The following is a 57,671-nucleotide window of genomic DNA, read 5'->3' on the forward strand; positions in this document are numbered from 1 at the left end:
TGTGGAGCGACGACTGCACCCTGCACGTGCCCGGCAACAACGTCTTCTCCGGGGCGCACCACCGCGCCAAGGAGTGGATGGCATCGGACTACCTCCCCACCCTCGCCACGCTGGGCACGGTGCGGCAGAAGGAGGAGTACTTCAGCCTGGTGGGCGACGAGCGGTTCGGGCTCAGCCACTACCGCGAGACCTTCGCGCTGCCCCGGTTCGGCGTTACGCTCGCGGCCCTGCGCCACGCGTTGTACGAGTTCGAGGACGACCGCATCGTGTCCATCCGGCTGTTCGAGGAGAACCCGGCCGAGGCCGACGACTTCTTCAACACCTACTTCCCGGTGACGACGGTCGACTGACGGCCCGCGCCGACCCCGGCCACCCGGCCGGCAGCCGCCGGGAGCCCGACCCGAGGAGATCCGTGCACCCCACCGACGTCGACCTGCTCTTCCGCGCACCGCGCAGCACCCCGGAGTCCCGGGCGGGCCGCCCGCCGGAGTACCGCCGGGAGCACCGGCCCGGCATGGTGATCGAGCGCGACATCGCCGTCCGGGTCGGCGGATCCGGGGAGCACGTCTACGTCGACGTGTACCGGCCGGACACCGACGTCCCCGCCGCTCCGCTGGTGAGCTGGTCGCCGTACGGCAAGCACAACCCCGCGCCGATCGGCGTCATCTACCCCGCCAGCGGGGTGCAGCCCGAGCACACCGGCGAGCTGACGACGTTCGAGGCACCCGACCCGGAGTACTGGGTGCCGCACGGCTACGCCATCGTGCTGGCCGACATCCCGGGCACCTGGTACTCCGAGGGCCGGGCCACGTACTGCTCGCCGCAGGAGGCCCGGGCGTTCGCCGACCTCATCGAGTGGGCCGGCACCCAGCCGTGGAGCGCCGGCAAGGTGGGGCTGTCCGGCGTCTCCTACCTGACGGTGTCCCAGTGGCGCGTCGCGGAGCTGAACCCGCCGCACCTGGCGGCCATCAACCCGTGGGAGGGCTGGAGCGACACCTACCGCGAGGTCGCCCGGCACGGCGGCATCCCGGAGACCTCGTTCTGGCCCTACATCTGGGAGCGCTGGGGGGCCAGCGCGACCGAGATCGAGGACCTCGAGGCCGAGACGGCGGCGCACCCGTTCTACGACTCGTTCTGGGAGTCCAAGAGCGCCCGGCTCGAGGAGATCCGGGTGCCGGCGTTCGTGGTGGCCAGCTGGGCCGACCAGGGCCTGCACACCCGCGGCACCCTGGAGGGCTTCCGGCGCATCTCGTCGGCGCAGAAGTGGCTGGACGTCCACGGCCGCAAGAAGTGGGCCTACTACTACGAGCCCGAGCAGGTGGAGCGGCAGCGGGCCTTCTTCGACCACTTCCTGCTGGGCCGGGACACCGGCATCGAGAGCTGGCCGCGAGTGCGCGCCGAGGTCCGGACCGGCTTCGACCGGGGTGTCCACCGGACGGCGGAGCAGTGGCCGCTGGAGGACGTCGAGTACCGCACGCTCCACCTGCGCGCCGGGGACGCCTCGATGGGCTGGGATCCCGCACAGGACGAGGAGGTCGCGGAGTACGACGGCCTGGGCAGCGGCCTGGGACCCCGCCGGGCCACCTTCGAAATGCGGTTCGACGAGCCGGTCGACCTGGTCGGGCACATCACGGCGCAGCTGCACGTGTCGACGTCGGCGGGCGAGGACATGGACGTCTTCGTCGCCCTGTTCAAGCTCGACGCCGAGGGCCGGCAGGTCGGGTTCCCCTACTACGCGCAGTTCGAGGACGGGCCCGTCGCCGTCGGCTGGCAGCGCGCCTCCCGCCGCGAGCGCGACGAGGAACGGTCGACCCCCTACCTGCCGGTGCTCGCCCACCGCCGGGACCTGCCCATGACCCCCGACGAGGTCGTCCACCTGGACATCGAGGTGTGGCCGTCCGGCACCCGGTTCGAGGCGGGCGAGCGCCTGCTGCTCGTGGTGCAGGGCAGCGACGTCCTGCGCTATCCGGAGCCGCTCACCTATGCCCGGCACGAGGACGCCGTGAACCGCGGCACGCACCGGGTGCACACCGGCGGCCGGTACGACTCCTCCCTGCTGGTGCCGGTCCTCCCCGCCGCGGGAGGTTCCGGCTCCGCCTGAGCCGGCGCCGGCCGGCGCTCAGAGGTTCCGGCCGCAGGTCGGCCAGGCGCCGCGGCCCTGCACCGCGAGCACCCGTTCCGCGACGGCGATCTGCTGCTCCCGCGTCGCCAGGTCGGCCCGGGGAGCGAACTCGGCGCCGCCGAACCCGGTCCACGTGGACGCCGAGAACTGCAGGCCGCCGTAGTAGCCGTTCCCGGTGTTGATGCTCCAGTTGCCGCCGGACTCGCACCGCGCGACGGCGTCCCAGTCGTTGCCCGCGCCGGGGAGCGGGACCACCGGCGCCGGCCGCGGCACGGCAGGGCCCGGTACGGCGGGAGCCGGCACGGCAGGGGCCGGGGCGGCGGGCGCGGGCCTCGGCTCCTGCTCGGCCGCCTGCCGGCGCTGCTCCTCGACCACCGCCTCCCGCGCCTGCTCCAGCTGGACCTGCAGCGCGGCCTGCCGCGTCTCGACCTCGGTCACCGTCCGCCGGGCGTCGGCCTCGGCCTGCCGGGCGGCAGCGAGGGCGACGGCGGCCTGCTCCTCGAGCACCGCGGCCCCGGCCAGGGCGGTGGCCGCCTCGGCCTCGGAGTCGGTCGCCTCCCGCTGCCGGACGGCGAACTCCTCGACGACCTCCGACCGCGCCTGGCCGGCGGCGTCGAGCAGCGCCGCCCGCTCCAGCATCTGCGCCGGTCCACCGGAGGTCACCAGCGCCCGCAGCCGCGGCGACGTACTGCCGAGCATGTAGCTGCTGCGGGCGAAGGCCACCAGGCCCACGCGCGCCGCGTCCAACTCGGTGCGCGCGGCCGTGGCAGCGGCGCGGGCGGTCACCGCGGCTGCCCGCGCCCCCTCGACCGACGCCCGCTCCCCCTCGTACCTGCCCACGGCGGCCGCGGCATCGGCCACCGCCGCGTCCAACACCGCCTGCGCCGCGCCCGCCTGCGTCAGGAGGTCGGTGACCTGGGCGGCGGCCGCGGCCTCGTCGTCGGCCGGCGCCGCCGCGGCAGTTCCCGGGGCGACGCCCAGCCCGACGGCCGCGACGACCGCGAGGACAGCGATCCGCCCTCCGGACCGGCGGGGGCCCGTCCGACCTCGACCCACGACCTGTCGCACGCGTCCGCCTCTCCTCGTCCGTCGTTCCCTTGGAAGTTGCATCGACCGGATGGGCCGGCGGCTCGAGCCGCCGGCGCCCGCACTCCGGTCGGGCCTCAGACCAGCCGGTTGGTCCAGAACAGGCTGAGGACCGCACCGACCAGCACCACGAGGACGCCGGCCCGCACGAACCAGGGGCTGATGTCCTGCGGCTCGGTGGTGTACCCGATCTGGCTGCCGAGGTCGGCGTAGACCTGCTCGAGCTCGGCGGCGCTGGCCGCCTCGCTGAAGCTGCCGCCGGTCTCGTCGGCGATCTGCTCCAGCGCCGCCCGGTCCACCGGCACCGGCACGTTCTCGCCGTCGATGTCGAGCGTGCCGTAGTCGGTGCCGAACGCGATGGTCGAGACGGGGACGCCGGCCGAACGGGCCGCGTCGATGGCCTGGGTCAGGTCCCGCCCGACGGTGTTCGACCCGTCGGAGAGCAGCACGATGCGGGCCGGCGGCAGCTCCTCGCCGTTGCCCTCCAGCGCCGTCTGGAAGTTCTCGATCGCCGAGAGGGAGGTGAACACCGCCTCGCCGATCGCCGTCGCCTCGGCCAGGTCGAGGTTCTGGATCGCCAGGGCGACCTGCGCCCGGTCGGTCGTCGGCGGGACCACCGTGGTCGCGGTGCCGGCGAAGGACACCAGCCCCAGGTTGATCCGCTCCGGGAGGATGTCCACGAAGTCGGTGGCCGACCGCTTCATGACCTGGAACCGGGTGGGCTCGACGTCGCGGGCCTCCATGGACAGCGACACGTCGACGGCCATCACCACGGTCGCCTTCTCCCGGGGCACCCGGACCTCGGTGCTCGGCACGGCGAGCGACACGACCAGCGTGGCCAGACCGAGCGCCACCACACCGAAGGCGAGGTGGCGCTTCCAGCCGGGCCGCTTGGGCACCAGCGAGCCGAGCAGCGCGACGTTGGTGAACCGCGCCGCGTACGCCTTGCGGCGCAGCTGCAGCAGCACGTAGACCGCGACCAGCGCGGCGACCACCAGCAGGGCCAGCAGCCACCACGGGGACTGGAAGGTCATCGGGAAGCCCCTCCGTTGCCGGCACGCCGGCGTTCAGCGACGAATCGGACGACGTCCATGAGCCAGTCGCGGTCGGTGCGCAGCTGCAGGTGCCCGGCACCGGCCCGGCGGATGGCGGCGGCCACGCGCTCGCGCTGGGCGGCCGCACCCGCGGCGTACCGGGCGCGGAACTCCGCGTTGCCGGTGGGCACCTCGAGGGTCTGCCCGCTCTCCGGGTCCACCACGGTGAGCAGCCCGACGTCGGGCAGCTCCAGCTCCCGCGGGTCCAGCACCTCGACGGCGAGCAGGTCGTGCCGCGCCCCGAGACCGCGCAGCGGGCGCTCCCAGTCGCTGTCGCCCAGGAAGTCGGAGATGACGACGACGAGCCCGCGCCGGCGGGGCGGACGACGCAGCGCTTCGAGGGCCTGCGCCAGGTCACCGCGGCGGCCGCTGGCCGCCCGCGGCGTGGCCACCACCGAGCGCAGCAGCCGCTCGGCGTTCAGCCGGCCCGGGCGCGCCGGGTGGCGGTCGACCCGCTCCCCCGTCGTGACGACGGCGCCCAGCCGGTTGCCGCCGTGCACGGTGAGGTGCCCGACGGCGGCCAGCCCGGCGATGGCCAGGTCGCGCTTCTGGCAGTTCGCGGTGCCGAAGTCCAGGCTCGCCGACAGGTCGACGACCGCCCAGGTCTCCAGCTCCCGGTCGGCGATGGTCTCCCGCACGTGCGGCACCTGGGTGCGGGCGGTGACCGGCCAGTCCATCCGCCGGACGTCGTCGCCCGGGTGGTAGGTCCGGGAGTCCCCCGCCTCGCTGCCCGATCCGGGCACCAGACCGAGGTGGTCGCCCTGGAGGAGTCCGTCGAGCCGACGGCGGACGGTCAGCTCCAGCCGGCGGAGCAGCACGTCGGCCGGCCCGTCGGTGAAGCGCGGCGGGGCGCCGTCGCCGTCGCCGTCCCCGCCGTCGACCCCCGAGCCCGGCGTCGCCGGGTGCAGCAGCAGGCCGGGGTGCTCGGGTGCGTCCGGGAGCGTCTCCTCCCGCCGACGGCGGAGGATCACGCCGGCTGCGATCCCGGCGTCGCCCCGTTGCCGTGGCCCTGGGACCCGGCCGCGGTGGAGCCGCCGGGGCCACCGTTGCCCTGCGGGCCGGGGCCGCCGCCGTTGCCCTGCGGGCCGGGGCCGTAGCCACCGGGACCGCCCGGCTGCTGCGGTCCGCCCCAGGGAGCGCCGTTGGGGACGCCCTGCGGCGGGCCGTAGAAGGGGCCGGGGCCCGCCGGCACCGACGGCCCGCCGTGCCCGCCGGGGGCGTTGCCGGTCGCCTGCTGCCGCGGGGCGACCTGCGGCAGCGGCACGGTCTGCACGATCCGCTTCACGATGTGGTCGGCCGGGACGCCGTCGGCCAGGGCGTCGTAGGAGAGCACCAGCCGGTGACGGAGCACGTCGGCGGTGACGTCGAGGACGTCCTGCGGGAGCACGTAGTCACGGCCGCGCACCAGCGCCAGGGCCCGGGAGGCGGCGATCAGGCCGAGCGAGGCACGCGGGCTGGCGCCGTAGGAGACCCAGTTGGCGACGTCCTCCATGCCGTGCTCCCGCGGCGAGCGGGTGGCCACGACCAGCCGGACGACGTAGTCGACCAGGGCGTGGTGCACGAACACCTGCGAGGCGGTCCGCTGCAGCCGGCGCAGCTCGTCGGGGCCCAGCACCGTCTCGGCGACCGGCGGCTCGGAGCCCATCCGGTAGATGATCTCCCGCTCCTCCTCGGCGCTCGGGTAGTCGACGAGCACCTTCATGAGGAAGCGGTCGCGCTGGGCCTCGGGCAGCGGGTACACGCCCTCGGACTCGATCGGGTTCTGGGTGGCCAGCACGAGGAAGGGGTCGGGCAGCTTGTGCGTGACGCCACCGATGGACACCTGGCGCTCGGCCATGACCTCCAGCAGCGCCGACTGCACCTTGGCCGGGGCGCGGTTGATCTCGTCGGTCAGCACGAAGTTCGCGAACACCGGACCCAGCTCGGTGTCGAAGGCGTCCTGCCCGGCCTTGTAGATGCGGGTACCGATGATGTCGGCCGGCACCAGGTCAGGGGTGAACTGCAGGCGCGCGAAGTTCCCGCCCACGACCCTCGCCAGCGTCTCCACGGCGAGGGTCTTGGCCACACCCGGCACGCCCTCGAGCAGCACGTGGCCTCGGGCCAGGAGGGCGACCAGCATCCGCTCGACCAGCCGGTCCTGGCCGACGATGACCCGCTTGATCTCGAAGAGCACGCGCTCCAGCCGAGCGGCGTCGACCGACGGCGGCACGGGTGCCGACGGGTTCTCCAGTGGCGTGGTGGTCACGCGATCCCCTCGCCGACGCTCGTCGTCGGGATCCCCGACGGTGCGGTCCTGTTCGGCTCGCGCGCAAGCTCGCTCACGGGGCTCCCTGGTCGTGCCGGGCCGCGGCCCGCGGGTACGAGCGGGCCGTCGACGGGGCGGTGTCGTCCCGACCCCACGACCAGTGTCCTACACGTTGCCCGGGTGGTGGCTGCCGTCGGTGCAGCGACGCGGCACGTCGTCCGGCGGGTCGCGGAGAACCGCTGCGACCCCTGCCCCGAGGGCGTCGGGACTGCTAGTCTGGGCGGCGCGTCGGGCAGCTCCCCCCGTGGCTGCCCGACGCCTCACACTCCCGGCGCCCCTCCGGCGCCGCCCGGCCGCTCAGGCCGATGGCCGGACCGCTCCGAAGTAGGTGGAGCTCGAGGTCCGCGCCGGCGAGATCGTCACGTGCTTCCCGCGGTCCGGGGCCTCGATCATCTGCCCGTTGCCGATGTAGATCGCCACGTGGGTGATCGACATGTAGTCGTACCGGTCGCTGCCCCAGAACAGCAGGTCACCGGGCTGCAGGTTGCCCACGCCCACCTGCTTGGTGCGGTTGAGCCACCACTGGTCGCGGCTGGTCCCGCCGATGGAGATGCCGGCGCGGGCGTAGGCGTACTGGGTCAGGCCGGAGCAGTCGAAGCCGAACACCTGGGTGTCGGGGGCGATGCCGTAGCCGGGGCCGTTGCTCCCGCCGCCGCCCCACGAGTAGGCGACGCCGATCTGCGAGCGGGCGGCCGCGATGGCGGTCTGCGCAGCCGAGACCGACGGTGCACCGGCCTCGCCACCGATGGGGACCGGACGCGGGCGCGACGGCGTGGGCGTCGGGGACGGCGTGGGTGCCGGCGCGGGCGACGGCCCCGGGGCCGGGGCGGACGCCGACGGGCGGGTGGTCGCGGCCTGCCGTGCCGCGGCCTGCCGGGCGGCCTCCTGCTGAGCGGCGGCCCGGGCGCCCTCCAGGCCGCTGAGCACCTGCTGCGCCTGCGCGAGCTCGCCCTGCAGGGCGTCCTCCTGGGCGTCGATCGCGTCGGCCTGGGCGCGGGCGGAGACCTCCTGCGTCTGGGCGCTGTCCAGCAGCACGGCGGCCTGCGCCTGGAGCTCACCGGCCGCGGAGAGCGACTGCGTGGCGACCTGCTCGGCGTCCTTGGCCTGCACCTCGAGCACGGTCAGCTGGGCGACGACGTCGACCCGGTGCGTGCCGGCGGCGTCGAGCAGCGCCGCGCGCTCGATGAGCTCGCCCGGTCCCTCAGCGCTCAGCAGCGCAGTCATGCCCGGGGCGGTGGTGCCCTGCATGTAGCTGTCCCGCGCGAAGGCGGCCACGTCGTCGCGTCCGCCCCGCAGCTCGGTCTCGGCGTGCGCGGCCGCGGCGGCAGCGGCGTCGGCGGCGACCCGCGCCGTCTCGTAGGCCCCCTGCTTGTCCTCGTAGTCCTGCAGCGCGATGAGCGCCGCCTGGTGCGCGGCGTCGGCGTCGGCCCTGGCCCGCGCCAGCTGCGCGGTGATCTCCCCGACGCGCGCGGCGGCGTCGGTACGCGCCTGCTGGGCATCGGAGAGCTGGGAGTCGCTGGGGTTCCGCGGGGCGGCCGCAGCAACCCCCGGCACGGCTCCGAGGAGGAGGACGCCGGCGACCCCGATCCCGACCCCGCGGGCCGCCCAGCGGACACCTGCGCGGACCGTTCCGAACCGTGCGACCTGCTCGCTCACGAACCTGACTCCTCCGTTGGCCGATACGACCCCGGAGGGCGTGCCGGTCGGCGACTGGTGTCGTGCACCCGTCGGGTGCACCAGTCCCGGATCGACCAGATCGGGTGAGGAGCGGAGGGGTCGGCGACGTCGTCTCCCCCCGAGGGGGGAGATGACACGGACGGGCTACGAGGCCCGCGCCGGGGAGCGCGGCGTCAGTTCACCTGGCGCTCCGAGCCGGACCAGAAGTCCTGCCGGAGCTTGAACTTCTGGATCTTGCCGGTGGCGGTGCGGGCCAGCTCGTCGCGGAACTCGACCCGCTTGGGCGCCTTGTAGCCGGCGATCCGCGCCTTGCAGTGGGCGATGATGTCGGCCTCGGTGGCCTGCTCCCCCTCGGCGAGCACGACGATCGCCGTCACCAGCTCGCCCCACTTCTCGTCGGGGACGCCGATGACCGCGACCTCGGCGACCGCCGGGTGGCTGAAGACGACGTCCTCCACCTCGATCGAGGAGACGTTCTCCCCACCGGTGATGATCACGTCCTTCTTGCGGTCGGAGATGGTCAGGTAGCCGTCCTGGTCCAGCGAACCGCCGTCGCCGGTGTGGAACCAGTCGTCCGCCAGCGCCTCCGCCGAGGCGTCGGGGTTCTCCCAGTAGCCGGCCAGCACGGTGTTGCTCCGCGCCAGCACCTCGCCGGACTCGCTGATCTGCAGCCGGGTGCCCAGGGACGGGACACCGGCGCGCGACAGCGACCGCGCCCGCTCCTCCGGCTCCAGCCCGTCGGTCTCCGCGCGCGGACGGTTGATCGTCAGCAGCGGGGCGGTCTCGGTCAGGCCGTAGATCTGGTTGAACTCCCACCCGAGCTCGGCCTCGACCCGGGCGATGGTCCGCGACGGCGGCGGTGCGCCGGCGACGATGATCCGCACCCGGTCGCGTCCGGGGATCTCGCCGTCCCAGTCGGCGGCGGCGTCCAGGACGGCGTTCCAGACCGCCGGCGCCCCGGCCATGACCGTGACGCCGTGCTGGTCGACGCGGCGGAGGATCTCGGCGCCGTCGATCTTGCGGATCACCACCTGGCGGGCGCCCACCCCGGCCATCGCGTAGGGCAGTCCCCAGCCGTTGCAGTGGAACATCGGCAGCGTGTGCATGTAGACGTCGCGGTCGGAGATCTGCATGTGCATGCCGAAGGTGACCGCGTTGACCCAGATGTTGCGGTGGGTCATCTGCACGCCCTTGGGCCGCGCCGTCGTCCCGCTCGTGTAGTTGATGGTGGCGGTGGCGTCCTCGTCCGGTTCCGCCCACGGCCGCGGCTCGGTGTCGTGGCGCAGCAGCTGCTCGTACTCCTCCCCCGTGCCGAACCGGTGCTCGGCGCGCACGCCCTTGAGCGACGTCTCCAGCTCCGGGTCGACCAGCAGGACCCGGGCGCCGGAGTGCCCGACGATGTAGGTGACCTCCTCCGGCGAGAGCCGGAAGTTGATCGGCACGGCCACCCGGCCCGAGGACGGCACGGACAGCAGCAGCTCCAGCAGGCGGGCGGAGTTGTGGCTGACGATCGCCACCCGCTCCCCCTCGCCGATGCCCAGCTCGTCCAGCCCGGCCTGCAGGGCGCGACCGCGCCGGGCCACCTCGCGGTAGGAGACCTCGCCCAGCGACGGGGCGGGCTGGGTCGGCTCGTCGACGACGCCGACCCGGTCGCCGTAGACCAGTTCGGCCCGGTCCAGGAAGTCGCGGGAGGTCAGAGGCACGCGCATGCCGGCTCCTCGAGGCGGGGCCGGTCGGGCCGGCCGTCGACGTGGTCGCCGTCACGCTATCGGCCACCGACGACGCCGACGACCCGGTCCACCCGGCCCTCCCGGAATGATCAGGAGACCTGATCGTTCCGGGTCCTGGCTCGGCACCGATGGTGAGCCAGGACCCGGAACGGCGAGCCAGGACGCGGTCAGGCGGGGGCGGCGAGCAGCGGCGGGAGCGCCGTCCCGATGGGCTCGGTGACGACCAGGTCGGCGACGTCGTCGTACGGCGTCGGCTCGGCGTTGACGACGACGACGCGGGCCCCGTGCCGGGCGGCGAGGTCGACCAGCCCGGCCGCCGGGTGCACGGTCAGCGACGTCCCGACGGCGAGGAACACGTCGCAGTCCGCCGCGGCGTCGACGGCGGCCTCGATGACCGCCGGGTCCAGCATCTGCCCGAAGCTGATGGTGGCCGACTTCAGCATGCCGCCGCAGACGAGGCAGGCCGGATCGGGCTCACCCGCGGCGACCCGGGCCAAGGCATCGTCCATGGACGTGCGGTCCCCGCAGCCCAGGCACTCGACCTCGTGGACGGTGCCGTGGATCTCCAGCACCCGTTCCGGGGTCGACCCCGCGGCCTGGTGCAGCCCGTCGACGTTCTGGGTGATCAGCGTGCGCAGCCGCCCCTGCCGCTCGAGGCCGACCAGCGCGTCGTGACCGGCGTTGGGGCGGATGTCGAGCGCGCCCATGTCGCGGCGCATGAGCCATGCCCGGCGCCGGATGTCGGGGTCGGCCACGTAGTAGGACAGCGTCACGAGCTTCTCGGCGTCCGGGTCGCGCGTCCAGACGCCGTTGGGCCCGCGGTAGTCGGGGATGCCGCTGTCGGTGGAGATGCCCGCGCCGGTGAGCACGGTGATGCGCGCGGCCGCGCTGAGCCAGTCGGGCAGGGGGTCGGGGACGGCGCCGGTCACGCCCGCCACGGTAGGGCGGGCAGGCGCAGGGCCGCCCCCTGGAGCACCCGGCGCCCGGCGCGCTCCATCGACGGCATGAGGAGCACGACGCCGACGGCGTAGGCGGCCCCGAGGAGGGTGTCGACGACGTAGTGCTCGCCGCCCCAGACCAGGACGAACGGCATCGTGACGGCGTAGGCCACGAGCACCGCCCGCTGCCACCACCACCGCGCCATCGGCAGCAGCACCGCGCACATGAGCACGGCGAACGCGGTGTGCAGCGACGGCACCGCAGCCACGAGGTTCACCTGGCCCTGGCCGTGGTCGAGCAGCACGCCGGCCTTCGGCAGCCCCAGCACCGACCAGCCGGAGCTGGTGATCCGGGCGACCGGCTCGATGACCCCCTCCTTGGCGGCCAGCCAGGGCGGCGCCGCGGGGTAGAGCACGTAGGTGGTCAGGCCGGCGACCGACAGCGCCACGACCAGCCGGGCGCACCGCGCCCAGCGTTCACGGTTGCGCACCCACAGCACGGCCAGCACGACCGGGGTCACGACGAAGTGGCTGCTGTAGACCAGCGTCGCGAGCGCCTTCCACCAGTCGGCCTGCACCTGCTCCTGCAGCCAGACCGTGGGCAGCACGCCGCCGCCGAACCACCGGTCGGCGTCGGCCAGCTCCTGGACGGCGACCGGCATGCCGAGACCGTCGGCCAGTCCACGGCTGGCGTCGTAGGCGAGCAGGGCGGCGACCAGCGGCAGCCAGTCGGCCAGCAGGCGCCCGACCCGCCGGGCCCCCTGCGTGGCGGCGTGCACGCCGAGGCCGCCGATGACCCAGCCGAGCAGCACGACGCGGTCGGTGGGCAGCCCGCGGACGGCGCAGGTGGCGGCGAACGCCACGGCGAGCCCCACCCACAGCACGACGGGCAGCCACGCGGGGCCGACCCGCCGGCCCGGCTCCGCAGCGGGACGGAGGGCCCGGGCCACGGCGGGAGGAGCCGGGGCCACGAGGGGTGCCGGTGAGTCGACCACGGTCATGGCGCCGGACGGTAACGGTGCGTACCGCCCGGTGGGGAGGCTGCGCCCCGGCTCGCCGCCGATTCGCACGCAGGAGTGACAGCTGCGCCCGCACGGACGGATGGGACGCCCTGGACCGGACCCCCTCGCAGCGTTTCGCGAGCCGTGACACAGGTCACCGGGTGAGGGAAGGGTCGCCTGACCGGTCACTCCGCGCGCCGAGCTGGGATGATCGTGGGTGGTAAACCAGCGCAGACGAACCAGCGAGGGGTAGGCGCAGAGAAGTGGCAGCCAGCAAGGACACCTTCGGAGCCCGGGCGACGCTCACCGTCGACGGCACCGAGTACGACATCTACCGGCTCGACGCGGTGGAGGGCTCCGAGAAGCTGCCCTTCAGCCTGAAGGTTCTCCTGGAGAACCTCCTGCGCACCGAGGACGGCGCGGACATCACCGCCGACCACATCCGGGCGATCGCCAACTGGGACCCGTCGGCCGAGCCCGACCAGGAGATCCAGTTCACCCCGGCCCGCGTGGTCATGCAGGACTTCACCGGTGTGCCCTGCATCGTCGACCTCGCCACCATGCGCGAGGCCATGGCCGAGCTCGGCGGGGACCCGCAGAAGATCAACCCGCTCGCCCCGGCCGAGCTGGTCATCGACCACTCGGTGATCGCCGACATCTTCGGCACCGAGGACTCGTTCCAGCGCAACGTCGAGATCGAGTACGAGCGCAACGGCGAGCGCTACCAGTTCCTCCGCTGGGGCCAGGGCGCCTTCAGCGACTTCAAGGTCGTCCCCCCGGGCACCGGCATCGTCCACCAGGTCAACATCGAGCACCTGGCCCGCGTGATCTTCCCGCGTACCGAGGAGACCGCGGAAGGCACTCGGACGGTGGCCTACCCCGACACCTGCGTGGGCACCGACTCGCACACCACCATGGTCAACGGCCTGGGCGTGCTGGGCTGGGGCGTCGGCGGCATCGAGGCCGAGGCCGCGATGCTCGGCCAGCCGGTCTCGATGCTCATCCCCCGCGTCGTGGGCTTCAAGCTCTTCGGCCAGCTGCCGGACGGCGCCACCGCCACCGACCTGGTCCTCACGATCACCGAGATGCTGCGGCAGCACGGCGTCGTCGGGAAGTTCGTCGAGTTCTACGGCGAGGGCGTGACCGCCGTGCCGCTGGCCAACCGCGCCACGATCGGCAACATGAGCCCGGAGTTCGGTTCGACCGCGGCGATGTTCCCCATCGACGAGGAGACCATCACCTACCTGAAGCTTACCGGTCGCGACGAGCAGCAGGTGGCGCTGGTCGAGGCCTACGCCAAGGAGCAGGGCCTCTGGCACGACCCCTCGCGCGAGCCGGCCTTCTCCGAGTACCTCGAGCTCGACCTCGGCACGGTCGTCCCCTCGATCGCCGGCCCGAAGCGCCCGCAGGACCGGGTCGCGATCACCGACGCCAAGCCCGCCTTCCGCGTGGCGCTGAAGGACTACGTGGCCGCCGACGAGACCGGTGGCGAGGACCGCAAGCCCGGCGTTCCCGGCAACGAGCAGCCCTACGGCGTCGTGTCGTCCGTCGACGAGGCCTCGGCGGAGTCCTTCCCCGCCTCCGACCCGGCCGCGCCGTCGGAGAACGGCAACGGTGAGGCCGGCAAGCCGCACCACGTCGACGGGCACGCCGTGGACGAGCGGCCGCGCAAGCCCACGAAGGTCGTCATGGAGGACGGCACGGAGACCGAGGTCGACCACGGCGCCGTCGTCATCGCCGCGATCACCTCGTGCACCAACACCTCGAACCCGCAGGTCATGATCGGTGCGGGGCTGCTGGCCAAGAACGCCGTCGAGCGCGGGCTGACCAGCAAGCCGTGGGTCAAGACGACGATGGCCCCCGGGTCCAAGGTCGTCATGGACTACTACGAGAAGGCCGAGCTCACCCCGTACCTGGAGAAGCTGGGCTTCTACCTGGTCGGCTACGGCTGCACGACCTGCATCGGCAACTCCGGCCCGCTCCCCGAGCCGGTCTCGGCCGCGGTCAACGAGGCCGACCTCGCCGTCGTCTCGGTCCTCTCGGGCAACCGCAACTTCGAGGGCCGGATCAACCCCGACGTCAAGATGAACTACCTGGCCTCCCCGCCGCTGGTCATCGCCTACGCCCTGGCCGGCTCGATGGACGTCGACCTGAACAACGACCCGCTGGGTCAGGACGCCGACGGCAACGACGTCTTCCTGCGCGACATCTGGCCCTCCCCCCAGGAGGTCCAGCGGGTCATCGACCACGCCGTCTCCGCGGAGCAGTTCGGCCGCAGCTACGAGGACGTCTTCGCCGGCACCGAGCAGTGGCAGAACCTGCCCACCCCGACCGGTGACACCTTCGAGTGGGACGGCGAGAGCACCTACGTGCGGAAGCCCCCGTACTTCGACGGCATGCCGGCCGAGCCCTCGCCCGTCGAGGACATCACCGGCGCCCGGACGCTGGCGGTGCTGGGTGACTCGGTGACCACCGACCACATCTCCCCGGCCGGCTCGATCAAGGCCGACAGCCCCGCGGGCAAGTACCTCCGCGAGCACGGCGTGGACCGTCGCGACTTCAACTCCTACGGCTCGCGCCGCGGGAACCACGAGGTCATGATCCGCGGCACCTTCGCCAACATCCGGCTGCGCAACCAGCTGGTGCCCGGCACCGAGGGTGGCGTCACCAAGAACCACCTGACCGGCGAGACGACGACGATCTACGACGCCTCGCGCGCCTACATCGACGCCGGCATCCCGCTGGTCGTGCTGGCCGGCAAGGAGTACGGCTCGGGCTCGTCGCGCGACTGGGCGGCCAAGGGCACGGCGCTGCTGGGCGTCAAGGCGGTCATCGCCGAGAGCTACGAGCGCATCCACCGCTCCAACCTCATCGGCATGGGCGTGCTGCCGCTGCAGTACCCCGAGGGCCAGAACGCGGAGTCGCTCGGCCTGACCGGCGACGAGGAGTTCACCATCACCGGGATCACCGCGCTGAACGACGGCTCGGTGCCCCGCACGGTCAAGGTCGAGGCCGGGGACGTCGAGTTCGACGCCCGCGTCCGGATCGACACCCCCGGTGAGGCGAACTACTACCGCAACGGCGGGATCATGCAGTACGTCCTGCGCTCCCTGCGGGGCTCTGCCGCCTGATGGACCTGGGCCTGGGCGGTCGCGGATACCTGCTCACCGGCGCGAGCCGGGGGCTGGGGTTCGCCACCGCCCAGGCCCTCGTCCAGGACGGGGCGCGGGTGCTGCTCAGCTCCCGCTCCCCCGACGCCGTGGACGCCGCCGTCGCCTCCCTCGGAGGGGCGCCGGCGGCGTCCGGCGTCCCGGCCGACCTCGCCGCCCCGGACGCCGCCGAGCGGCTGGTCGCCGAGGCCACGGAGCGCCTCGGCCGGGTCGACGGCCTGCTGCTGAGCGTCGGCGGGCCGGCTCAGGGCTCGGTGCTGGAGACGTCGGAGGACGACTGGCGGGCGGCGGTCGAGAGCGTGCTGCTCGGTCCGCTGCGGCTGGTGCGCACGCTGGTCCCCCACCTCGGCGAGGGCGCCTCGATCGTCTTCGTGCTGTCGACGTCGGTGCGCCAGCCGATCCGCCACCTCGCCATCTCCAACGCCCTGCGCCCCGGCCTGGCGATGACGGCCAAGGCGCTCGCCGACGAGCTGGGGCCGCGCGGCATCCGGGTCAACGGCCTGATGCCCGGCAGCGTGGCGACCGACCGGATCGCCGAGATCGAGGCCGCCTCCGGGGATCCGGAGGGCATGCGCGCCCGTACCGAGGCGGCGATCCCGCTGGGCCGGGTGGGCGAGCCCGCGGAGTTCGGCCGCACGGCCGCCTTCCTCCTCTCCCCCGCCGCCTCCTTCGTCACGGGCGCGATGGTGCCGGTCGACGGCGGCGCCACCAGGGCCCTGTGACTGCGCAGCCACCGGTCCTGGTCGCCTGCGCGCACGGGACCCGCAACCCGACCGGCCGCCGGCTGATCGCCGAGCTGGCCCTGGCCGCCCGTGCGCTGCGGCCGGGACTGGTCACCACCGCGGCCTTCGTCGACGTGCAGCCACCCACCGTCGTCGACGTGGTGGCCGGGCTGTCCGCCGACGACCGGGCAGCCGTGGTGGTGCCGCTGCTGCTGTCGGGTGGCTACCACGTGCACGTCGACATCGCCCAGGCCGTGGCCGGAGCTCCCGGGACCGTCGCGGCGCGGCCGCTGGGGCCCGACCCCCGGCTGGCCGCCGTGCTGCACGACCGGCTGGTGGAAGCCGGTGCCGACCCCCGTGACCCGCTGACCGCGGTGGTGCTCGCGGCGGCCGGGTCCAGCGACCCGCGCTCGGTCGCCGACGTCGAGAACACCGCTGGCCTGCTGCAGCGCTCGTGGGCCGGGCCGGTGACCACCGGCTACGGATCGGCCGCGCAGCCGCCGGTGCCCGACGCGGTCGCGGCCGCGCGCCGGGCCGGGGCCGAGCGGGTCGTCGTCGCCTCCTACCTGCTGGCGCCCGGGCACTTCCACGACAAGCTGGGCGGCGCAGGGGCCGACGTCGTCACCGCTCCGTTGCTGCCCGACGAGCGGATCGCCGCCGTCCTGCTCGACCGCTACGACGCGGCGACCGGCGGACCGCCGTCCGCCCGCTAGCGTCCCGGGCATGCTGTCGCTGATCGGGCTCCTCACCTACCTCCTGATGGTCGCACTGTTCCTGGGCGCCCTGTACTGGGTGGTGAACCGCGCGGTGCTGCACGCCCTGCGCAGCCACCACGAGGAGGTGCGCCGGGGGGCGCGACCGCAGGGGAGCTCGTTCCCGCAGACCTGAGCCGGCGGCCATCCCGATCAGGGCCGCGTCGGCAGGATCTCGCCGCTCACCTCGCCGAGGTCGATGCGGGAGCCGCCCGGCCCCGGAGCGGTCGCGGTGATCGCGACCGTGTCGCCGTCCTCGAGGAAGGTGCGGGTCGAGCCGTCGGCGAGCGTGAGCGGATGCGCGCCGTTCGCGGTCAGCTCCAGCAGCGAGCCCCACTGGTCGGGGGAGGCGCCGCTGACCGTGCCCGAGGCGAACAGCTCGCCGGGCAGAGTCGAGGCGCCGTTCACGGTCAGGTGCGCGAGCTGCTGGGCCGGCGTCCAGTACATGTCGCGGAAGGGCGGCCGGCTGACCAGCTGCCCGTTGATCCGCACCGCGAGCGTGAGGTCCAGCCCCCACGGGGCGTCGTCGTCGCGCAGGTAGGGCAACAGCTCGGTATCGCGGGGCGGCGGCGTCACCCGGGCCGCCTCGAGGGCGGCCAGCGGCACGATCCACGGCGACATCGAGGTCTGGAACGACTTGCCGAGGAACGGACCGAGCGGCTGGTACTCCCATGCCTGCAGGTCGCGGGCCGACCAGTCGTTGACCAGGCAGACACCGAACACGTGCTCGGCGACGTCGGCCACCCGCACCCGCTCCCCCGGTTCCGAGGGGGCGCCGACCACGAAGCCGACCTCGGCCTCGAAGTCCAGCCGGGCGGTCGGGCCGAACGGCGGCAGCCCGTCGGTCGGCGGGCCCAGCTGCCCGCAGGGGCGGACGACCGGGGTGCCCGACACCTCCACCGTGCCGGCGCGCCCGTGGTAGCCGATCGGCAGGTGCCGCCAGTTCGGCGGCAGCGGGTCGCCGTCCGGGCGGAACAGCCGGCCGACGTTCTCGGCGTGCGCCTTCGAGCTGTAGAAGTCGACGTAGTTCGGCACGCCGATCGGGCGGCACATCCGCACGCCGTCGAGCGGTAGCAGGTGCGGCTCGACGCGGGCCCGGTGCCGCTCGTCGGTCAACCAGTCGGTCACCTGCTCGCGCAGGATGCGCCAGGCGTCCGGACCGGCGACCAGGAACCGGTCGAGCGTGCCGGTCCGGTGCACCGGCAGCTCGGTCACGGCGGCCAGGTCGAGCACGCGGTCGCCGATGCGGACGCCGTGCCGGAACCCGGGCCGCCCACCACCGAGGAAGACCCCCATCGGCAGGTTGTCGATGCCGAACCCGGTGTCCTCCGGCAGCTCGACCCAGGTCATGCGGGCCCGCGGCCCGACCAGGACCAGGCGTAGCGGCCGTCGTCGACCGCCGTGCCGCCCTCCCCCAGGCCCAGCGGCCGGAAGGTGTCGACCATGACGGCCAGTTCGTCGAAGCGCTCGGCGCCCAGCGACGCCTCGACCGCGGCCGGCTGCGGCCCGTGCGAGTGCCCGCCGGGGTGCACGGTCACCGACCCCCTGCCGATGCCCGAGCCCTTGCGCGCCTCGTAGTCGCCGGCCACGTAGAACATGATCTCGTCGGAGTCGACGTTCGAGTGGTAGTACGGCACCGGCACCGCGAGCGGGTGGTAGTCGACCTTGCGCGGCACGAAGTTGCAGATGACGAAGTTCGGCCCCTCGAACACCTGGTGCACCGGCGGGGGCTGGTGCACCCGGCCGGTGATCGGCTCGAAGTCGGCGACGTCGAAGACGTACGGGTAGAGGCAGCCGTCCCAGCCGACGACGTCGAACGGGTGCTCCGGCACGACGTGCACCGTGCCGGCCAGCCCACCGGGCCCCTCGCCGCGGTGCTTCACGTACACCTCGACGTCGGTGCCCTCGGCCAGCAGCGGTCCGGCCGGCACCCGCAGGTCCCGCTCGCAGTAGGGCGCGTGCTCGAGGAACTGCCCGTACCGGGACAGGTAGCGCTTCGGCGGGGCGATGTGGCCGCTCGCCTCGATGGCGTAGGTGCGCAGCGGCTCGTCGCCGGTCAGGACCCAGCGGTGCGTCGTCGCCCGCGGCAGGACGACGTAGTCGCCCGGCCCGACGTCCAGCGCGCCGAAGACCGTCTCGACCGTCGCGGTCCCGCGCTCGACGAAGACGCACTCGTCACCGACGGCGTTGCGGTACAGCGGGCTGGTCAGGCTGCTCACGGCGTAGGAGATGCGGACGTCGGCGTTGCCCAGGACCAGCCGACGGCCGGTGACCGGGTCCACCGCCTTGTGTTCCTCGCCCGGGAAGAGGTCGTGCAGCTTCAGGTGCCGGGGCACCAGCGGGCTGTTCGGCGTCGTCGTCTGGTCGGGCATCCCCCACGGCCGGGCGTCGACCAGGGAGGAGGGCACGCCGCGGTGGTAGAGGAGCGAACTGTCGGAGGAGAAGCCCTCCTCCCCCATCAGCTCCTCGGAGTACAGCCGCCCGTCGGGACGGCGGAACTGGGTGTGCCGCTTCCGCGGCACCTCGCCCACCTGCCGGTAGTGCGCCATCTCGGTCCCCTCGCGTGCTTTTCCGCGGAAAAGCTCAGAAGTTGCCGCGCCGTTCCTGATCGCGCTCGATCGCCTCGAACAGTGCCTTGAAGTTGCCCTTGCCGAAGCCCAGCGAGCCGTGCCGCTCGATCAGCTCGAAGAACACGGTGGGCCGGTCGCCGGTGGGCCTGGTGAAGATCTGCAGCAGGTAGCCGTCCTCGTCGCGGTCGACCAGGATCCCCCGTTGCTGCAGCTGCTCGATGGGCACCCGGACGTCGCCGATCCGGGCCCGCAGCTCCGGGTCCTCGTAGTAGGACGCCGGCGTCGACAGGAACTCCACGCCCTCGGCCCGCATCGCGTCCACCGTGGTCAGGATGTCGTTGGTGGCGAGCGCGACGTGCTGCGCCCCCGGACCGCCGTAGAACTCCAGGTACTCGTCGATCTGCGACTTCTTCTTGCCCAGCGCCGGCTCGTTGAGCGGGAACTTGACCCGGTGATTGCCGTTGGCGACGACCTTGCTCATCAGCGCCGAGTAGTCGGTGGCGATGTCGTCCCCGATGAACTCGGCCATGTTGGTGAAGCCCATGACGCGGTTGTAGAAGTCCACCCACCGGTCCATGGCGCCGAGCTCCACGTTGCCGACGACGTGGTCGACCGCCTGGAAGAGCCGCCGGGGTGCGCCGGGCCGCTTCACGAACGACGACCGGCGGGCCACGTACCCGGGCAGGTAGGGCCCGGCGTACCGGGACCGGTCGACCAGCGTGTGCCGGGTGTCGCCGTAGGCCGCGATGGCGGCGATCCGGACCGTGCCGTGCTCGTCGGTGAGGTCCCGCGGCCGCTCCAGCACGACGGCCCCCTGCGCGGCGGCGTGCGCCACGCACCGGTCGACGTCGGGGACGGCGAGGGCGATGTCGACGATGCCGTCGCCGTGCCGGCGGTGGTGGTCGGCCAGCGGGCTGGCCGGGTCGTACGCCCCCTGGACGACGAAGCGCGCGGCGCCGGAGGTCAGCACGAAGGAGTGGTGGTCCCGGTTGCCCGTCTCAGGGCCGGAGTAGGCGACCAGCTCCATGCCGAAGGCGGACTGGAAGAAGTGCGCCGTCTGCACCGCGTTGCCGACGACCCAGACCAGCGCGTCCCAGCCGGTGACCGGGAACGGGTCGGCCGACGCGTCGTACTCGACCAGCCCGACCAGCTGCTTCAGCTGGTCGAGGTCCAGGTCCGCCAGCCGCTCCTCGTCGTTCAGTGCCTGCTCCAGCGTCACCGGAACTCCTCCGCCCTGCGTCCGTCCTGTGTCCCAGGTCACCCGACACCCTGGGCGGACTGCTGCGCAACCTCCCTGCCTCGAACCGGCACGACTGCCCAGCATGGCTAGCCGGGCCGCCCGTCTACTGGGCAGACTGCACACCTCGACGTCGCATCTGCAGATCGGAGCCGGCCGTGCCGGAAGCAGCACTCGACATGCTCGACGTCGCCCTGCTGGAGGCGCTGCACGACCACCCGCGCACCGGCCTGCAGGAGATCGCCCGGATCGTCGGCGTCGCCCGGGCGACGGCGACCGCGCGGCTGCAGCGACTGGAACGGGCCGGCGTCGTCTCGGGGTTCGGCCCGGAGATCGACGTGACGGCGGCCGGCTTCGGCGTGCAGGCGTTCGTCACCCTGGAGATCGCCCAGGGCGCGCTCGAGGAGGTGCACCGCGAGCTCGCCGCCATCCCGGGCATCCTCGAGGCGCACGCGACCACCGGGAGTGGCGACGTCATCTGCCGGGTCGCGGCCTCCTCGCACGAGTCGCTGCAGCAGATCCTGGTGCAGCTGAACCGCTCGGCGTCCGTCGTGCGCTCGACGAGCGTCGTCGCGCTCTCCTGCGTCGTCCCCTGGCGGACGCTGCCGCTGCTCCGGTCGGAGGCCGCCCCGGGGTCCGGTCGTTCGCCCAGCTCCCGCTGAGCCGAGGTTGCGCCGTGCCCGCCGGCTACCGCCGGCGCCTGTCCGGCTGACCTAGGCTGGACGCGATGGACGAGGAGTCGACGACCGACGACGGGACGCCGCGCCCGCACGCCGACGACACGTCGGCCACGTCGCGCGCAACTCCTGAGCCGCGGCCGGACGACGCGGATCCCGAGGCCCCCGTGGCGGCGGGCGCCGCGAGCGAGGCCGAGGACGTGCCGGCCGAGGACGCGCCGACCGAGGACGGGGCCGACGGCGATGGCGAGCCTGCCACCACGCAGCAGGACTCGACCTCAGGTAGAGGGTCAGGGCGCTCCCGCGCCTGGAGCCGCCCGATGGCGGTGGCCGCCAGCACCGTGGTCGCGCTCGTCCTGGGCTTCGCCCTGACCGTGCAGATCCGCAGCACCAGCGAGCCGGACACCCCCGTCGTGAGCCGCGAGGAGGACCTGGTCCTCATCCTCGACGAGCTCGACTCCCGCGAGGAGCAGCTGCGACGACAGCTCTCCCAGACGCGGCAGACCGTCGAGGAGCTGTCCACCGGCCAGCAGAAGTCCGGCCGGGCCGCGGAGGAGGCGCGGGCCCGCGCGGAGGCCATCGGGATCCTCAACGGCACGCTGCCGGCCAGCGGTCCGGGCATCGTCATGACCATCCAGGACCCCGACGGCGCCGTCCCCACCTCGGTGGTCCTCGGCGCCATCCAGGAGCTGCGCGGCGCCGGCGCGGAGGCCATGGAGATCGACGGCGTGCGCGTCGTCGTCTCCAGCGCCGTCACCGGCTCGCCGGGGAACCTCCGCATCGACGGCGTCCCGCTGGACAGCCCCTACGAGTTCCGCGTCGTCGGGCCGGCCCCGGCCATGGAGATCGCGCTCAACGTGTCCGGTGGCGTGGTCGCCGACGTCGGCCGGGTCGGCGGCGCGGCCGTCGTCCGGCAGACCGACGTCGTCACCGTGGACGCGACCGTCGGCTGACCGCCGGCGTCACTGCGGGATGAGCAGGCCTCGCAGCTCCTCGGTGAGCGCCTCCCGGGCCTCGGGGTGCTGGTCCCAGGCGGCGGGCGTGGCCTGGAACAGCGAGATCCGCCAGCGGCCCCGGCCCTCGTCGACGGCGATCATCGTGTGGACGGCGTTGAGCGACGGGTCCAGGTCGTTGCCGTTGGCCGGGATCATCCCCGCGTGGGCGGTGAGCATCGCGACGCCGGGTCCCACCGGGCGCACCGAGCGGACCACGGCCACGTAGGCCGGGGTCTCGTGCGTGCCGAACACCTGGCGGAGGTCGGCGGCGATGGACAGCCGGCCGCGATGGTGGGTGCCGTCGAAGCCGATGATGTCGCCGTCGTCGGCGAACCCGGCCGCCACCGCCGCGCCGCTGCGCCGGTTCCAGCCGTCGACGAACTGCGCGTACAGCGAGCGGATCTGGGCGTCCTGCGGGTGCGCTGCGGTCACGTCTCCTCCTCGCTGGCGTTCGTCGGTGCGTCCCGACGGTGCTCAAGTTCCTTCGTGACCGCGCCAGCCCGGTCACGTGCCCCGGCAGCGGCCGCCCGGGACAGGAGTGACGCTAGTGCTCCAGCGGGACGGACCGTCCGACGCTCGCCGGTGTTCTCCGCCGCACCACCAGCGGTTTCTGCCGTTCCCCGAGCGCCCGCGACCGGTTGTGCTCGGTCGTGCGCGCAGCGCCACCGGCAAGCCTCGGGTTCAGGTTCACCCCACGACGATCCGGTCCTGCTCCTTCTCGGCGAACTGCGTCCGGTACAGGTCGGCGTACCGGCCGCCCCGGGTGAGCAGTTCCTCGTGAGTGCCGGACTCCACGATCCGCCCGTCGTCGACGACGAGGATCTGGTCGGCGCTGCGGATGGTGGACAACCGGTGCGCGATGACCAGCGAGGTGCGACCGGCCAGCGCGGTGTCCAGGGCGTGCTGGACCGCCGCCTCCGACTCGCTGTCCAGGTGGGCCGTCGCCTCGTCGAGGATCACGATCCCCGGGGCCTTCAGCAGCACGCGGGCGATCGCCAGCCGTTGCTTCTCCCCGCCGGAGAGCCGGTAGCCGCGGTCCCCCACGACGGTGTCCAGCCCCTCCGGCAGCGCCCGCACGAGGTCGGCGATCCGGGCGCCGGTGAGGGCGTCCCACACCTGCTCGTCGGTGGCGTCCGGCCGGGCGTACAGCAGGTTGGCGCGCATCGTGTCGTGGAAGAGGTGCGAGTCCTGGCTGACGACGCCGATCGCGTCCTGCAGGGAGGCGAAGGTCGCCCGGCGGACGTCGACGCCGCCGACCCGGACCGCGCCACCGGTGACGTCGTACAGCCGCGGCACCAGGTGCGCGATGGTCGACTTGCCGGCGCCGGAGTGCCCGACCAGGGCCACGAGCTGGCCGGGCGCCACGCGGAAGGAGATCTCGTGGAGCACGTCGACCGGCCCACCGTGCTCGGGCAGCGACACCTCTTCCAGTGACGGCAGCGAGACGTCGGACCCGGCCGGGTAGCTGAACGACACGGAGTCGAACTCGATCGACCGGTCCCCCGCCGGGACGGCGACGGCGTCGGGGGCCTCCCGGATCATCGGCGGCAGGTCGAGGACCTCGAAGACGCGGTCGAAGCTCACCATCGCACTCATCACGTCGACCCGGACGTTGGCCAGCGCGGTGAGCGGGCCGTAGAGCCGGGACAGCAGCAGGGCCAGCGCGACGACGTCGCCGGGGCTCAGGTCGCCGGTGAACGCCAGCCAGCCGCCGAGCCCGTAGACCAGGGCGGTGGCCAGGGCGGCGACCAGGGTCAGGGCGACGAAGAAGGTCCGGCCGTACATGGCCGACAGGACGCCGATGTCGCGCACCCGCGCGGCCCGCCCGCGGAAGGAGTCGGCCTCCACGGCCGGTCGGCCGAACAGCTTGACCAGCAGCGCGCCGGCGACGTTGAACCGCTCGGTCATCGTCGCGTTCATCGACGCGTTGAGCGAGTACGACTCCCGGGTGATCTCCTGCAGCCGGCTGCCGATGCGGCGGGCGGGCAGGACGAACAGCGGCACGAGGACCAGCGAGAGCAGGGTGATCTGCCAGGACAGCGTGAACATGACACCGGCGGTGAGCACCAGCCCGATGACGTTGGAGACGACGCCGGACAGCGTCGAGGTGAACGCCTGCTGGGCGCCGACCACGTCGTTGTTGAGCCGGCTGACCAGCGCACCGGTCTGCGTGCGGGTGAAGAAGGCGACCGGCATCTGCTGCACGTGCTCGAACACGCGGCTGCGCAGGTCGTAGATGACGCCCTCGCCGATCCGGGCGGAGAACCACCTGGTGCCCAGCGAGATGCCCGCGTCGACGACGGCCAGGGCGGCGATGACCAGCGCGATCCGCACGATGCCGCCGGTGGTGCCCTCGAGGCGGGCGATCCTGTTGACGATGTCGCCGGCGAGCAGCGGGGTGATGACACCGATGATCGAGGAGCCGACGACCAGCGCCAGGAAGAACGACAGCTCACGCCGGTAGGGCCGGGCGATGCCCAGGATCCGCCGGACCGTGCCCTTGGGCAGCTGCCGCGCGGTGACCGACGGGTCCCGCCGGAACGACCGCATCGCGGCCATGGAGGTCATGGGTTGGCCGTCCATCCCACCTCCTCGGGTCCGCCGGTAGCGCCCCGGCCGCTCGTGCCAACCGGGGCGCTCCCGCGCTTGTTCCGAAGAGCCTCTCAGCGACCGCTGACGAGATCGTGCAGCCGCTGCACCTGGGCGACCCGCTCTGCGGCGTCCTGGGTCGGGAAGTCGTTGCGGACGGCCGACCGGACCAGGGCGGTCGTGGCGCGGCTGGCGCCGACCGGCGGGGCCAGCAGCGCCTGCACCAGGTCGGCGACGGCGCCGTCGAGCTCACCGCGCCCGACGACGAGCGTGGCCAACCCGATGGCCTGCGCCTCCGTCGCGCCCACGGCCCGCCCGGTCAGGCACATCTCCAGGGCACGCGAGTACCCGACCAGCTCCACCAGGGTGCTGGTGCCGGTCAGATCCGGCACCAGGCCCAGCGTCACCTCGGGCAGCCGCAGCTGCGCGTCGTCGGCCATCACCCGCAGGTCGCAGGCCAGGGCGAGCTGCGCGCCCGCCCCGATGGCGTGCCCCTGCACCGCGGCGACCGAGACGATGCCGGGCGAGCGCAGCCAGCGGAAGCCGTCCTGGTAGCCGCGGATGCGCTCCTGCGCCTCCTCGACCGGCAGGCCGACCAGTTCGCCGAGACCGCCGCCGCCGGTCGCCGACGTGTCGAACATGCTGCGGTCCAGCCCGGCGGAGAACGACCGGCCCTCCCCCCGGAGGACGACGACGCGGACGTCGTCGTCGAGGGAGGCGCCGACGTCGGCCAGGGCCGACCAGGTGGCCGGCAACTGGGCGTTCAGCTGGTCGGGGCGGTCCAGCGTGACGGTGAGGACGGCGCCGTCACGCTGGGTCCGCACCCATCCGGACTCGGGCAGGGAGCTCGTGGGGTCGGAGGTCACGCCTTCTTACTATTCCGGTTCGCTCCGCCGCGGCTGCGCAGCGAGGCCCCGGACTCGGAGAGGAGACGGTGGACGAACCCGTAGGACCGGTTCGTCGAGGTGGCCAGCGAGCGGATGCTCTCGCCCTCGTCGTACCGCTTGCGCAGCTCGTCGGCGAGCGTCGACCGGTCTCCCCCGGTGATCCGCTTGCCCTTGCCGAGGTCCGCAGTTGTCGCGTCGGCCATGGCTCCCCTCCGTGTCAGCCGCCGTCCCCAGCAGGTGCCGGCGGGACCGACCCGCTGGCGGGCCGGTCGTGGCTGTCGCCGTGGTGCCGCTGTCCTGGTGACCACGGCTCCCGCCAACCCATGATCACCCAGACCGTGGGTGTCGGCCACGTGAACGGGACGATCGGAATCGGCCGTACGGGGCCGCGGCGGGCGGCCGACACGGAAGGAGTCCGGTCGTTCCGAGTGGACCCCGCAGGGGTCCGCGCAGGAACGACTCAACGGCTCCGCGGTCGTGGGGACGACACGTGGCCGCGGTGCGGTCCGGAGGACCGCAGTGTCATGGCCGTCAGGCGAGCTCGACCAGGTCGGCGAGCTCCTCGCTCCAGGCGTCCTCGGTGCCGTCGGGCAGCAGGATGACCTTGTCGGGGTCCAGCGCGCGGACCGCGCCCTCGTCGTGGGTGACCAGCACGATCGCGCCGGCGTAGGTGCGCAGTGCCTCGAGCACCTGCTCGCGGCTGGCCGGGTCGAGGTTGTTGGTCGGCTCGTCCAGCAGCAGCACGTTGGCGCCGGAGACGACGAGCGTGGCCATCGCCAGCCGGGTGCGCTCGCCGCCGGAGAGGGTGCCGGTGCGCTGGTCGACGGTCTCGCCGGAGAAGAGGAACGCCCCGAGGATCCGCCGCAGCTCGGTGTCGGTGCTGTCCGGCGCCGCCGAGCGCATGTTCTCCAGCAGCGTGCGGTCCATGTCCAGGGTCTCGTGCTCCTGGGCGTAGTAGCCCACCCGGAGGCCGTGCCCGGCCTTGACCTCGCCGGTGTCGGGGTGCTCGGTGCCGGCCAGCATCCGCAGCAGCGTCGTCTTCCCGGCGCCGTTGAGCCCGAGGACGACGACGCGGGTTCCGCGGTCCACCGCCAGGTCGACGTCGGTGAAGATCTCCAGCGAGCCGTAGCTCTTGCTCAATCCCTCGGCGAACAGCGGCGTCTTGCCACACGCCGCCGGCGTCGGGAAGCGCAGCTTGGCGACCTTGTCCGCCACCCGCACGTCGGCCAGCCCCGCGGCCAGCCGCTCGGCCCGCTTGTCCATGCTCTTGGCGGCCTTGGCCTTGGTGGCCTTGGCGCGCATCTTGTCGGCCTGGGCGTTGAGCGTGTCGATCTTGCGCTCGGTGTTGGCCCGCTCCTGCTTGCGCCGGCGCTCGTCGGTCTCGCGCTGGTCCAGGTAGCGCTTCCAGCCGAGGTTGTAGATGTCGACGGTGGCGCGGTTGGCGTCCAGGTGCCAGACCTTGTTGACGACGGCCTCGAGCAGCTCGACGTCGTGGCTGATGACGATCAGTCCGCCGCGGTGGCTGGAGAGGAAGCCCTTGAGCCAGGTGATCGAGTCCGCGTCGAGGTGGTTGGTCGGCTCGTCGAGCAGCAGCGTCTCGGCGTCGGAGAAGAGGATGCGGGCGAGCTCGACGCGGCGCCGCTGACCACCGGACAGCGTCCGCAGCGGCTGGGCGAGCACCCGGTCGGGCAGGCCGAGGTTGGTGCAGATGCGGGCGGCGTCGCTCTCCGCGGCGTAGCCACCGAGTGCGGCGAACTGGTCCTCCAGCCGGCCGTAGCGGCGCACGGCCTTGTCCTGCTCGGCGTCGTCGGCGGGCTCGGCCATGGCGACCTGCGCCTTGACCAGCTGGTTGCGCAGCACGTCCAGCCCGCGGCCGGAGAGGACGCGGTCGCTGGCGGTGATGTCGAGGTCGCCGCTGCGCGGGTCCTGCGGGAGGTAGCCGATCTCGCCCGAGACCTCCACCTTGCCGGCGTGCGGCAGGCGTTCGGCGGCGAGCGTGGTGAGGGTGGTGGTCTTGCCGGCGCCGTTGCGCCCGACCAGGCCGATGCGGTCGCCGGGCTGCACCCGCAGGTTCGCCTCGCTGATGAGGATGCGGGCACCGGCGCGCAACTCGAGGCCGGTCGTGGTGATCACTGATCCCAGGGTAGGCGCTCCGGGGCCGATACCACGAACGCATTCGGGGTGACATCGACGGCATCCCCCCGTCCCCGGCGCGCCGGACGGCGATTCGAGCGGCACCTGCGCGGGCACGGAGCTGCGGTGACGTCGGGGACGCAGCAGACGCGGCCGGTGCCGGTGCCCGCACCGGTCCCGCCGTTCCCCTACCGCACCCGCCCGCCGCAGGTGCTGCTGGCCGTGGGCGCCGTCCTGCTGGTGAGCGCGGGTGCCGCACTCGGGTCCGCGTACGGCGGCCCGCTCGTGCGGACCGGGGTCCTGCTGCTCGCCGCGGTCGCCGCCGCCGTCTCGCTCCGTGCCGATCGCGCCGGGCTGCGCACGTCGGCGGAGACCTTCGCCGCCAGCGCTGCCGGCCTGGGCCTGGCCGGCAGCGACGTCGCCGGCGCCCCTGCGACCGGGGAACCGCTGCTGCCGCTGGCCCTGGCCGGCGTCTTCCTCGGGCTGCACCGCTTCTCCCCCACCCCCGCGGCGTGGCCGCTCGCGGCGTGGGTCGCCGGTCAGGTGGCCGTGCTCCGGGTCCTCGACGGGGTGCCGGAGGTGCTGCGCACCGAACTCCTCCTGGGCGTGTCCCTGGTGGGGCTGGGGATCGCGCTCTGGGCCCGCCCGCTCGTCGGGCGGCTGACGATGGCGACGACGGCGCCGTGGTGGGCCGCCGGCGTGCTCGGCGGCATCCAGGAGGCCTGGACGGCCGCCGCCGTGGAGCGCTGGCTGGCCGCGGTCCTCGTCGTCGCCGCCGGCGCCGGGCTGCTGCTGGCCCGGCTGCGCCGTCCGCTCGACGTGCTGCTGGGACCGCCGCGGCTGGTCCCGGTCGCAGCCGGTGCGCTCTCCGCCGTGGCCGTCGCCGGAGCCTGCTCGGCCGGCGGACCCGTCGCGGTGGCGGTCGCCGGCTTCGCGGGCGTGCTGATCGCCGCCACGTCCGCCGCCGAGCTGTCGGGCTGGCGGCGCGGGATGTTGCTGCCGGTCGCCCTGAGCGGCGGGGTCCTGCTGACGGTGCTGTCGATCCTGCGGCTGGTCCACGGCTCCCACTGGTCGGAGATCGCCCTCCTGCTCCTGCTCACCGCCGTCCCCACCACGTGGGTGGCGGTGCTCCGCCGCGACGACCGACCGGTGGCCGCGCCGACGGCGGTGGGCTGCCTGGCCGGGGCAGCGCTGCTCGGTCTGCCGGACGGGTGGGCCTCCCCCGCCGTCGTGGCCGGCCTCCTCACGACCCTGTACGTGTTCTCGCTGCTGAGCGCCGCGCGCCTGGAGCGCGACTCCCGCCGCGCCACGGCCGTCGCCGCGGCGGCCTGCGCCGTGCTCGCCGTGGTCCTCCTCGTCGTGGAGGGTGACCGCGGGCTGGTGGCCGCGCACCTCGCGGTCCAGGGCGCGGCGACGCTCGGCTGGGCGTGGTGGACGGGTCGGGCCGGGAGCGCCCCGGACGACGACTCCGATGCGACGGCGGGCTGGCGGATCGGAGCCGCCCAGCTCGTGCTGGCCTGCTGGCTGGCGGCCGCCCTGGCCGACCTCGGCGCGGTGGAGGCCTACAGCCTCCCGGCGGCCGCGGGGCTGCTGCTCGCGGCTGGCCGCGGCCTGGTCCGCGACCCGTCCTGGCAGGCGTGGGGCCCGGGCCTGGTCACGGCCGCCGCACCGTCCACGGTGCTCACCGTCGTGACCCCCGACGCCCTGCGCGCCGTGCTCGTCCTGGCGCTGGCCGCCGTCGCCATGGTGGCCGGCGGCCGGGCGGGCCTCCGGGCGCCGCTCATGATCGGCTCGGGGACCGCCCTGGTGCTGGCACTGGGGCTTGCGGTCCGCGCACTGCCCTGGCCGGTGGCGACGGCGCTCGTGGTGGGCAGCGGACTGCTGCTGATCGGCATGCTGCGCGAGCGGCATCCGGTCGCGGGCTTCGCCACCCGCCTGGCCGACCTGCGCTGATCCGGGAGGTCCGCGCGGCGAACGCGAGGTGAACTCCTGTCGCCCCGCGCATCCTTTCCGCCGTCCGCTCCATCTAGCAGGGCGTGATCGCTCCCGACGTGCACCTCACGCGCCGCCGCGCCCTCCAGCTGGCCACCGCCACCGGGGCCGGGCTGGCCGCGGTCGCGGCGACCGGACCCGCGTCCGCCTCGCCGAAGGCGTCCTCCCCGGTCTTCCGGCACGGGGTCGCCTCCGGGGACCCGCTGCCCGGCGCGGTCCTGCTCTGGACCCGCGTGACCCCGACCCCGGCCGCGACGCCGGGCTCCGGGCGCGGCCCGGCGGTCGACGTCGGCTGGGAGGTCGCCACCGATCCGGGCTTCCGGCGGATCGTGCGCCGGGGCACCACCTCCACCGGGCCCGCACGGGACCACACGGTCAAGGTCGACGCCGGCGGGCTGTCGCCCGCGACCACCTACTGGTACCGGTTCCGCTGCCGCGGGACGGCGTCGCCGGTGGGACGGACCCGCACCGCGCCGGCGGCGGAGGCTCCGGTGGCCCGCCTCCGGATGGCCGTCGTCTCCTGCGCGAACCTGCAGGCCGGCTGGTTCACCGCCTACCGGCACCTCGCTGCCCGTGGCGACCTGGACCTGGTGGTGCACCTGGGCGACTACCTCTACGAGTACGCGCCCGGCGAGTACCAGGCGCGTGACGTCGTGGTGCGTCCGCACGAGCCGGCGCGCGAGATCGTCGGCCTCGCCGACTACCGGCGCCGGCACGCCCAGTACAAGACCGACCCCGACCTCCAGGCCCTGCACGCGGCGGCCCCGTGGGTGGTCACCTGGGACGACCACGAGTCGGCCAACGACGCGTGGTCCGGCGGGGCGGAGAACCACACCGAGGGGGCCGAGGGCGCATGGCGGGCCCGGCGGGCCGCCGCCCAGCAGGCCTACGCCGAGTGGATGCCCGTGCGGTACGAGCCCGGCGGGCAGTTGTACCGGCGGCTGCGCTTCGGCCGGCTCGCCACCCTCTCGATGCTCGACCTGCGCACCTACCGCGACCAGCAGCCCTCCTCCCCCGTCGACCCGGCGTTGTCCGCGCCCGGCCGGACCATGGCCGGACCCGAGCAGCTGCAGTTCCTGCTCGACGGGCTGGCCGAGCCGCAGGTGCAGTGGAAGCTCGTCGGCAACCCGGTGATGATCGCCCCGGTCCGCTTCCCGAACGGTCTGGAGTCCCGGGCGGTCGAGGGCATCGCGCAGCTGGTCGACCTGCCCGTCCCGCCGGTCGCCGGCGTTCCGTACAACGTGGACCAGTGGGACGGCTACCCCGCCGAGCGCGCCGCGGTGCTGAGCCATCTGCGGGACCGCGGCATCACCGACGCCGTCTTCCTGACCGGGGACATCCACTCCGGCTGGGCCTGCGAGCTGCCCGCCGACCCGCTGACCTACCCGCTCACCGGCGACAGCGTCGGGGTGGAGCTGGTCTGCACGTCGGTGACCAGCGACAACCTCGACGACATCCTCGGCACCCCGCCCCGGACGGCGACCCTGGCCGTCGAGACGGCGGTGAAGGTGAACAACACGCACGTGAAGTACCTGGACTTCGACTCCCACGGGTTCTCCGTGCTGGAGCTGACCGAGGCGGGAGCCCAGATGGACTGGTTCGTGCTCACCGATCGCACCGACCCCCGTGCCGCGGCCGTCTGGTCCACCTCGGTGCGGGTGCCGGCCGGCACCGCGCGCGTCGAGCGGGCCGCGGGGCGGCTCTCGTGAGCGGCGGCGTGCTCGACCGGCGGCGGTTCCTCCAGCTGACCGCGGCGACCGGTGGGACGGTCGTGCTGTCGACGGCGCTGGGCGCCCCGGCGGCCCGGGCGACCAGCCGGCTGCGCGTGTACGTGCTGGTGGTCGACGGGACGCGGCCCGACGAGGTGACCCCCCTGCTGATGCCGCGGCTGCACCGGCTGCGCACCGAGGGCACCTGGTTCTCCGGAGCGCGCTCGCTGCCGGTGATGGAGACCATCCCGAACCACGTGATGATGATGACCGGCGTCCGGCCGCACCGGTCCGGCGTCCCGGCCAACTCGGTCTACGACCGCGCCGAGGGCGCGGTGCGGGACCTCGACCGGCCCTCGGACCTGCGCTTCCCCACGCTGCTGGAGCGGCTGGCCGCCAGGGGCCGGACCACCGGGACGGTGCTGTCCAAGGAGTACCTGTACGGCATCTTCGGGGAGCGGGCGACGCACCGGTGGGAGCCCTTCCCGGTCCTCCCGATCACCGGTCACGCGCCGGACGTCGCGACCACGGACGCGCTGCTGGCGATGGTCGACTCCGCCGACCCGGAGCTGGTCTTCGTCAACCTCGGTGACACCGACCGCGTCGGGCACAGCGACCTCACCGGGACGTCGCTCCGCGTGGCCCGGACCCTGGCGCTGCGCAGCACCGACCTGCAGGTGGGCCGGTTCGTCGACCACCTGCAGGCCACCGGACGCTGGTCCTCCAGCGTGCTGCTGGTCCTCGCCGACCACTCGATGGACTGGTCCCTGCCCACCGGGGTGATCTCCGTCGACGCGATCCTGCGGAGCCGGGCGGAGCTGCGGTCCTCGGTGCAGATCGCGCAGAACGGCGGCGCGGACCTCCTGTACTGGACCGGACCGGCCGCCCGCCGCGACACGGGCCTCGCCGAGGTGCGGCGCCTCGTCGCGGCGCACCCCGGCGTGCTCTCCGTGCACGCCCCTCGGGAGCTGGGGCTGGGGCCGGAGGCCGGCGACCTGGTCGCCTACTGCCGGGCGGGCTGGCGGTTCAGCGACCCGGAGATCTTCGCCAACCCCATCCCCGGCAACCACGGGCACCCGGTGACCGAGCCGATCCCGTTCCTGGTCGCCGGCGGCCATCCGCTTGTCCGCCGGGGCGTCGTCAGCGGGGCACCGGCCCGGACCATCGACGTCGCGCCGACCGTCGGAGCCCTGTTCGGGCTGGGCGCACCGCGCGGCGGTTACGACGGCAGCGTGCGGAAGGAGGCGTTCTCCGGCCTGCGCTGACCGGTCAGGGGCCGAAGAGGACCTCCGCGCCGACGGGCCGGTAGCCGGCGGCGAGGAAGGCGCGCAGCGAGGCGGTGTTCGCCGGCGCGACCTGCGCCCACAGCGGGGCGCCGTCGGGGACCGACGCCGGTGCGGCGGCGACCAGGGCGGTGCCCAGCCCTCTCCCCCGGCTCCCGGGCGCCACCTCGACGCTCACCTCCCAGCGTCCGGCCACGCCGCGGCCGATCGTGACCAGCCCCGCCCCGTCGGGCGTCGTCCGGACCCGGACGTCGGTGCGGTGCAGCAGCGCCCGCTCCACCCGCGGATGCGTCGCCCCTGGGCCGGACATCTCCTGCAGCGGGATGTCCGGCTGCGGGACGACGCCGGGCGGGGGCGCGACGAGGACGGCGTCGAGCACCCCCGGCTCCGCACCCACCCGGTCGGCCAGGGCGGCGAGGAAGCGGGCGCCCAGTGGCGCGGCGAGCGGGTCGTGCGCGACCTGCGCGGCGACCCAGTCCGGGTCCACGTCAGCGGCGACGACGTGCCATCCGGTGCCACCGACGACGACGGCCCGCGCCCCGGAGGGCGCGGGCCGTCGGCCCCTCGCAGGGGCCCGCCGCGAGCGTGCGAGCGGTGGGGAGCGAGGGGTCCTTCGTCAGACGCGGAAGCCGAGCGCGCGGAGCTGCTCGCGGCCGTCGTCGGTGATCTTGTCGGGGCCCCACGGCGGCATCCAGACCCAGTTGATCCGGATGTCGTCGACCAGACCGGGGCCGGGGCCACCGGTGAGGGCCTGGCGGGCCTGGTCCTCGATGACGTCGGTCAGCGGGCAGGCCGCCGAGGTCAGCGTCATGTCGATGATCGCCACGTTGGACTCGTCGACGTCCAGGCCGTAGACGAGGCCGAGGTCGACGACGTTGACGCCCAGCTCGGGGTCGACGACGTCGCGCATGGCCTCCTCGAGGTCCTCGATCAGCGCCGTCTTGTAGGCCGGCAGGTCGGCGGGCGCACCGTCGGTGGCGGGTGTGGCGTTCTCGGTGGTCTCGCTCATGACTGGCCTCCAGTCGGGGCGGCGGGGTGGGTGGCTGATGCGCCCGACAGCGCTCGGGCGGACGCGTCCTTCAACGCCATCCAGCTCATCAGCGCGCACTTGATGCGTGCGGGGTACTTCGACACACCGGCGAACGCGACGGCGTCCTCCAGCTCGTCCTCGAGCTTCTCGGCGACCGACGGGTCGCCCTTGGCCTGCATCAGGGTCATGAAGTGCTCGCCGGTCTCCAGCGCCTGCGGCACGGTCTTGCCGACGACGAGGTCGTACATCGCCGAGATCGAGGCCTGGCTGATCGAGCAGCCCATGCCCTCGTAGGACACGTCGGCGATCGTCTCGCCCTGGACGTGGATCCGCAGGGTCACCTCGTCACCGCAGGTCGGGTTGACGTGGTGCACCTCGGCCTCGAACGGCTCGCGCAGACCGCGGCCGTGGGGGTTCTTGTAGTGGTCCAGGATGATCTCCTGGTACATCGACTCCAGCTGCATCAGATGCGCCTCACACAGTTCCGAAGAACTTCTGGGCCGTGCGAATTCCGTCGGCCAGCGCGTCGATGTCGTCGTACCCGGTGTGCACGTAGAACGTGGCGCGGGTCGTCGCCGGGACGCCGTAGCGCCGGACGACCGGCCACGCGCAGTGGTGCCCCACGCGGACGGCGATGCCGGAGTCGTCGAGCACCTGGCCGACGTCGTGCGGGTGGATGCCCTCGACGGTGAAGGAGATCGCTCCGCCGCGGGCCACGGTGTCGGGCGGGCCGATCACGGTGACGCCGGGGATCTCGGCGAGCTTCGCCAGGGCGTAGCCGGTGAGCGCCAACTCGTGCGCCTCGACCTTGTCCATGCCGAGGGCCTGCAGGTAGTCGACGGCGGCCGCCAGCCCGATGACCTGGGCGGTCATGGGCACGCCGGCCTCGAAGCGCTGCGGCGGGGGCATGAAGGTGGAGTGCTCCATGCGCACGACCTCGATCATCGAGCCGCCGGTGAGGAACGGGGGCAGCTTGTCCAGCACCTCGTAGCGGCCCCAGAGCACGCCGACGCCGGTGGGCCCGAGCATCTTGTGCCCGGAGAACACCAGGAAGTCCGCGCCGAGCTCGGCCACGTCGATCGGCTGGTGCGGCACCGACTGCGCGCCGTCGACCATCACCAGCGCGCCGACCTCGTGCGCCCGGGCGATGATCTCGCCGAGCGGGTTGATCGTGCCGAGGATGTTCGACTGCTGGGTGACCGAGACGAGCTTGGTGCGCTCGTTGACCACGGTGTCGAGGTCGGACAGGTCCAGCCGGCCGTCGTCGGTCAGCCCGAGCCAGCGCAGGGTCGCCCCGGTTCGCTCGCACAGCTGCTGCCAGGGCAGCAGGTTCGCGTGGTGCTCCATCTCGGTGACCACGATCTCGTCACCCTGGCCGACGGCGTAGGTCCGGAATTCCGGCTCCTTCGCGGTGGCGGCGTTGGAGAGCGCGTAGGCCACGAGGTTGATCGCCTCGGTGGTGTTCCGGGTGAAGACGATCTCGTTCTCCGGCGCACCGATGAACGCGCCGATCTTCGCGCGGGCCTCCTCGTAGGCACCGGTCGCCTCCTCGGCGAGCTGGTGGGCCCCCCGGTGCGGCGCGGCGTTGACGTTCTCGTAGAACCAGCGCTCGGCGTCGAGCACCTGGCGCGGCTTCTGCGAGGTGGCGCCGGAGTCGAGGTAGACCAGCCGCTTCCCGTCGCGGACGGTGCGCGTCAGGATCGGGAAGTCCGCCCGGATCGCCTCGACGTCCAGAGGCAGGGGCACCTGCTGCGCCCCGGCTCCGGGACGCGAGACGGTCTGGGTCATGCCTGCGCGACCTCCGCGGTCTTGACGTAGGACGCGTAGCCCTCGTTCTCCAGCTTGTCGGCCAGCTCGGAGCCGCCTTCCTCGACGACCTTGCCGTTGACGAAGACGTGCACGAAGTCCGGCTTGATGTAGCGCAGGATCCGTGTGTAGTGCGTGATCAGCAGGACGCCGATGTCGCCCTCCTCGCGAGAGCGGTTCACGCCCTCGGAGACGATCCGCAGCGCGTCGACGTCGAGGCCGGAGTCGGTCTCGTCGAGGATCGCGATCTTCGGCTTGAGCAGCCGCATCTGCAGGATCTCGTGGCGCTTCTTCTCACCGCCGGAGAAGCCCTCGTTGACGTTGCGCTCGGCGAAGGCCGGGTCCATCTCCAGGCCGGACATCTCGGTCTTGACGTCCTTGACCCAGGTGCGGAGCTTCGGGGCCTCGCCCTTGATGGCGGTGGCGGCGGTGCGCAGGAAGTTCGACACCGAGACACCGGGGACCTCGACCGGGTACTGCATGGCGAGGAACAGGCCGGCGCGGGCGCGCTCGTCGACGCTCATCTCGAGGACGTCCTCGCCGTCGAGCGTGACGGTGCCACCGGTGATCGTGTACTTCGGGTGGCCGGCGATCGAGTAGGCCAGGGTCGACTTGCCCGACCCGTTGGGCCCCATGATCGCGTGGGTCTCCCCGGAGCGGACGGTCAGGTCGACGCCGCGGAGGATCTCCTTGGCGTCGTCACCCTCGCCCACGCTGACGTGCAGGTCGCGGATCTCAAGAACGGACACGTGTCTTCTCGCTCCTTCATTCACCGGCCGCGAGCGGGAGGCGGCCGTCGCTCTCGGTGTCGACGAGCACGTCCTCTCCCTCCACGCGGACCGGGTAGACGTCGACCGGCTCGGTGGCCGGCAGGTTGGTGGGTTCACCGGTGCGCAGGTCGAAGCACGACCCGTGCAGGAAGCACTCGATGGTGGGGGCGCCGTCGAAGATCTCGACGTCGCCGTCGGTCAGGGGGACGTCGGCGTGCGAGCACCGGTCCTCCAGGGCGTAGACCTGACCCTCGAACCGGACGACGGCGACGTCGATGTCCGCGAGCTCGACCCGCAGGGAGCCGTTCTCGGGGACGTCGGACAGCGCGCAGATCCGCTCGAAGGCCATGTCAGGCCACCTCGACCGGCTGCTCGTCCAGGGCCGGGAGGGCGCCGAGACGGGTGTCGATGCTGGCCATGAGCCGGTCCTGCAGGGCGTCGACCCCGATGTGCTGGACGACGTCGGCGAAGAAGCCGCGCACGACCAGGCGGCGGGCGGTCTCGGCGTCGATGCCGCGCGAGCAGAGGTAGAACAGCTGCTCGTCGTCGAACCGGCCGGTGGCGCTGGCGTGGCCGGCACCGACGATCTCGCCGGTCTCGATCTCCAGGTTGGGCACCGAGTCGGCGCGGGCGCCGTCGGTGAGCACCAGGTTGCGGTTGAGCTCGTAGGTCTCGGTGCCGGTCGCCGACGGGCGGATGCGGACGTCGCCGATCCAGACCGTGCGTGCACCCTCGCCCTGCAGCGCGCCCTTGTAGAGGACGTTGCTGGAGCAGTTGGGCACCGCGTGGTCGACCCACAGGCGGTGCTCCTGGTGCTGCGTCTCGTCGGAGAAGTAGACGCCGAACAGCTCCGCGCTGCCGCCGGGGCCGGCGTACTGCACGTTGCTGACCAGGCGGACCAGGTCACCGCCGAGGGTCACCACGACCTGCTTGAAGGTGGCGTCCCGGCCGACGACGGCGTCGTACTGACCGCCGTGCACCGCACCCGGCGCCCAGTCCTGCACGGACACGAGGGTGACCTGCGCGCCGTCGCCGACGAGCACTGAGACGCCGCCGGAGTAACGGGCCAGGCCGGTGTGGTCGAGCACGACGGTCGCCTTCGCGAACGCCCCGACCTCGACGACCAGCTGGCCCCAGACGACTGCGTCATCGCCACCGGTGCCGGCCAGGCCGAGGTTCACCGGCCGGTCGAGCTGGGCCTCCTTGGCCACGCGGACGACGTCGGCGCCGTCGGCCCGCTGGCGGGTGAGGGCGGCCAGCCGGTCCACCGGCTCCGGCAGCCCCTTGAGCAGCGGGTCGCCGGCCTCCGCGCGGGTGAGCTCGACGCCCTCGGGGAGGTCGGTCGTCCAGCTGAGGCGCGCGTCGGAGTCAGCGCCGTCGAGCAGCGGCTTGATCCGCTTCATCGGCGTGAAGCGCCAGGTCTCCTCGCGACCGGTGGGCACGCCGAAGGCGTCCGGGTCGGTGGAGGTGAAGCGCTCCGCCGGCGAACCGGTCGGGGTCGGGCCACCGTGCGAGTGCGCGCCGGGCTGCACGTCACCGGCGGTGCCGGTGTCGGACGCCGGGGTGGTCGGCGGGCCGGCCTGCGCACCCACACCCGGAGCGAAGAGCTCCGAGGCGAGGGTGGCCGGCTGCGTGGTGAGGTCGGTCATGCTGGCGTTCTCGGTCGACATCAGCCGACGGCACCTTCCATCTGCAGTTCGATGAGCCGGTTGAGCTCGAGGGCGTACTCCATGGGCAGCTCGCGGGCGATCGGCTCGACGAAGCCGCGCACCACCATCGCCATGGCCTCGTCCTCGGTCATCCCACGGCTCATCAGGTAGAAGAGCTGGTCCTCGCTGACGCGGGAGACGGTGGCCTCGTGACCCATGGAGACGTCGTCCTCGCGGACGTCGACGTAGGGGTAGGTGTCCGACCGACTGATCGTGTCGACCAGCAGGGCGTCGCACTTGACCGTCGACTTGGAGCCGTAGGCGCCCTCGTCGACCTGGACCAGACCGCGGTAGGAGGTGCGGCCACCGCCACGGGCAACCGACTTCGACACGATCGTCGAGGAGGTGTGCGGCGCGGCGTGCACCATCTTGGCGCCGGCGTCCTGGTGCTGGCCCTCGCCCGCGAAGGCGATCGAGAGCACCTCACCCTTGGCGTGCTCACCGGTCATCCAGACGGCCGGGTACTTCATCGTCACCTTGGAGCCGAGGTTGCCGTCGACCCACTCCATGGTCGCGCCCTCGTGGGCCACGGCCCGCTTGGTGACCAGGTTGTAGACGTTGTTCGACCAGTTCTGGATGGTCGTGTACCGGCAGCGCGCGTTCTTCTTGACGATGATCTCGACGACCGCGGAGTGCAGCGAGTCGCTCTTGTAGATCGGCGCGGTGCAGCCCTCGACGTAGTGCACGTAGGCGCCCTCGTCGACGATGATCAGCGTCCGCTCGAACTGGCCCATGTTCTCGGTGTTGATCCGGAAGTAGGCCTGCAGCGGGATCTCGACGTGCACGCCCGGCGGCACGTAGATGAAGGAGCCACCGGACCAGGTCGCGGTGTTCAGCGCGGCGAACTTGTTGTCACCGGACGGGATCACCGAGCCGAAGTACTCCTGGAAGAGCTCCGGGTGCTCCTTGAGAGCGGAGTCGGTGTCCAGGAAGAGGACGCCCTGGTCCTCCAGCTCCTTCTGGATCTGGTGGTAGACGACCTCGGACTCGTACTGGGCGGCGACACCGGAGACGAGGCGCTGCTTCTCGGCCTCCGGGATGCCCAGCCGGTCGTAGGTGTTCTTGATGTCCTCGGGCAGGTCCTCCCACGAGGCGGCCTGGGCCTCGGTGGAGCGCACGAAGTACTTGATGTTCTGGAAGTCGATGCCGGACAGGTCCGAGCCCCAGTCGGGCATGGGCTTGCGGCCGAACAGCTTGAGGGCCTTGAGGCGGCGCTCGAGCATCCACTCGGGCTCGTTCTTCCGGCGGGAGATGTCCCGGACGACGTCCTCGTCGATCCCGCGGCGGGCGGAGGCACCGGCGACGTCGGCGTCGGCCCAGCCGTACTCGTAGCGGCCGAGCTGGTCGATCTGCTCGTCCTGCGTCAGCGGCACGGCAGGCTGCTGGGTGCTGGTCATGCGGGCGTCCTCTCCCGGTCGTTCACGAGGGCGGTGCTGGTCTGTGCGGTGCTGGTGGACGGTGCGGTGCGCGCGTGACGCGCGGCTGCTCGCTCACCTGGTACAGGGCGTTCGGGGGTGGTTCTGTTCCCCGGGCGCAGCGGCCCGGGGAGGTGTGTGGTGCAGATCCCGTCGCCGTGGGCGATCGTCGCCAGCCGCTGCACGTGGGTGCCCACGAGCCGGCCGATCACCGCGGTCTCGGCCTCGCACAGCTGGGGGAACTCGGCCGCCACGTGCGCCACCGGGCAGTGGTGCTGGCAGAGCTGCCCCCCACCGGAGATCGCCGAGGCCGTGGCAGCGTAGCCCTCGGCCGTGAGCGCGGCGGCGAGAGCCTGGGCGCGGTCCACCGGGGCGCCGTCGGCCGCCTGCACGGCCTGCTCGACGGCGCTGGACGCGCGCGCCTCCAGGCCGGCCAGCTGCTGCTCGGCGACGGCGCGGACGGCGTCCGGGCCGCCTGCCGCGGCGACGTACCGCAGCGCGGTCAGCGCCAGGTCGTCGTAGGCGTGCGGGAAGGCCGACCGTCCGGCGTCGGTGAGGTGGAAGCGGCGGGCCGGGCGTCCGCGGCCACGGTGCGCGTCGCGACTCTGCCGCTCCTCGACCCGGCCGGTCGCCTGGAGGGCGTCCAGGTGGCGGCGGACGGCAGCCGGCGAGATCCCGAGCCGGGCGGCGAGTTCCGTGGCGGTCTGCGGCCCGTGCTCGAGGAGCAGGGACGTGACGCGGTCGCGGGTCCGCCCGTCGTCGGCTGTCGCCGACGGCCGGGGCTGCGCCACGAGGGATTCCACAACACGAGTGTGTCCTATTTCGGAGGGGCCGCAAGCAAGGTCAACCTAAGAAGGGGACCCTCCGGGACCCTTCCGTGAGCAGGCTCACGGAGCGGCGGCCGCCATGGGCCCTCGACGGCCGATCCGCCCCGCTCCAGCGCCTAACATCGGTCCGTGCCGCTGCTGCCCGCCGCCTTCTCCGCGACCACCATCTCCCGGCTGGCCCTGGCCAACGCCGTCGCCAACGGGCTGATCGTCGTGACCGGCGGCGCAGTGCGGCTGACCGGCTCGGGGCTCGGCTGCCCGACGTGGCCGCGCTGCACCTCCGAGAGCTTCGTGGCCACGCCGGAGCTGGCCGGCCACGGCGTGATCGAGTTCGGCAACCGGCTGCTGACCTTCGTGCTGGCCGCGGTCGCGATCGCCACCGTCGTCGCCGTCTGGCGCTCGGCCCGGCGGGACCTGCGCCCGCTGGCCCTCCTGACCTTCCTCGGCATCCCGGCGCAGGCCCTGCTCGGCGGCGTCACGGTGCTCACCGGGCTCAACCCGTGGACCGTGGCGGCGCACTTCCTCGTGTCGGCGGGGCTGGTGGCGCTCGCGACCACGCTCTGGCTGCGCTCGCGCGAGCCCGGCGTCGGCCGACCGCTGCTGCGCCGGCCGTTCGTGCTCCTGACGTGGGGCATCGCGGCCGCCACCGCCGCGGTGCTGGTCCTGGGCACGATCGTCACCGGCAGCGGCCCGCACAGCGGTGACGTCGACGAGAACGACGTCCCGACCGGCGACCGGATGGGCTTCGACCCGGAGCTGATGAGCCAGCTGCACGCCGACGTCGTCTTCCTGCTCGTCGGGCTCACCGTCGCGCTGCTGGTCGCCCTGCACGCGACCGATGCTCCCGGCCGGGTCCGCCGGGCCGCCCGTGACCTGCTCGTCGTGGAACTGGCGCAGGGCGTGGTCGGCTACGTGCAGTACTTCACCGACCTGCCGATCGCCCTGGTGCTGCTGCACATGCTGGGCGCGGTGCTCACGACCGCCTTCGCCGCCCGCCTCGTCTGGTCCGTCCGCGGCCCCGCGTCCGACGTGCCGCTCGACGCCCCCGCGCCGCAGGCAGCCGCCACCCGCTGACCGGAGCGGCGAAAGGGGCCACGCGTGCCGGTCCGGTGGCTACCGTCGGCCGATGAGCTGGCCGACGGTGGCGCTGGTGCTGATCGGCTGCACCGCGTTCGGCGCCCTGCTGGGCACGTCACTGCTCCGGGCGCGCTCCGGGTGGCCGGTGGCTGCCGCCGTCCTCGCCGGGTGGCTCGCCTTCCTGCCGGGTACCTGCGCGACCGCCCTGGCGTCGACGCCCGTCGGTGAGCCGGCACTGCAGGGACGGACGTCGTGCCGGTTCCGGTACGGCCCGGCGGTCCCCGAGCTCGGGGCGCTGGGCCCGGGCGGAACCGCGACCGTCCTGCAGCTGGCCGGTGCGCTGCTCGCGGTCACAGCGGTGGTGCTGGTCCGGCGCACCGGCGGGAAGCGGTCGCGCGACGCGGCCCGCTGACCGGAGCCAGGCGTCACTCGTGCCAGACGAGGACGACCGCGAGCGATCCGTCGGGCGACTCCCAGCGGCCGGCGGTGACCGTCGCGGGGGCGCTGCGGGCGTCCGCCCACGCCGGCCAGGCGTCGTCCTCGTCGTGCCAGACGAGCCGCCCACCGGCGTAGTACGTGACGACGGGGCATCCCGCCTCGATCAACGCCTCGACCTCCGGAGGCCCGATGCGGGGCACCCCGATCGAGTAGGTGCGGCCGTCGGCACCGACCAGCTGCCCCATCCGCGCATTGGCGAGGTCCCGACGCACGAGGGAAACCTAGTTCGATCGAGCTCCTCGGCCCCGTCCAGGGGCCCGCCCCGAGCCCGCGAGGGGTGGGGAGGACGGGGTCCTCTCTCAGACGATGGCGTCGACGACGATCGCGACCATGAGCAGCGCCAGGTACGAGATCGAGACGTGGAACAGCTGCATCGGCTTGGTCTCGCCGCCGGCGTTGATCCGGCGCAGCAGGCGGTGCGCCTCGACCAGGAACCAGCCGCCGAGGACCGCGGCCGCGACCGTGTAGCCCAGCCCGATGCCGTAGTCGGCGGCCACCGGCCAGAGCGACAGCGAGACCGCGACGGTCACCCAGGTCCAGGCGACGGTCTGCAGGCCTACCGACCGCGCGGTGGTGACGACCGGCAGCATCGGCACGTCGGCCCGCGCGTAGTCGTCCTTGAACCGCAGCGCCAGCGCCCAGAAGTGCGGCATCTGCCAGCAGAAGACGACGCCGAAGACCACGATCGCCGGCCAGTCCAGGGACCCGGTGACCGCGGCCCACCCGATGAGCACGGGGGCCGCGCCGGGCACGCCGCCGAACTCGGTGCTGCGCCGGGTGTAGCGCTTGAACACCATCGTGTAGAGGACGGCGTAGTAGAAGATCGCCCCCGCGGCCAGCGCCGCGGCCAGCGGCGTGGTGGTCAGCGCCAGCAGCACGATCGAGGCCACCGTCAGGACGACGCCGAAGACCAGCGCCGCCCGGGGCGTGACCGCACCGGTGACCAGCGGCCGCTTCTGCGTGCGGTTCATCAACCGGTCGATGTCGCGGTCGTACCAGCAGTTGAAGACGTTGGCGGCACCCGCGGCCAGCGTCCCGCCGACGAGCGTGCTCAGCAGGAGCGTCCACGACGGCCAGCCGCGGTCGGCCAGCATCATCGCCGGCACCGTGGTGATCAGGAGCAGCTCGATGATCCGCGGCTTGGTGAGCCCGACGTACGCGCCGACGCGGGCGCGGAGTCGGCCGGCGAGGCCGGGAGCGGAGGCGGCGGAGCGCTCGGACAGCGCCGTCACCGGGTGCCCTCGTGCGCGGTCGCGCGCGGGCAGCAGGGCACCACGGGATCCCTTCGAACCGGGGGGAGGAACGTTCCCACTGTAGCCCCGGCCCCGTCCCCGGCCAGCCACACACCGGAACCTGCGATGACTAGGGTTGATCACGTTGATGCCGCGGGTGCAGCGGGTAGGGGCGGGACCGACGACACCGGTCGCGTCCCCGGCCACGACAGGCCCGGGGGCGCCGTCGGCCACGCCGGTCCGCCGGCGGTCGACCGCCCACCCGGGTGCACCGTCAGGCCTACTCGAGGGAGACACCGACCAGATGGACACGCGCAGCACCGAGGCGGAGGCTCCGGCCGAGGCCGCGACCGACTCCCCCACCGGCGACCCGCGTCAGCCCCGCCCCACTCTTCCCGAGGGCTTCGGCGACCTGGACCGGCGGGCCATCGACACCGCGCGCGTGCTCGCCATGGACGCCGTCCAGAACGTCGGCAACGGCCACCCCGGCACCGCGATGAGCATGGCGCCGACCGCCTACCTGCTGTTCCACAAGTGGCTGAAGCACGACCCGACCGACCCGCAGTGGACCGCCCGGGACCGCTTCATCCTCTCGATGGGGCACTCGAGCCTCACCCTCTACGTCCAGCTGTTCCTCTCCGGCTACGGCCTCGAGGTGGAGGACCTGCAGGCACTGCGGACCTGGGGCTCCAAGACCCCCGGGCACCCCGAGGTCAACCACACCCCCGGCGTGGAGACGACGACCGGCCCGCTGGGCCAGGGCGTCGGCAACGCCGTCGGCATGGCGATGGCCGCCCGCCGCGAGCGCGGCATGCTCGACCCGGACACCCCCGAGGGCGAGAGCCTCTTCGACCACACCATCTGGGTCTTCGCCTCCGACGGCGACCTGGAGGAGGGCGTCAGCGCCGAGGCGTCGTCCCTGGCCGGGACCCAGAAGCTCGGCAACCTCGTACTCGTCTACGACGACAACAAGATCTCCATCGAGGACGACACGACCGTCGCCTTCACCGAGGACGTCGGCAAGCGCTACGAGGCCTACGGCTGGCACGTCCAGCGCGTCGACGACGGCGAGGACCTGGCCGCGGTGGACGCCGCGTTCGCCGCCGCCAAGGCCGAGACCGGGCGGCCGTCGATCATCGTGCTGCGCACGGTCATCGCCTGGCCGGCCCCGAACAAGCAGAACACCGGCGCCTCGCACGGCTCGGCCCTCGGCGAGGACGAGGTGCGCGCCACCAAGGAGATCCTCGGCCTCGACCCCGAGCGCACCTTCCAGGTCGACGACGACGTGCTGGCCCACGCGCGCTCCGTGATCGACCGCGGCCGGGAACTCCGCACCGCGTGGGACGAGCGGTTCGCCGCCTGGCAGCAGAGCAACCCCGAGGGCGCCGCACTGCTGGAGCGGATGAGCACCCGGACCCTGCCCGACGGCTGGGCGGAGCGGCTGCCGACCTGGGACGCCGACCCCAAGGGCGTGGCCACCCGCAAGGCCTCCGGCGAGGTCCTCGCCGCGCTGTACCCGGCGCTGCCCGAGCTGTGGGGCGGTTCGGCCGACCTGGCGGAGAGCAACAACACCGCGGTCAAGGGTGAACCGTCGTTCCTGCCCGCCGACCGCCAGACGAAGATGTGGTCCGGTGGGCCCTACGGCCGCACGCTGCACTTCGGCGTCCGCGAGCACGCCATGGGCGCGGTCATGAACGGGATCGCGCTGCACGGCGGCACCCGCGTGTACGGCGGCACGTTCCTCACCTTCTCCGACTACATGCGCGGCGCGGTGCGGCTGGCCGCGCTCATGCAGCTGCCGGTCACCTACGTCTGGACCCACGACTCCATCGGCCTGGGCGAGGACGGCCCCACGCACCAGCCGATCGAGCACTTCGCCGCGCTGCGGGCCATCCCGGGCCTCGACGTCGTCCGCCCGGCCGACGCCAACGAGGTCGCCGTCGCCTGGCGCACGGTGCTGGAGAACAACGACCGCCCGGCGGGCCTGCTGCTGTCCCGGCAGAACCTGCCGGTCTACGACCGGAGCGAGTTCGGCTCGGCCGAGGGCACCGCCCGCGGGGCCTACGTCCTGGCCGACGCCTCCACCGGCACGCCGGACGTGATCCTGCTGGGCACCGGCTCGGAGGTGCAGATCGCCGTCGCCGCCCGCGAGCGGCTGGAGGCCGACGGCATCCCCACCCGCGTGGTCTCGGTGCCCTGCGTCGAGTGGTTCGCCGACCAGGACCAGGCCTACAAGGACGAGGTGCTCCCGCCGACGGTGCGCGCCCGCGTCAGCGTCGAGGCCGGCGTGCCCATGGGCTGGCGGGAGTTCGTCGGCGATGCCGGGCGCATCGTCGGCCTCACCCACTACGGGGCCAGCGCGTCGTACTCGGTGCTCTACGAGAAGTTCGGGCTCACCGACGAGGCCGTGGTGGCGGCGGCCCGCGAGAGCCTCGACGCCGCCCGCAGCGGCACCGCGGTCCCGTCCGGTCCGGTGGCCGCCACCGGCGGACTCCCCCAGGCCACCGGCGACCGCTGATGAAGGACCTCGGCGCCCCCCACCCCTCGCACGCTCGGCGTGGGTCCCTGCGCCGGGGCCGTTCCAGCCTCATCCACGGAAGGACCTGAACATGGCACAGAACGAGAACCTGGCCGAGCTGTCGGCCGCCGGCGTCGCCGTCTGGCTCGACGACCTCTCCCGCGACCGCATCCGCAGCGGCAACCTCCAGTCGCTGGTCGACGAGCACTCGGTCGTCGGGGTCACCACGAACCCGACCATCTTCGCCGCGGCGATCAGCGGCTCGGAGTCCTACGACGACCAGCTGCACGCGATGGCCGTGCGCAAGGTGAGCGTCGAGGAGGCGCTGCGCACGATCACCGCGGCCGACGTCCGCGACGCCTGCGACCTGCTGGCGCCGGTCGCGCAGCGGCAGCCCGGCGACGGCCGGGTCTCCCTCGAGGTCGCCCCCGGCCTGGCCAACGACACCGACGCCACCGCGGCCGAGGCAGCCCACCTGTGGTGGCTGGTCGACCGGCCCAACCTCTACATCAAGATCCCGGCGACCGAGGCCGGTCTGCCGGCCATCCAGTCGTCCATCGCGCAGGGCATCAGCGTCAACGTCACGCTGATCTTCAGCCCGGACCGCTACCGCAAGGTCATGGACGCCTACCTGTCCGGCCTCGAGGAGCGGGTGGCCGAGCACCCCGACGCCGACCTGTCGGGCATCGCCTCCGTCGCGTCCTTCTTCGTGTCCCGTGTGGACACCGAGATCGACAAGCGCCTCGACGCCGCGGGCGCCGACGCGCAGCTCAAGAGCAAGGCAGGCGTGGCCAACGCGCAGCTGGCCTACCAGGCGTACGAGGAGGTCTTCTCGTCCGACCGCTGGAAGGCGCTGGAGGCCAAGGGCGCCCGCCCGCAGCGCCCGCTGTGGGCCTCGACCGGCGTGAAGAACCCCGAGCTGCCCGACACGCTCTACATCAGCGAGCTCATCGCCCCCGGCACGGTCAACACCATGCCGGAGAAGACCCTCATGGCCTACGCCGACCACGGCAGCGCCGGCACCCCGGTGCAGAAGGCCTACGAGGACGCCACGTCGGTCATGCAGGCGGTGCGCGACGCGGGCGTCGACCTCGACGACGTGTTCCGGGTCCTCGAGGAGGAGGGCGTGCAGAAGTTCGTCGACTCGTGGGACGAGCTGACCGAGTCGGTGCGCACCGAGCTGGAGGACAAGAAGTGAACGAGCTCGCGAGTTCACCGATGACCACAGCAGCCCGGGTCGCCTGCCCGACGAGCGCCGGCGAGGAGGGCCGGTGAGCCTCGGGTTCAGCTCCACCGGCCTGGAGGTCCCGGAGCCGATCCGGGCGCAGCTCCGTCAGGACGACGTCGCGGCGCGGCTGATCCGCAAGGACGCCACGCTGTGGGGGCCGGACGCCGAGAGCGAGGCCGCCATCCGGCTCGGCTGGCTGGACCTCCCGGCATCGTCGCGGTCGCTGGTCGCCCAGCTCGCGGACCTGCGCGCCGAGCTCGCCGCCGAGGGCATCGACCGCGTCGTCCTCTGCGGCATGGGCGGGTCGTCGCTGGCGCCGGAGGTCATCTGCCGGACCGCCGGCGTGCCGCTGGTCGTGCTCGACACGACCGACCCCGGCCAGGTGACGGCCGCCATGACCGACCTCGAGCGCACCGTCGTGGTGGTCAGCTCCAAGTCCGGCGGCACCGTGGAGACCGAGAGCCAGCGGCGCGCGTTCATCGGTGGCTTCGCCGCAGCGGGGCTGGACGAGGAGCAGATCGGCCGCCGCTTCGTCGTCGTCACCGACCCCGGTTCCCCGCTGGCCGAGACCGCGGCCGCCATGGGTGCTCGGGCGGTGTTCCTCGCCGACCCCACGGTCGGCGGTCGCTACAGCGCGCTCTCCGCGTTCGGGCTGGTGCCCTCCGCGCTGGCCGGGGCCGACGTCGGCGCGCTGGTCGACGAGGCCGAGGAGCTCGCCGAGCACCTGGCCGATCCGGACAATCCGGCGATGCAGCTCGGCATCGCCATGGGCGCCGGCTTCCAGGCCGGCCGCGACAAGCTCGCGCTGGCCGACGCGGGCACCGCCCCGATCCAGGGCTTCGGCGACTGGGCCGAGCAGCTGATCGCGGAGTCCACCGGCAAGGAGGCGCGGGGCATCCTCCCGGTCGTCCTGGAGTCGGTCGACGCGCCCGGCGCCTCGGCGGCGGACGTGCTGCTCGCCGTCGTCGGCGACCACGCCCCCTCGCAGGCGCCCTCGGTGGGCGTCACGGGCCCGCTGGGTGCGCAGTTCCTCGGCTGGGAGTACGCGACCGCGGTGGCCGGGCGGGTGCTCGGGATCAACCCGTTCGACCAGCCGAACGTCACCGAGAGCAAGGAGAACACCCAGGCCATCCTGTCGTCGGGCCTGCCCGACGAGCAGCCGCTGGCGACGGTCGGCGCGGTGCAGATCCACGGCGGCAACGGCCTGCTCGACGGGGTCGACCTCTCCGCCACCGACGGTCTCCGGCTGGCCCTGGACGCGCTGCTCGGCGCGATCCCCCCGCGCGGGTACCTGGCAGTCATGGCCTACCTGGACCGGCTCGCGGACGCCTCCGCCGCCGATGTGCGGGCGGCGTTCGCCCGGCGCACCGAGCACGCGGTCACCTTCGGGTGGGGTCCGCGGTTCCTGCACTCGACCGGCCAGTACCACAAGGGCGGCCCGCAGGTCGGGGCCTTCCTGCAGCTCACCGGTGCGATCGCCGAGGACCTGCCGGTGCCCGACCAGCCCTACACCTTCGGGATGCTGCAGGCTGCCCAGGCCGCCGGTGACCGCAAGGCGCTGGCCGACCGGAAGCGACCGCTGCTGCACCTGCACCTCGTCGACCGGGCAGCGGGAATCGGCCAACTGCTCGACGCGCTGGGCTGACCGGCGGCGTGGTCCCCGGGCGCACCTCGACCGGGGCCACGCGCGTACTCCCCCGCCGTCCGGCCTCCCGGGGCCGGACGGCGGGACACCCCGACCACGAGGACGGAAGATGATCCCCAACCCGCTGCGTGATCCGCGGGACCGGCGGCTGCCCCGGGTGCCCGAACCCTGCGCCCTGGTGGTCTTCGGCATCACCGGGGACCTGGCGCGCAAGAAGCTGCTGCCGGCCGTCTACGACCTGGCCAACCGCGGGCTGCTCCCCACGAACTTCGCACTGCTGGGCTTCGCCCGCCGCGACTGGGGCGACACCGAGTTCGCCGAGCTGGCGCGCGACGCCGCCCGGCAGAACGCCCGCACCCCGTGGCGCGAGGAGGTCTGGGAACGCCTGGCCACCACCGTCCGCTTCGTCCAGGGCAGCTTCGACGACGACAACGCCTTCGACGAGCTGGCCGAGCACCTGTCCGAGCTCGAGGGCAGCCACGGCATCGGCGGCAACGCGGCCTTCTACCTCTCCATCCCGCCGTCGATGTTCCCGGTCGTGCTCAAGCAGATGCAGCGCACCGGCATGGCCGACAGCACCCCCGACCGCTGGCGCCGCGTCGTCGTGGAGAAACCGTTCGGCACCGACCTGGAGTCCAGCCGCGAGCTGAACGCGCTGGTGGACTCGGTCTTCACCGCCGACGACGTCTTCCGCATCGACCACTACCTGGGCAAGGAGACCGTCCAGAACCTGATGGCGCTGCGGTTCGCCAACACCCTCTTCGAGCCGATCTGGAACGGTCACAACGTCGACTCGGTGCAGATCACCATGGCCGAGGACGTCGGCATCGGCGGCCGGGCCGGGTTCTACGAGAAGACCGGCGCCGCCCGCGACGTGCTGCAGAACCACCTGCTGCAGCTGCTCGCGCTGACCGCCATGGAGGAGCCGGTCGAGTTCTCCGCCGAGGAGATCCGGACCGAGAAGCTCAAGGTGCTGCGCGCCATCTCGCTCCCCGAGGACCTGGACACCTTCGCCGTCCGCGGGCAGTACGAGCAGGGCTGGCTGGCCGGCCAGCGGGTCAGCGGGTACCGGCAGGAGGAGGGCGTGGACCCCGCGTCGACGACCGAGACCTTCGCCGCCGTCCGCCTCGGGGTGGAGACCCGCCGCTGGGCCGGGGTCCCCTTCTACCTCCGGGCCGGCAAGCGCCTCCCCCGCCGGGTCACCGAGATCGCGCTGGTCTTCAAGCGCGCCCCCCACCTGCCGTTCGCCGACACCGACACCGAGGAGCTGGGCAACAACCAGCTCGTCGTCCGCGTGCAGCCCGACGAGGGGGTCACCCTCAAGTTCGGGTCCAAGGTCCCGGGCAGCGTCATGGAGGTCCGCGACGTGTCGATGGACTTCCTGTATGGCGAGCAGTTCACCGAGTCCAGCCCGGAGGCCTACGAGCGGCTGCTGCTCGACGTGCTCCTCGGCGACGCGACGCTGTTCCCCCGCAACGCCGAGGTCGAGGCGTCCTGGGCGGTGATCGACCCGCTGGAGGACTACTGGCAGGGCACCGAGCCGCACTCGTACCGCGCCGGCGAGTGGGGTCCCCGCGCCGCCGAGGAGATGCTGGCCGCCGAGGGCCGCCGCTGGCGGCGACCGTGACCGCCGTGCCGACCTGCCCGCTCCGGACCGAGGAGAACCCGTGACGACGCTGTGGGACACCACCGGCTCGGCCGTGGTGAAGGAGCTGGCCGCCCAGCGACGCACCGGCGGTGCGGTCCTCTCCGGTGTCGCGCTGACCCTGGTCGTCGTCGCCGACGAGAGCCGCGTGGCCGAAGCCGAGGAGGCCGCGACGCACGCCGCCGAGATGCACCCGTGCCGGGTGCTCATCGTGGTGCGCCGGCAGATCGACGCGCCGGCCCCCCGCCTGGACGCCGAGGTGCTCATCGGCGGCCGGCTGGGCCCGGGCGAGGCAGTGGTCATGCGCATGTACGGACGCCTGGCGCTGCACGCCGAGTCCGTGGTGCTGCCGCTGCTGGCCGCCGACGCCCCCGTCGTCACCTGGTGGCACGGGGCGCCGCCGGAGCGGATGGCCACGGACGCGCTGGGCGTGTTCGCCGACCGCCGGATCACCGACAGCTCCCTGGCCGAGGACTCCCAGGCCGCCCTCCGCGTGCGGGCCGAGGACTACGCCCCCGGTGACACCGACCTCGCCTGGACCCGCAGCACCGCCTGGCGCGCGGTGCTCACCTCCACGCTGGACTCCGTCTCCGGCCGCCGCAGCGACGCCGTGCGGGTGCTCGGCGGACGGATCGAGGGCGACCCCGGCAACGCCACCGCCCAGCTGCTCTCCGGCTGGCTCTCCTCCCGCGGAGGCTGCTCGGTGGAGATCGTCGCCGGGTCGCGGAACGCCGGCCCGAGCGGCGTCGAGGCGGTCACGCTGGAGCTGGACCAGGACGAGCGGGTCGTGGTGCGGGCCGACCACCGGGGCGGGGCCATCATCTCCCAGCCCAACCGTCCGGACTCGACCCTGGCGCTGCCGGAGCGGGTGCTGGGCGACCTGCTCAGCGAGGAGCTGCGGCGACTGGACCCCGACGAGCCGTACAGCGAGGCGCTGGAGGCGGCCACCGGCCTGAGCGGGCTGTCGGACCGCGCGCCGGTCCGCGAGCACGTCTGGTTCGACCCCGCGGCGCCGCGGGCGAAGAGCAGGAAGGAAGCGCCATGAGCCTCTCCCCCGGCGACCGCGCCGCGGCCGGACTGCCCGACGACGTCCCCACCCCGCAGGTGGTGATCGAGCCCGACGCCGACCGGCTCGCCCGTGCCGTCGCCGAGGCCCTCGTCGCGCGGCTGGCCGCCGCGCAGGCGGTGCACGGCGAGGCGTCGGTGGTCCTCACCGGCGGAGGCATCGGCATCGCCGTCCTTGAGCACGTCGCCGGCCTGGTCGCGGAGCCGGTGCGGGAGACCGTCGACTGGACGAAGGTCCACGTGTGGTGGGGCGACGAGCGGTTCGTCCCGGCCGGCTCCGACGAGCGCAACGAGGGCCAGGCCCGCCGGGCGCTGCTCGACTCCCTGGACGTCCCGGACTTCCGGGTGCACCCGATGGCGCCGTCCGACGGCGACATCGGCTCCCCCGAGGAGGCGGCCGAGGACTACGCCGCCGAGCTGCGGGAGTACGCCGCCGAGGGGCAGGAGCTCCCCCGGTTCGACGTGCTGCTGCTCGGCATGGGCCCCGAGGGGCACACCGCGTCGATCTTCCCCGGCACCCCCGCGGTGCGGGACGACCGGCCCGTCTTCGCCGTGCGCGACTGCCCCAAGCCGCCGCCCACTCGGGTGAGCCTGGGCTACCGCGCGATCAACAGCGCCGAGGAGATCTGGGTGCTGGCGACCGGGAAGGCCAAGGCCCCCGCCGTGGCCAAGGCGCTGACCGGCGCCGACCCCGAGGAGATCCCGGTCGCCGGGGTGCGGGGCACCCGGGCCACCCGGTGGCTCCTCGACGCCGGCGCGGCCGCCGAGCTACCGCGCGCCGAGAGCTGACTCAGCCGCCGCGGCGCACCCGGAGGCGGTCCAGCGCCTCCTGCAGGAGCGCGTCGCCGTCGGCGTCGCTGCGCCGCTCGCGGACGTAGGCCAGGTGGGTCTTGTACGGCTCGATCCGCGGGGCCGGCGGCGGCTCCTCGCGGTCCTGCCCCGCCGGCAGGCCGCACCGGGGGCAGTCCCAGAAGTCGGGGACGTCGGCCTCACTGGCCAGCACCACCCGGGTCTCGTGCCCGTTGGCGCACCAGAACGGGATCCGGCGCCGCGGCGCCGCCTCACCCCGTTCGGCCTCGCCCACCGGACCCGCTCCGACCCGGGAACCCCGGATCGCGTTGCCACCAGCCACGTGTGCCCCCTGATCGTCGCTCCGGGTCGCGGTGGCAGGCCACCGCGCCGGAAGTCTAGAACCTGGAGGGGGCGATATCGGTCACGATTTCGCTGCGAACACGTCTCGGACCCGCGACGGCGGAACGAGCACGGGTCAGGCGGCGACCTTGACCAGGATCCCCAGCCCGATGATGCACACGGCCCAGATGGCGGCGGTGAGCACGGTCAGCCGGTTGAGGTTCTTCTCCACGACCGACGAGCCGGACAGCGAGGCCGAGGCGGCGCCACCGAACATCGACGACAGACCGCCACCCTTGCCGCGGTGCAGCAGGATCAGCACGATCAGGAGCACGCTGGTGATGACCAGCAGCACGTTGAGGACCAGCTCCATTGACCTCTCCGGAAAATCTCGACGCCCGGCGACGGACGCCAGCTCTCGGTACGAGCCTAGCCGACGCCTCTCCCGGTACCGCCGAGGTCGCGCCGGGACGGGACTAGCGGACGCCGGCGGTGGCCACGTCGTAGCCCGCGTAGGGCCGCATGACCAGCCCGTTGCGCAGCCGCTGCCCGGCCAGCAGCTGGATGCGCGTCTCGGCCAGCGGCACGTAGGCCGACGTCTCCAGCACCGCCTCGGCGACCGCGCGCCAGCCCTCCACGCCCTGGCCCCGCGCCTGGTCCACCAGCGCGTCGATCGCCGGGTCGGCCAGCCGCGCGTAGTTGGGGTTCCCCACGGTGCGCACGCTGCGGCCGTCGACCATGGGCACCAGGAACGACCCCGGGGTGGGCAGGTCCGCGGTCCGGGTGGCCAGGACCAGCCCGTAGCCGTTCTGCCGCACGTTGTCGGGGTTGCCGACCTCGGTCGCGTAGAAGGTGACCGGGTCCAGCGGCCGCACCTCGACGTCGATCCCCACCTCGCCGAGCTGTGCCGCCACTGCCTCGGCCGCCGCCAGGCTACTGGGCACGTCGGCCACGGCCAGCACCGTGCTGAAGCCCTCGGGCTGCCCGCACTCCTCCAGAGCGGCGCGGGCCAGGTCCGGGTCCGGGTCGGCGTCGCGATGCTTGGGCCCGCCGGCCAGGTCGCGGGGCCACAGCTGGGAGCTGCGCACCACGTTGGCCGCTCCGCCGAGCGCCGCCTGGACCGCGCTCCGGTCCACGGCCGCCGCGACCGCGGACCGGCAGGACGGGTTGTCCATCGGTGCGACGTCGGTGGGCAGGGCCAGCACGCGGACCGCGCCGGTCGTCACGTCGTCCACCCGCGCCAGCAGTGCATCGTTCTCGGGCATCCGGGCCGTCGTCGCCGTCTGCACGCCGGTCCCGGAGACGTCGATGTCGGCGGAGCCGGCCAGGAGCGCCTGGTCCCGCTCCAGCCCGGAGAGCCCGGTGCGGACGACGACGGTGTCGGGCAGCGCGGTCCGGACGCCGTCGGTGGCCGGGTCCCACTGCGGGTTGCGGTCGAGCCGGATGCCGGTCTCGGGGTCGACCGAGGTCACCGCGTACGGGCCCGAGGACACCGGGTCCCGCCCGTACTCGCCCCGGGTGTCGGCGTCGGCCGGCACCGGGCTGCTGGACGGCAGCGCCATCACGTAGGGGAAGTCGGGCTGCGGCGAGCGCAGCCGGAAGACGATCGTCCGGTCGTCCGGCGTCTCCACCGCGGTGAGGTCCGGGTCGTCCTCCTCCGTGGAGTACGGCCCCGGGTAGGGGTTGGCCGGGTCGTCCAGCAGGTCGACGACGTAGGTTGGCCCGCCGACGATGACGTCGGAGGCGAACGACCGCTCGATGCCGTACTTGACGTCCCGGCTGGTGATCGGCTGCCCGGTCTCGAACCGGACGCCCTCGCGGAGGGTGAAGGTCCAGGTGAGTCCGTCCTCGGACACCGTCCCGAGGTCCGTGGCCAGGTCGGGGACGAGCTCCCCGGTGCTCCCCTGCTCGCTGGCGTAGGTGACCAGCGTGCGGGCGTAGAGCCGCATCAGGTTCCAGACGCCGGGCAGGTAGGAACGCTGCGGGTCCAGGCTGTCGATCGTCGGGGCGACCACCCGCAGGGTGCCGCCACTGGCCTCCGACGGCGAGCGGACGCCCTCGACACCCGCGTCGGGCCCCTCGGCCAGGACCGGGACGTCGGCCCGTCCGCCGGCTCCGCCCAGGCAGCTGACCGCGAGCACGACCACGAGCAGGACGGCCGCCGCCGAGCCGAAGATCCGGCGCCGGGACCAGCCCCGCGCCCAGGTCGGCAGCCGGTCGGCCAGCCCTTCCAGGTTCTGCTGCGCCACCTGCCGCCCGCCCCCACCCGTGTCCGGCCGGCGGCGGGCAGCAGGGTTCAGCTACCGCCGGCGGCGATCCGACAGATCTGCGCGAACTCGTCGGCGTCCAGGCTGGCACCGCCGACGAGCGCGCCGTCGATGTCCGCCCCGGCCAGGATCCCGGCCGTGTTGGCGGCCTTCACCGACCCGCCGTAGAGGATACGGACGCCGGAGCCCGTCTCGTCGCCGAAGCGCTCGGCGAGCCGCGCCCGCAGCGCACCGCAGACCTCTTGCGCATCGTCCGGGGTGGCCACCTCGCCGGTGCCGATCGCCCAGACCGGCTCGTAGGCGATCACGAGGCCCTGCACCTGCTCGGCCGACAGGCCCTCGAGCGCGGCGTCGAGCTGGGCGGTGCAGTGCGCGACGTGGCTGCCGGCCTTCCGGACCTCCAGCCCCTCCCCCACGCACAGGATCGGCACGACCCCGTGGCGGAGGGCCGCCTGCACCTTGGCGGCGACGACGGCGTCGTCCTCGCCGTGCAGGGCACGGCGCTCCGAGTGCCCGACGGTCACGTAGCCGCAGGCCAGGGCGCTGAGCATCCCGCCGCTGACCTCGCCGGTGTAGGCGCCGGAGTCCTGGGCCGAGAGGTCCTGGGCGCCGTAGCCGATGGCCAGTTTGTCGCCGGCGACGAGGGTCTGGACACTGCGCAGGGCGGTGAACGGAGGCAGCACGACGACCTCGGCGGCCTCGAGCTCCTTGTCCTTGAGGCTGAACACGACCTTCTGGACCAGGCCGATGGCCTCCAGGTGGGTCATGTGCATCTTCCAGTTGCCGGCGATCAGCGGCCGGCGCGCGGCGGTGGTGGTCATGTCTCCCCGCTCAGTCCGTCAGCACCGCGAGGCCCGGGAGCTCCCGGCCCTCGAGGTACTCCAGCGACGCGCCGCCGCCGGTGCTGATGTGCCCGTAGGACTCCTCGTGCAGGCCGAGCACCCGGACCGCCGCCGCGGAGTCGCCGCCGCCGACGACCGAGAGCCCGGAGACCGCGGCGACCGCCTCGGCGACGCCACGCGTCCCGGCCTGGAACGGGGCCATCTCGAACACGCCCATCGGCCCGTTCCAGAACACCGTGCGGGCGCCGGACAGCTCACCGGCGAACAGCTCGACGGTGCGCGGCCCGACGTCCAGACCCATCTGGTCGTCGGGGATGGCCGCCGCGTCGACGACGGTGGACCCGGCGTCGGCGGCGAACGCGGGGCTGCAGACGACGTCGACCGGCAGCACGATCCGGCCGTCGGCCTCGGCCAGGAGCCGGCGGCAGGTGTCGACCTGGTCGGCCTCCAGCAGCGACGACCCGACCCCGTGGCCCTGGGCAGCCAGGAAGGTGAAGCACATGCCGCCACCGACCAGCAGGCGGTCCACCTTCGGCAGCAGCGCCTCGATGACCGCGAGCTTGTCGCTGACCTTGGAGCCGCCGAGCACGACCACGTAGGGGCGCTCCGGCTCGGTGGTCAGCCGGGTGAGGACCTCCAGCTCGCGGGCGACCAGCCGGCCGGCGTAACGCGGCAGCCGCTCGGCGACGTCGAACACCGAGGCGTGCTTGCGGTGCACGGCGCCGAACGCGTCGTCGACGTAGGCGTCGGCGAGGGTCGCCAGCCGGTCGGCCAGCGCACCCCGCTCGGCGTCGTCCTTGGAGGTCTCGGCCGCCTCGAAGCGGACGTTCTCCAGCAGCAGCACGTCCCCGTCGCCGAGGGCGTCGGCACGGGCGACGGCGTCGCTGCCGGCGACGTCGGCGGCCAGCGGCACGGTGGTCCCGAGCAGCTCACCGAGCCGCGCCGCCACGGGGGCGAGCGAGAACTGCGGGTCGGGCGCGCCCTTCGGGCGGCCCAGGTGGGCGGCCACGACCACCCGGGCGCCGGCCTCGCGCAGCGCCTGCACCGTGGGCAGGCTCGCGCGGATCCGGCCGTCGTCGGTGATCTCGCGGGTGCTCTTGTCCAGCGGGACGTTCAGGTCGGCGCGCAGCAGCACGCGCCGACCCGAGACGCCCTCGCCGATGAGGTCGTCTACGGAACGCATCAGAGCTTCGAGCCCACCAGGGAGGTGAGGTCGACGAGGCGGTTGGAGTAGCCCCACTCGTTGTCGTACCAGCCGAGCACCTTGGCCATGGGGCCGAAGACCTTGGTCAGCTTCGCGTCGTAGATGCACGACGACGGGTCGGTGACGATGTCGGAGGACACGATCTCGTCGGAGGTGTAGGTGAGGTACTTGCCGAGCGGGCCGGCTGCGGCCTCGCGGTAGGCGGCGTCGATCTCGTCGGCGGTCGCCTCGCGCTTGAGCTGCACGGTCAGGTCGGTCGCCGAGCCGGTGGGGACGGGGACGCGGATGGCGTAGCCGTCGAGCTTGCCCTTGAGCTCGGGCAGCACGAGGCCGATGGCCTTGGCCGCACCGGTGGACGTCGGCACCATGTTCAGCGCCGCGCCGCGGGCCCGGCGGAGGTCCTTGTGCGGGCCGTCCTGCAGGTTCTGGTCGGCGGTGTAGGCGTGGATGGTGGTCATCAGCCCGCGCTCGATGCCGAACGCGTCGTTGAGGACCTTGGCCAGCGGGGCCAGGCAGTTCGTGGTGCAGGACGCGTTGCTGATGACGGTCTGGGAGCCGTCGTAGAGCTCGTCGTTGACGCCCATGACGATGGTGATGTCGTCGTCGGTGGCCGGCGCGGAGATGATGACCTTCTTGGCGCCACCGGCGTCGACGTGCTTGCGGGCGTCGGCGGCCTTGGTGAAGAAGCCGGTGGACTCGACGACGACGTCGACGCCCAGGTCGGCCCACGGGAGGTTCGCCGGGTCGCGCTCGGAGAGCACCTTCATCTGCTTGCCGCCGATGGTGATGCCCTCGCCGTCCGCGACGACGTCCTGCGGCAGGCGGCCCAGGATGCTGTCGTACTTCAGCAGGTGGGCCAGGGCCTCGTTGCTGGTGAGGTCGTTGACCGCCACGATCTCGATGTCCTGACCGCTGGCGGCGGCGGCACGCCAGAAGTTGCGGCCGATCCGGCCGAATCCGTTGATGCCTACCCGGACCGTCACTGCAGACCTCCCATGGGAACCGTCACGTTCGTCGAGCCGCACGTGGCGCGGCCTCGTTCGTGCAGACCCTATCGGTCGTTCCGGGGCCCGGCTCCCCGTCGCCCCGTTCG

The 57,671-nt window shown here is 73.4% G+C and carries 52 protein-coding genes (1 of these 52 running past the window's edge); 19 read left to right on the top strand and 33 right to left on the bottom strand.

Translation table 11 applies throughout. The features are described 5' to 3' along the window. Positions 1–350 carry the 3' portion of a hypothetical protein gene (locus tag GCU60_RS05005; protein ID WP_163202803.1) on the top strand. Its footprint begins 88 nt before the window's first position, so 350 of the gene's 438 nt are visible here — the last part of the coding sequence; the start codon falls outside the window, past its left edge; the stop codon is at positions 348–350. Positions 351–412: 62 nt separating this feature from the next. Next, on the top strand, positions 413–2,101 hold the full coding sequence (locus tag GCU60_RS05010; protein WP_163202804.1) for a CocE/NonD family hydrolase: 1,689 nt from the start codon (positions 413–415) through the stop codon (positions 2,099–2,101). Positions 2,102–2,119: 18 nt separating this feature from the next. Here the strand turns inward: GCU60_RS05010 and GCU60_RS21485 are convergent, their stop codons facing one another. From GCU60_RS21485 to GCU60_RS05050, 8 genes are all read right to left on the bottom strand, one after another. Further along, positions 2,120–3,190 (bottom strand): transglycosylase family protein, encoded by a 1,071-nt coding sequence (locus tag GCU60_RS21485; RefSeq protein ID WP_345770399.1) that lies wholly within the window; start codon positions 3,188–3,190, stop codon positions 2,120–2,122. A gap of 95 nt (positions 3,191–3,285) precedes the next feature. Next, entirely contained in the window at positions 3,286–4,242 is a 957-nt protein-coding gene (locus GCU60_RS05020) for a VWA domain-containing protein (RefSeq protein ID WP_163202805.1), read from the bottom strand. Next, a complete protein-coding gene (locus GCU60_RS05025) occupies positions 4,239–5,273 on the bottom strand; it encodes a DUF58 domain-containing protein (RefSeq protein ID WP_345770400.1) in 1,035 nt (344 codons plus the stop codon). The genes GCU60_RS05020 and GCU60_RS05025 overlap by 4 nt, the downstream gene beginning before the upstream one ends. Beyond that, on the bottom strand, positions 5,270–6,547 hold the full coding sequence (locus GCU60_RS05030) for an AAA family ATPase (protein ID WP_163202806.1): 1,278 nt from the start codon (positions 6,545–6,547) through the stop codon (positions 5,270–5,272). The genes GCU60_RS05025 and GCU60_RS05030 overlap by 4 nt, the downstream gene beginning before the upstream one ends. A 357-nt stretch (positions 6,548–6,904) precedes the next feature. After that, positions 6,905–8,263, bottom strand: a complete 1,359-nt coding sequence (locus tag GCU60_RS20115; RefSeq protein ID WP_345770401.1) for a C40 family peptidase — start codon at positions 8,261–8,263, stop codon at positions 6,905–6,907. A gap of 194 nt (positions 8,264–8,457) precedes the next feature. Continuing rightward, the gene (locus GCU60_RS05040) at positions 8,458–9,993 is read right to left on the bottom strand and encodes a long-chain-fatty-acid--CoA ligase (RefSeq protein ID WP_163202807.1); all 1,536 of its coding nucleotides are present in this window, start codon (positions 9,991–9,993) and stop codon (positions 8,458–8,460) included. Positions 9,994–10,181: 188 nt separating this feature from the next. Continuing rightward, complete coding sequence (locus GCU60_RS05045) at positions 10,182–10,943, bottom strand: Sir2 family NAD-dependent protein deacetylase (RefSeq protein WP_163202808.1); 762 nt, start codon at positions 10,941–10,943, stop codon at positions 10,182–10,184. Further along, positions 10,940–11,953 (bottom strand): phosphatase PAP2 family protein, encoded by a 1,014-nt coding sequence (locus GCU60_RS05050; RefSeq protein WP_163202809.1) that lies wholly within the window; start codon positions 11,951–11,953, stop codon positions 10,940–10,942. The genes GCU60_RS05045 and GCU60_RS05050 overlap by 4 nt, the downstream gene beginning before the upstream one ends. A gap of 263 nt (positions 11,954–12,216) precedes the next feature. Between GCU60_RS05050 and GCU60_RS05055 the strand changes: the two genes are divergently transcribed. Genes GCU60_RS05055 through GCU60_RS05070 form a run of 4 tightly spaced genes read left to right on the top strand, consistent with a single transcriptional unit; the run spans position 12,217 to position 16,733 of the window. After that, entirely contained in the window at positions 12,217–15,084 is a 2,868-nt protein-coding gene (locus GCU60_RS05055; protein ID WP_163202810.1) for an aconitate hydratase AcnA, read from the top strand. Continuing rightward, on the top strand, positions 15,084–15,845 hold the full coding sequence (locus tag GCU60_RS05060; RefSeq protein WP_163202811.1) for an SDR family oxidoreductase: 762 nt from the start codon (positions 15,084–15,086) through the stop codon (positions 15,843–15,845). Before GCU60_RS05055 ends, GCU60_RS05060 begins: the two co-directional genes overlap by 1 nt. After that, positions 15,842–16,558 (top strand): CbiX/SirB N-terminal domain-containing protein, encoded by a 717-nt coding sequence (locus GCU60_RS05065; RefSeq protein ID WP_163202812.1) that lies wholly within the window; start codon positions 15,842–15,844, stop codon positions 16,556–16,558. Before GCU60_RS05060 ends, GCU60_RS05065 begins: the two co-directional genes overlap by 4 nt. Before the next feature lie 10 nt (positions 16,559–16,568). Continuing rightward, on the top strand, positions 16,569–16,733 hold the full coding sequence (locus GCU60_RS05070; protein WP_163202813.1) for a hypothetical protein: 165 nt from the start codon (positions 16,569–16,571) through the stop codon (positions 16,731–16,733). A gap of 17 nt (positions 16,734–16,750) precedes the next feature. Here the strand turns inward: GCU60_RS05070 and fahA are convergent, their stop codons facing one another. The 3 genes from fahA to hppD are packed head-to-tail and all read right to left on the bottom strand — an operon-like array spanning position 16,751 to position 20,386. After that, on the bottom strand, positions 16,751–17,947 hold the full coding sequence (gene fahA / locus GCU60_RS05075) for a fumarylacetoacetase (RefSeq protein WP_163202814.1): 1,197 nt from the start codon (positions 17,945–17,947) through the stop codon (positions 16,751–16,753). Beyond that, on the bottom strand, positions 17,944–19,146 hold the full coding sequence (locus GCU60_RS05080; RefSeq protein WP_163202815.1) for a homogentisate 1,2-dioxygenase: 1,203 nt from the start codon (positions 19,144–19,146) through the stop codon (positions 17,944–17,946). Before GCU60_RS05080 ends, fahA begins: the two co-directional genes overlap by 4 nt. 34 nt (positions 19,147–19,180) lie before the next feature. Next, the gene (hppD, locus tag GCU60_RS05085; RefSeq protein ID WP_163202816.1) at positions 19,181–20,386 is read right to left on the bottom strand and encodes a 4-hydroxyphenylpyruvate dioxygenase; all 1,206 of its coding nucleotides are present in this window, start codon (positions 20,384–20,386) and stop codon (positions 19,181–19,183) included. Positions 20,387–20,562: 176 nt separating this feature from the next. Between hppD and GCU60_RS05090 the strand changes: the two genes are divergently transcribed. Beyond that, complete coding sequence (locus GCU60_RS05090) at positions 20,563–21,066, top strand: Lrp/AsnC family transcriptional regulator (RefSeq protein WP_345770402.1); 504 nt, start codon at positions 20,563–20,565, stop codon at positions 21,064–21,066. A 65-nt stretch (positions 21,067–21,131) separates the two neighbouring features. After that, on the top strand, positions 21,132–22,034 hold the full coding sequence (locus tag GCU60_RS05095; RefSeq protein WP_163202817.1) for a DUF881 domain-containing protein: 903 nt from the start codon (positions 21,132–21,134) through the stop codon (positions 22,032–22,034). A gap of 9 nt (positions 22,035–22,043) precedes the next feature. On the opposite strand, the gene GCU60_RS05100 is transcribed toward GCU60_RS05095, so the two are convergent. The 5 genes from GCU60_RS05100 to GCU60_RS05120 form a co-directional block, all read right to left on the bottom strand. Then, positions 22,044–22,508 (bottom strand): SgcJ/EcaC family oxidoreductase, encoded by a 465-nt coding sequence (locus GCU60_RS05100; protein WP_163202818.1) that lies wholly within the window; start codon positions 22,506–22,508, stop codon positions 22,044–22,046. A 255-nt stretch (positions 22,509–22,763) separates the two neighbouring features. Continuing rightward, a complete protein-coding gene (locus tag GCU60_RS05105) occupies positions 22,764–24,659 on the bottom strand; it encodes an ABC transporter ATP-binding protein (RefSeq protein WP_163202820.1) in 1,896 nt (631 codons plus the stop codon). A gap of 80 nt (positions 24,660–24,739) precedes the next feature. Then, positions 24,740–25,531 (bottom strand): enoyl-CoA hydratase/isomerase family protein, encoded by a 792-nt coding sequence (locus GCU60_RS05110; RefSeq protein WP_345770403.1) that lies wholly within the window; start codon positions 25,529–25,531, stop codon positions 24,740–24,742. Next, positions 25,528–25,755, bottom strand: coding sequence for a helix-turn-helix domain-containing protein (locus GCU60_RS05115; RefSeq protein WP_163202822.1), 228 nt, complete (start codon positions 25,753–25,755; stop codon positions 25,528–25,530). The genes GCU60_RS05110 and GCU60_RS05115 overlap by 4 nt, the downstream gene beginning before the upstream one ends. A 328-nt stretch (positions 25,756–26,083) precedes the next feature. Further along, positions 26,084–27,685: an ATP-binding cassette domain-containing protein gene (locus tag GCU60_RS05120; protein WP_163202824.1), complete on the bottom strand. Its 1,602-nt coding sequence runs from the start codon at positions 27,683–27,685 to the stop codon at positions 26,084–26,086. A 126-nt stretch (positions 27,686–27,811) separates the two neighbouring features. Between GCU60_RS05120 and GCU60_RS05125 the strand changes: the two genes are divergently transcribed. The 3 genes from GCU60_RS05125 to GCU60_RS19800 all read left to right on the top strand — a co-directional run bounded on the left by GCU60_RS05125 (position 27,812) and on the right by GCU60_RS19800 (position 32,651). After that, positions 27,812–29,638 (top strand): SCO7613 C-terminal domain-containing membrane protein, encoded by a 1,827-nt coding sequence (locus tag GCU60_RS05125; protein ID WP_163202826.1) that lies wholly within the window; start codon positions 27,812–27,814, stop codon positions 29,636–29,638. Positions 29,639–29,721: 83 nt separating this feature from the next. Further along, positions 29,722–31,386 carry an alkaline phosphatase D family protein gene (locus tag GCU60_RS05130; RefSeq protein ID WP_163202828.1) on the top strand — a complete coding sequence of 555 codons (1,665 nt, stop codon included), beginning with the start codon at positions 29,722–29,724 and terminating at the stop codon, positions 31,384–31,386. Further along, positions 31,383–32,651: an alkaline phosphatase family protein gene (locus GCU60_RS19800; RefSeq protein WP_204261455.1), complete on the top strand. Its 1,269-nt coding sequence runs from the start codon at positions 31,383–31,385 to the stop codon at positions 32,649–32,651. The genes GCU60_RS05130 and GCU60_RS19800 overlap by 4 nt, the downstream gene beginning before the upstream one ends. A gap of 4 nt (positions 32,652–32,655) precedes the next feature. On the opposite strand, the gene GCU60_RS05140 is transcribed toward GCU60_RS19800, so the two are convergent. The 9 genes from GCU60_RS05140 to GCU60_RS05180 all read right to left on the bottom strand — a co-directional run bounded on the left by GCU60_RS05140 (position 32,656) and on the right by GCU60_RS05180 (position 40,202). Continuing rightward, positions 32,656–33,156 (bottom strand): GNAT family N-acetyltransferase, encoded by a 501-nt coding sequence (locus GCU60_RS05140; protein WP_163202830.1) that lies wholly within the window; start codon positions 33,154–33,156, stop codon positions 32,656–32,658. Between the two features lie 129 nt (positions 33,157–33,285). Then, on the bottom strand, positions 33,286–33,678 hold the full coding sequence (locus GCU60_RS05145; RefSeq protein ID WP_163202832.1) for a metal-sulfur cluster assembly factor: 393 nt from the start codon (positions 33,676–33,678) through the stop codon (positions 33,286–33,288). Continuing rightward, positions 33,675–34,163 (bottom strand): Fe-S cluster assembly sulfur transfer protein SufU, encoded by a 489-nt coding sequence (gene sufU / locus GCU60_RS05150; RefSeq protein WP_163202834.1) that lies wholly within the window; start codon positions 34,161–34,163, stop codon positions 33,675–33,677. Before sufU ends, GCU60_RS05145 begins: the two co-directional genes overlap by 4 nt. A gap of 10 nt (positions 34,164–34,173) precedes the next feature. Continuing rightward, positions 34,174–35,487, bottom strand: a complete 1,314-nt coding sequence (locus GCU60_RS05155) for a cysteine desulfurase (RefSeq protein ID WP_163202836.1) — start codon at positions 35,485–35,487, stop codon at positions 34,174–34,176. Next, positions 35,484–36,254: a Fe-S cluster assembly ATPase SufC gene (sufC, locus tag GCU60_RS05160; protein WP_163202838.1), complete on the bottom strand. Its 771-nt coding sequence runs from the start codon at positions 36,252–36,254 to the stop codon at positions 35,484–35,486. Before sufC ends, GCU60_RS05155 begins: the two co-directional genes overlap by 4 nt. Positions 36,255–36,270: 16 nt before the next feature. Further along, the gene (locus GCU60_RS05165) at positions 36,271–36,624 is read right to left on the bottom strand and encodes a Rieske (2Fe-2S) protein (protein ID WP_163202840.1); all 354 of its coding nucleotides are present in this window, start codon (positions 36,622–36,624) and stop codon (positions 36,271–36,273) included. A 1-nt stretch (position 36,625) separates the two neighbouring features. Next, positions 36,626–37,945: a Fe-S cluster assembly protein SufD gene (gene sufD, locus GCU60_RS05170; protein WP_163202842.1), complete on the bottom strand. Its 1,320-nt coding sequence runs from the start codon at positions 37,943–37,945 to the stop codon at positions 36,626–36,628. After that, positions 37,945–39,381, bottom strand: coding sequence for a Fe-S cluster assembly protein SufB (gene sufB / locus GCU60_RS05175; RefSeq protein WP_163202844.1), 1,437 nt, complete (start codon positions 39,379–39,381; stop codon positions 37,945–37,947). The genes sufD and sufB overlap by 1 nt, the downstream gene beginning before the upstream one ends. Next, the gene (locus tag GCU60_RS05180; RefSeq protein WP_345770404.1) at positions 39,378–40,202 is read right to left on the bottom strand and encodes a helix-turn-helix transcriptional regulator; all 825 of its coding nucleotides are present in this window, start codon (positions 40,200–40,202) and stop codon (positions 39,378–39,380) included. The genes sufB and GCU60_RS05180 overlap by 4 nt, the downstream gene beginning before the upstream one ends. A 153-nt stretch (positions 40,203–40,355) precedes the next feature. Between GCU60_RS05180 and GCU60_RS05185 the strand changes: the two genes are divergently transcribed. Both GCU60_RS05185 and GCU60_RS05190 read left to right on the top strand, forming a co-directional pair. Beyond that, a complete protein-coding gene (locus GCU60_RS05185; protein ID WP_163202846.1) occupies positions 40,356–41,300 on the top strand; it encodes a COX15/CtaA family protein in 945 nt (314 codons plus the stop codon). Between the two features lie 52 nt (positions 41,301–41,352). After that, entirely contained in the window at positions 41,353–41,715 is a 363-nt protein-coding gene (locus GCU60_RS05190) for a hypothetical protein (RefSeq protein WP_163202849.1), read from the top strand. A 13-nt stretch (positions 41,716–41,728) separates the two neighbouring features. Here GCU60_RS05190 and GCU60_RS05195 read toward each other — a convergent pair whose 3' ends face one another. Further along, entirely contained in the window at positions 41,729–42,013 is a 285-nt protein-coding gene (locus GCU60_RS05195; protein ID WP_163202851.1) for a hypothetical protein, read from the bottom strand. A gap of 87 nt (positions 42,014–42,100) precedes the next feature. Next, positions 42,101–43,033 (bottom strand): heme o synthase, encoded by a 933-nt coding sequence (locus GCU60_RS05200; protein WP_345770405.1) that lies wholly within the window; start codon positions 43,031–43,033, stop codon positions 42,101–42,103. A 304-nt stretch (positions 43,034–43,337) separates the two neighbouring features. On the opposite strand from GCU60_RS05200, the gene tkt reads away from it, so the two are divergent. The 6 genes from tkt to pgl all read left to right on the top strand — a co-directional run bounded on the left by tkt (position 43,338) and on the right by pgl (position 51,923). Then, positions 43,338–45,551 (top strand): transketolase, encoded by a 2,214-nt coding sequence (gene tkt / locus GCU60_RS05205; RefSeq protein ID WP_163202853.1) that lies wholly within the window; start codon positions 43,338–43,340, stop codon positions 45,549–45,551. A 91-nt stretch (positions 45,552–45,642) separates the two neighbouring features. Beyond that, positions 45,643–46,749: a transaldolase gene (gene tal, locus GCU60_RS05210; protein ID WP_163202855.1), complete on the top strand. Its 1,107-nt coding sequence runs from the start codon at positions 45,643–45,645 to the stop codon at positions 46,747–46,749. A gap of 73 nt (positions 46,750–46,822) precedes the next feature. After that, entirely contained in the window at positions 46,823–48,424 is a 1,602-nt protein-coding gene (locus GCU60_RS05215) for a glucose-6-phosphate isomerase (protein ID WP_345770406.1), read from the top strand. A gap of 109 nt (positions 48,425–48,533) precedes the next feature. Next, complete coding sequence (zwf, locus tag GCU60_RS05220; protein ID WP_163202857.1) at positions 48,534–50,051, top strand: glucose-6-phosphate dehydrogenase; 1,518 nt, start codon at positions 48,534–48,536, stop codon at positions 50,049–50,051. A gap of 40 nt (positions 50,052–50,091) precedes the next feature. After that, positions 50,092–51,114 (top strand): glucose-6-phosphate dehydrogenase assembly protein OpcA, encoded by a 1,023-nt coding sequence (locus tag GCU60_RS05225; protein WP_163202859.1) that lies wholly within the window; start codon positions 50,092–50,094, stop codon positions 51,112–51,114. Continuing rightward, the gene (pgl, locus tag GCU60_RS05230; protein ID WP_163202861.1) at positions 51,111–51,923 is read left to right on the top strand and encodes a 6-phosphogluconolactonase; all 813 of its coding nucleotides are present in this window, start codon (positions 51,111–51,113) and stop codon (positions 51,921–51,923) included. The genes GCU60_RS05225 and pgl overlap by 4 nt, the downstream gene beginning before the upstream one ends. A gap of 1 nt (position 51,924) precedes the next feature. Here pgl and GCU60_RS05235 read toward each other — a convergent pair whose 3' ends face one another. From GCU60_RS05235 to gap, 6 genes are all read right to left on the bottom strand, one after another. Continuing rightward, positions 51,925–52,266 carry an RNA polymerase-binding protein RbpA gene (locus GCU60_RS05235; protein WP_163202864.1) on the bottom strand — a complete coding sequence of 114 codons (342 nt, stop codon included), beginning with the start codon at positions 52,264–52,266 and terminating at the stop codon, positions 51,925–51,927. Between the two features lie 135 nt (positions 52,267–52,401). Then, complete coding sequence (secG, locus tag GCU60_RS05240; protein WP_163202866.1) at positions 52,402–52,638, bottom strand: preprotein translocase subunit SecG; 237 nt, start codon at positions 52,636–52,638, stop codon at positions 52,402–52,404. A gap of 103 nt (positions 52,639–52,741) precedes the next feature. Further along, entirely contained in the window at positions 52,742–54,514 is a 1,773-nt protein-coding gene (locus GCU60_RS05245; RefSeq protein WP_163202868.1) for an ABC transporter substrate-binding protein, read from the bottom strand. A gap of 47 nt (positions 54,515–54,561) precedes the next feature. Continuing rightward, complete coding sequence (tpiA, locus tag GCU60_RS05250; RefSeq protein WP_163202870.1) at positions 54,562–55,353, bottom strand: triose-phosphate isomerase; 792 nt, start codon at positions 55,351–55,353, stop codon at positions 54,562–54,564. A 10-nt stretch (positions 55,354–55,363) separates the two neighbouring features. After that, a complete protein-coding gene (locus GCU60_RS05255; RefSeq protein ID WP_163202872.1) occupies positions 55,364–56,557 on the bottom strand; it encodes a phosphoglycerate kinase in 1,194 nt (397 codons plus the stop codon). Next, positions 56,557–57,561 (bottom strand): type I glyceraldehyde-3-phosphate dehydrogenase, encoded by a 1,005-nt coding sequence (gene gap / locus GCU60_RS05260; protein WP_163202874.1) that lies wholly within the window; start codon positions 57,559–57,561, stop codon positions 56,557–56,559. The genes GCU60_RS05255 and gap overlap by 1 nt, the downstream gene beginning before the upstream one ends. Positions 57,562–57,671 lie beyond the last annotated feature (110 nt).

Source organism: Blastococcus saxobsidens (assembly GCF_010682065.1).
GTDB classification, from domain to species: domain Bacteria; phylum Actinomycetota; class Actinomycetes; order Mycobacteriales; family Geodermatophilaceae; genus Blastococcus; species Blastococcus saxobsidens_B.

What these genes read in the sequence shown, in the direction of transcription:
- GCU60_RS05070 (WP_163202813.1), top strand. Translation starts at nt 16,569, where the DNA reads ATGCTGTCGCTGATCGGGCTCCTCACCTACCTCCTGATGGTCGCACTG.
- GCU60_RS05060 (WP_163202811.1), top strand. Translation starts at nt 15,084, where the DNA reads ATGGACCTGGGCCTGGGCGGTCGCGGATACCTGCTCACCGGCGCGAGC.
- GCU60_RS05155 (WP_163202836.1), bottom strand. Translation starts at nt 35,487, where the DNA reads ATGACCCAGACCGTCTCGCGTCCCGGAGCCGGGGCGCAGCAGGTGCCC.
- sufD (WP_163202842.1), bottom strand. Translation starts at nt 37,945, where the DNA reads ATGTCGACCGAGAACGCCAGCATGACCGACCTCACCACGCAGCCGGCC.
- tpiA (WP_163202870.1), bottom strand. Translation starts at nt 55,353, where the DNA reads ATGACCACCACCGCCGCGCGCCGGCCGCTGATCGCCGGCAACTGGAAG.
- sufU (WP_163202834.1), bottom strand. Translation starts at nt 34,163, where the DNA reads ATGCAGCTGGAGTCGATGTACCAGGAGATCATCCTGGACCACTACAAG.
- tal (WP_163202855.1), top strand. Translation starts at nt 45,643, where the DNA reads ATGGCACAGAACGAGAACCTGGCCGAGCTGTCGGCCGCCGGCGTCGCC.
- sufB (WP_163202844.1), bottom strand. Translation starts at nt 39,381, where the DNA reads ATGACCAGCACCCAGCAGCCTGCCGTGCCGCTGACGCAGGACGAGCAG.
- GCU60_RS05040 (WP_163202807.1), bottom strand. Translation starts at nt 9,993, where the DNA reads ATGCGCGTGCCTCTGACCTCCCGCGACTTCCTGGACCGGGCCGAACTG.
- GCU60_RS05095 (WP_163202817.1), top strand. Translation starts at nt 21,132, where the DNA reads ATGGACGAGGAGTCGACGACCGACGACGGGACGCCGCGCCCGCACGCC.
- GCU60_RS05255 (WP_163202872.1), bottom strand. Translation starts at nt 56,557, where the DNA reads ATGCGTTCCGTAGACGACCTCATCGGCGAGGGCGTCTCGGGTCGGCGC.
- GCU60_RS05145 (WP_163202832.1), bottom strand. Translation starts at nt 33,678, where the DNA reads ATGAGCGAGACCACCGAGAACGCCACACCCGCCACCGACGGTGCGCCC.
- GCU60_RS05050 (WP_163202809.1), bottom strand. Translation starts at nt 11,953, where the DNA reads ATGACCGTGGTCGACTCACCGGCACCCCTCGTGGCCCCGGCTCCTCCC.
- tkt (WP_163202853.1), top strand. Translation starts at nt 43,338, where the DNA reads ATGGACACGCGCAGCACCGAGGCGGAGGCTCCGGCCGAGGCCGCGACC.
- fahA (WP_163202814.1), bottom strand. Translation starts at nt 17,947, where the DNA reads ATGACCTGGGTCGAGCTGCCGGAGGACACCGGGTTCGGCATCGACAAC.
- GCU60_RS05020 (WP_163202805.1), bottom strand. Translation starts at nt 4,242, where the DNA reads ATGACCTTCCAGTCCCCGTGGTGGCTGCTGGCCCTGCTGGTGGTCGCC.
- GCU60_RS05080 (WP_163202815.1), bottom strand. Translation starts at nt 19,146, where the DNA reads ATGGCGCACTACCGGCAGGTGGGCGAGGTGCCGCGGAAGCGGCACACC.
- GCU60_RS05115 (WP_163202822.1), bottom strand. Translation starts at nt 25,755, where the DNA reads ATGGCCGACGCGACAACTGCGGACCTCGGCAAGGGCAAGCGGATCACC.
- GCU60_RS05165 (WP_163202840.1), bottom strand. Translation starts at nt 36,624, where the DNA reads ATGGCCTTCGAGCGGATCTGCGCGCTGTCCGACGTCCCCGAGAACGGC.
- secG (WP_163202866.1), bottom strand. Translation starts at nt 52,638, where the DNA reads ATGGAGCTGGTCCTCAACGTGCTGCTGGTCATCACCAGCGTGCTCCTG.
- pgl (WP_163202861.1), top strand. Translation starts at nt 51,111, where the DNA reads ATGAGCCTCTCCCCCGGCGACCGCGCCGCGGCCGGACTGCCCGACGAC.
- GCU60_RS05190 (WP_163202849.1), top strand. Translation starts at nt 41,353, where the DNA reads ATGAGCTGGCCGACGGTGGCGCTGGTGCTGATCGGCTGCACCGCGTTC.
- GCU60_RS05105 (WP_163202820.1), bottom strand. Translation starts at nt 24,659, where the DNA reads ATGGACGGCCAACCCATGACCTCCATGGCCGCGATGCGGTCGTTCCGG.
- zwf (WP_163202857.1), top strand. Translation starts at nt 48,534, where the DNA reads ATGATCCCCAACCCGCTGCGTGATCCGCGGGACCGGCGGCTGCCCCGG.